At 66.0% G+C, this 54,885-nt stretch carries 54 protein-coding genes (1 of these 54 only partly in view); 26 read left to right on the forward strand and 28 right to left on the reverse strand.

Translation table 11 applies throughout. The features are described from left to right. Positions 1-145: 145 nt before the first annotated feature. Complete coding sequence (locus ACH2CY_RS13715; protein WP_395019825.1) at positions 146-1,087, reverse strand: hypothetical protein; 942 nt, start codon at positions 1,085-1,087, stop codon at positions 146-148. A 242-nt stretch (positions 1,088-1,329) separates the two neighbouring features. On the opposite strand from ACH2CY_RS13715, the gene ACH2CY_RS13720 reads away from it, so the two are divergent. From ACH2CY_RS13720 to ACH2CY_RS13740, 5 genes are all read left to right on the forward strand, one after another. Beyond that, entirely contained in the window at positions 1,330-1,623 is a 294-nt protein-coding gene (locus ACH2CY_RS13720) for a hypothetical protein (protein WP_395019826.1), read from the forward strand. Next, positions 1,620-2,051, forward strand: a complete 432-nt coding sequence (locus ACH2CY_RS13725; RefSeq protein ID WP_395019827.1) for a hypothetical protein — start codon at positions 1,620-1,622, stop codon at positions 2,049-2,051. Before ACH2CY_RS13720 ends, ACH2CY_RS13725 begins: the two co-directional genes overlap by 4 nt. A gap of 54 nt (positions 2,052-2,105) precedes the next feature. After that, positions 2,106-2,936, forward strand: coding sequence for a polyphosphate kinase 2 (ppk2, locus tag ACH2CY_RS13730; protein ID WP_395019828.1), 831 nt, complete (start codon positions 2,106-2,108; stop codon positions 2,934-2,936). A 67-nt stretch (positions 2,937-3,003) separates the two neighbouring features. Beyond that, entirely contained in the window at positions 3,004-3,600 is a 597-nt protein-coding gene (locus tag ACH2CY_RS13735; RefSeq protein WP_395019829.1) for a TetR family transcriptional regulator C-terminal domain-containing protein, read from the forward strand. Continuing rightward, entirely contained in the window at positions 3,597-4,592 is a 996-nt protein-coding gene (locus ACH2CY_RS13740; RefSeq protein ID WP_395019830.1) for a GNAT family N-acetyltransferase, read from the forward strand. The genes ACH2CY_RS13735 and ACH2CY_RS13740 overlap by 4 nt, the downstream gene beginning before the upstream one ends. Before the next feature lie 6 nt (positions 4,593-4,598). Here ACH2CY_RS13740 and ACH2CY_RS13745 read toward each other — a convergent pair whose 3' ends face one another. The 14 genes from ACH2CY_RS13745 to ACH2CY_RS13810 all read right to left on the reverse strand — a co-directional run bounded on the left by ACH2CY_RS13745 (position 4,599) and on the right by ACH2CY_RS13810 (position 19,255). Next, entirely contained in the window at positions 4,599-5,066 is a 468-nt protein-coding gene (locus tag ACH2CY_RS13745) for a PAS domain-containing protein (protein ID WP_395019831.1), read from the reverse strand. 92 nt (positions 5,067-5,158) lie between these two features. After that, positions 5,159-5,611: a MaoC/PaaZ C-terminal domain-containing protein gene (locus ACH2CY_RS13750; protein ID WP_395019832.1), complete on the reverse strand. Its 453-nt coding sequence runs from the start codon at positions 5,609-5,611 to the stop codon at positions 5,159-5,161. Between the two features lie 10 nt (positions 5,612-5,621). After that, positions 5,622-6,749, reverse strand: a complete 1,128-nt coding sequence (locus ACH2CY_RS13755) for an extracellular solute-binding protein (protein ID WP_395019833.1) — start codon at positions 6,747-6,749, stop codon at positions 5,622-5,624. Further along, positions 6,749-7,903, reverse strand: a complete 1,155-nt coding sequence (locus tag ACH2CY_RS13760; protein WP_395019834.1) for a CaiB/BaiF CoA transferase family protein — start codon at positions 7,901-7,903, stop codon at positions 6,749-6,751. The genes ACH2CY_RS13755 and ACH2CY_RS13760 overlap by 1 nt, the downstream gene beginning before the upstream one ends. 2 nt (positions 7,904-7,905) lie before the next feature. Further along, positions 7,906-8,979, reverse strand: coding sequence for a Gfo/Idh/MocA family protein (locus ACH2CY_RS13765; RefSeq protein WP_395019835.1), 1,074 nt, complete (start codon positions 8,977-8,979; stop codon positions 7,906-7,908). A 109-nt stretch (positions 8,980-9,088) separates the two neighbouring features. Then, on the reverse strand, positions 9,089-9,418 hold the full coding sequence (locus tag ACH2CY_RS13770) for an L-rhamnose mutarotase (protein ID WP_395019836.1): 330 nt from the start codon (positions 9,416-9,418) through the stop codon (positions 9,089-9,091). A gap of 9 nt (positions 9,419-9,427) precedes the next feature. Continuing rightward, positions 9,428-10,261 (reverse strand): amidohydrolase family protein, encoded by an 834-nt coding sequence (locus tag ACH2CY_RS13775; protein WP_395019837.1) that lies wholly within the window; start codon positions 10,259-10,261, stop codon positions 9,428-9,430. Between the two features lie 7 nt (positions 10,262-10,268). Beyond that, positions 10,269-11,042 carry an IclR family transcriptional regulator gene (locus tag ACH2CY_RS13780; RefSeq protein ID WP_395019838.1) on the reverse strand — a complete coding sequence of 258 codons (774 nt, stop codon included), beginning with the start codon at positions 11,040-11,042 and terminating at the stop codon, positions 10,269-10,271. A gap of 110 nt (positions 11,043-11,152) precedes the next feature. Further along, positions 11,153-12,889 carry an L-arabinonate dehydratase gene (araD, locus tag ACH2CY_RS13785; protein ID WP_395019839.1) on the reverse strand — a complete coding sequence of 579 codons (1,737 nt, stop codon included), beginning with the start codon at positions 12,887-12,889 and terminating at the stop codon, positions 11,153-11,155. 51 nt (positions 12,890-12,940) lie between these two features. Further along, positions 12,941-14,293 (reverse strand): dihydrolipoyl dehydrogenase family protein, encoded by a 1,353-nt coding sequence (locus tag ACH2CY_RS13790; protein WP_395019841.1) that lies wholly within the window; start codon positions 14,291-14,293, stop codon positions 12,941-12,943. Continuing rightward, a complete protein-coding gene (locus ACH2CY_RS13795) occupies positions 14,293-15,501 on the reverse strand; it encodes an MFS transporter (RefSeq protein ID WP_395019842.1) in 1,209 nt (402 codons plus the stop codon). Before ACH2CY_RS13795 ends, ACH2CY_RS13790 begins: the two co-directional genes overlap by 1 nt. Positions 15,502-15,604: 103 nt before the next feature. Next, positions 15,605-16,069 carry a cupin domain-containing protein gene (locus ACH2CY_RS13800; protein WP_395019843.1) on the reverse strand — a complete coding sequence of 155 codons (465 nt, stop codon included), beginning with the start codon at positions 16,067-16,069 and terminating at the stop codon, positions 15,605-15,607. Between the two features lie 132 nt (positions 16,070-16,201). Then, positions 16,202-18,334, reverse strand: coding sequence for an adenylate/guanylate cyclase domain-containing protein (locus ACH2CY_RS13805; RefSeq protein ID WP_395019844.1), 2,133 nt, complete (start codon positions 18,332-18,334; stop codon positions 16,202-16,204). A 6-nt stretch (positions 18,335-18,340) separates the two neighbouring features. After that, positions 18,341-19,255 carry a LysR family transcriptional regulator gene (locus ACH2CY_RS13810; RefSeq protein WP_395019845.1) on the reverse strand — a complete coding sequence of 305 codons (915 nt, stop codon included), beginning with the start codon at positions 19,253-19,255 and terminating at the stop codon, positions 18,341-18,343. A 167-nt stretch (positions 19,256-19,422) separates the two neighbouring features. Between ACH2CY_RS13810 and ACH2CY_RS13815 the strand changes: the two genes are divergently transcribed. The 6 genes from ACH2CY_RS13815 (at position 19,423) to ACH2CY_RS13840 (ending at position 24,002) form a co-directional block, all read left to right on the forward strand. Then, the gene (locus ACH2CY_RS13815; RefSeq protein WP_395019846.1) at positions 19,423-20,250 is read left to right on the forward strand and encodes a 3-hydroxybutyrate dehydrogenase; all 828 of its coding nucleotides are present in this window, start codon (positions 19,423-19,425) and stop codon (positions 20,248-20,250) included. A 10-nt stretch (positions 20,251-20,260) separates the two neighbouring features. Further along, positions 20,261-21,325, forward strand: coding sequence for a patatin-like phospholipase family protein (locus ACH2CY_RS13820; protein WP_395019847.1), 1,065 nt, complete (start codon positions 20,261-20,263; stop codon positions 21,323-21,325). Between the two features lie 134 nt (positions 21,326-21,459). Further along, the gene (locus ACH2CY_RS13825; protein ID WP_395019848.1) at positions 21,460-21,669 is read left to right on the forward strand and encodes a DUF2282 domain-containing protein; all 210 of its coding nucleotides are present in this window, start codon (positions 21,460-21,462) and stop codon (positions 21,667-21,669) included. Between the two features lie 270 nt (positions 21,670-21,939). Further along, positions 21,940-22,404, forward strand: coding sequence for a DoxX family protein (locus ACH2CY_RS13830; protein ID WP_395019849.1), 465 nt, complete (start codon positions 21,940-21,942; stop codon positions 22,402-22,404). Between the two features lie 28 nt (positions 22,405-22,432). Then, positions 22,433-23,269, forward strand: a complete 837-nt coding sequence (locus ACH2CY_RS13835; protein WP_395019850.1) for a DUF692 domain-containing protein — start codon at positions 22,433-22,435, stop codon at positions 23,267-23,269. Continuing rightward, positions 23,259-24,002 carry a putative DNA-binding domain-containing protein gene (locus ACH2CY_RS13840; RefSeq protein WP_395019851.1) on the forward strand — a complete coding sequence of 248 codons (744 nt, stop codon included), beginning with the start codon at positions 23,259-23,261 and terminating at the stop codon, positions 24,000-24,002. Before ACH2CY_RS13835 ends, ACH2CY_RS13840 begins: the two co-directional genes overlap by 11 nt. 3 nt (positions 24,003-24,005) lie before the next feature. Here ACH2CY_RS13840 and ACH2CY_RS13845 read toward each other — a convergent pair whose 3' ends face one another. Further along, the gene (locus ACH2CY_RS13845) at positions 24,006-24,905 is read right to left on the reverse strand and encodes a proline iminopeptidase-family hydrolase (RefSeq protein ID WP_395019852.1); all 900 of its coding nucleotides are present in this window, start codon (positions 24,903-24,905) and stop codon (positions 24,006-24,008) included. Between the two features lie 87 nt (positions 24,906-24,992). Beyond that, positions 24,993-25,778, reverse strand: a complete 786-nt coding sequence (locus tag ACH2CY_RS13850; RefSeq protein ID WP_395019853.1) for a LuxR family transcriptional regulator — start codon at positions 25,776-25,778, stop codon at positions 24,993-24,995. Positions 25,779-25,946: 168 nt separating this feature from the next. On the opposite strand from ACH2CY_RS13850, the gene ACH2CY_RS13855 reads away from it, so the two are divergent. The 6 genes from ACH2CY_RS13855 (at position 25,947) to ACH2CY_RS13880 (ending at position 32,215) form a co-directional block, all read left to right on the forward strand. Beyond that, complete coding sequence (locus ACH2CY_RS13855) at positions 25,947-27,659, forward strand: ABC transporter substrate-binding protein (RefSeq protein WP_395019854.1); 1,713 nt, start codon at positions 25,947-25,949, stop codon at positions 27,657-27,659. A gap of 42 nt (positions 27,660-27,701) precedes the next feature. Next, on the forward strand, positions 27,702-28,754 hold the full coding sequence (locus ACH2CY_RS13860; protein WP_395019855.1) for an ABC transporter permease: 1,053 nt from the start codon (positions 27,702-27,704) through the stop codon (positions 28,752-28,754). A gap of 8 nt (positions 28,755-28,762) precedes the next feature. Beyond that, a complete protein-coding gene (locus tag ACH2CY_RS13865) occupies positions 28,763-29,734 on the forward strand; it encodes an ABC transporter permease (RefSeq protein ID WP_395019856.1) in 972 nt (323 codons plus the stop codon). Then, positions 29,700-30,776, forward strand: a complete 1,077-nt coding sequence (locus tag ACH2CY_RS13870) for an ABC transporter ATP-binding protein (RefSeq protein WP_395019857.1) — start codon at positions 29,700-29,702, stop codon at positions 30,774-30,776. The genes ACH2CY_RS13865 and ACH2CY_RS13870 overlap by 35 nt, the downstream gene beginning before the upstream one ends. Beyond that, positions 30,773-31,762, forward strand: coding sequence for an ABC transporter ATP-binding protein (locus ACH2CY_RS13875; RefSeq protein ID WP_395019858.1), 990 nt, complete (start codon positions 30,773-30,775; stop codon positions 31,760-31,762). The genes ACH2CY_RS13870 and ACH2CY_RS13875 overlap by 4 nt, the downstream gene beginning before the upstream one ends. Positions 31,763-31,846: 84 nt before the next feature. Further along, positions 31,847-32,215: a DUF4870 family protein gene (locus ACH2CY_RS13880; RefSeq protein ID WP_395019859.1), complete on the forward strand. Its 369-nt coding sequence runs from the start codon at positions 31,847-31,849 to the stop codon at positions 32,213-32,215. 6 nt (positions 32,216-32,221) lie between these two features. Here ACH2CY_RS13880 and ACH2CY_RS13885 read toward each other — a convergent pair whose 3' ends face one another. Both ACH2CY_RS13885 and ACH2CY_RS13890 read right to left on the reverse strand, forming a co-directional pair. Further along, positions 32,222-32,797, reverse strand: a complete 576-nt coding sequence (locus ACH2CY_RS13885; protein WP_395019860.1) for an amino acid synthesis family protein — start codon at positions 32,795-32,797, stop codon at positions 32,222-32,224. Continuing rightward, entirely contained in the window at positions 32,797-33,534 is a 738-nt protein-coding gene (locus tag ACH2CY_RS13890; protein ID WP_395019861.1) for an isochorismatase family protein, read from the reverse strand. The genes ACH2CY_RS13885 and ACH2CY_RS13890 overlap by 1 nt, the downstream gene beginning before the upstream one ends. 94 nt (positions 33,535-33,628) lie before the next feature. On the opposite strand from ACH2CY_RS13890, the gene ACH2CY_RS13895 reads away from it, so the two are divergent. Genes ACH2CY_RS13895 through ACH2CY_RS13920 form a run of 6 tightly spaced genes read left to right on the forward strand, consistent with a single transcriptional unit; the run spans position 33,629 to position 40,587 of the window. Then, a complete protein-coding gene (locus ACH2CY_RS13895) occupies positions 33,629-34,516 on the forward strand; it encodes an FAD binding domain-containing protein (RefSeq protein ID WP_395019862.1) in 888 nt (295 codons plus the stop codon). Next, complete coding sequence (locus ACH2CY_RS13900; RefSeq protein WP_395019863.1) at positions 34,513-37,266, forward strand: molybdopterin-dependent oxidoreductase; 2,754 nt, start codon at positions 34,513-34,515, stop codon at positions 37,264-37,266. Before ACH2CY_RS13895 ends, ACH2CY_RS13900 begins: the two co-directional genes overlap by 4 nt. Beyond that, entirely contained in the window at positions 37,259-38,689 is a 1,431-nt protein-coding gene (locus ACH2CY_RS13905; protein WP_395019864.1) for a 6-hydroxynicotinate reductase, read from the forward strand. The genes ACH2CY_RS13900 and ACH2CY_RS13905 overlap by 8 nt, the downstream gene beginning before the upstream one ends. Next, positions 38,689-39,540: a UPF0280 family protein gene (locus ACH2CY_RS13910; protein ID WP_395019865.1), complete on the forward strand. Its 852-nt coding sequence runs from the start codon at positions 38,689-38,691 to the stop codon at positions 39,538-39,540. The genes ACH2CY_RS13905 and ACH2CY_RS13910 overlap by 1 nt, the downstream gene beginning before the upstream one ends. Before the next feature lie 10 nt (positions 39,541-39,550). Beyond that, positions 39,551-40,135: an amino acid synthesis family protein gene (locus tag ACH2CY_RS13915; RefSeq protein ID WP_395019866.1), complete on the forward strand. Its 585-nt coding sequence runs from the start codon at positions 39,551-39,553 to the stop codon at positions 40,133-40,135. Next, on the forward strand, positions 40,132-40,587 hold the full coding sequence (locus ACH2CY_RS13920) for a MarR family winged helix-turn-helix transcriptional regulator (protein WP_395019867.1): 456 nt from the start codon (positions 40,132-40,134) through the stop codon (positions 40,585-40,587). The genes ACH2CY_RS13915 and ACH2CY_RS13920 overlap by 4 nt, the downstream gene beginning before the upstream one ends. A gap of 433 nt (positions 40,588-41,020) precedes the next feature. Here the strand turns inward: ACH2CY_RS13920 and ACH2CY_RS13925 are convergent, their stop codons facing one another. The 4 genes from ACH2CY_RS13925 to ACH2CY_RS13940 form a co-directional block, all read right to left on the reverse strand. Continuing rightward, entirely contained in the window at positions 41,021-41,449 is a 429-nt protein-coding gene (locus tag ACH2CY_RS13925) for a hypothetical protein (protein ID WP_395019868.1), read from the reverse strand. Between the two features lie 8 nt (positions 41,450-41,457). Then, positions 41,458-42,657 (reverse strand): amidohydrolase family protein, encoded by a 1,200-nt coding sequence (locus ACH2CY_RS13930; protein WP_395019869.1) that lies wholly within the window; start codon positions 42,655-42,657, stop codon positions 41,458-41,460. Between the two features lie 249 nt (positions 42,658-42,906). Continuing rightward, positions 42,907-45,105: an HD domain-containing phosphohydrolase gene (locus ACH2CY_RS13935; protein WP_395019870.1), complete on the reverse strand. Its 2,199-nt coding sequence runs from the start codon at positions 45,103-45,105 to the stop codon at positions 42,907-42,909. Between the two features lie 218 nt (positions 45,106-45,323). After that, positions 45,324-46,136: an IclR family transcriptional regulator gene (locus tag ACH2CY_RS13940; protein ID WP_395019871.1), complete on the reverse strand. Its 813-nt coding sequence runs from the start codon at positions 46,134-46,136 to the stop codon at positions 45,324-45,326. A gap of 110 nt (positions 46,137-46,246) precedes the next feature. Between ACH2CY_RS13940 and ACH2CY_RS13945 the strand changes: the two genes are divergently transcribed. Then, on the forward strand, positions 46,247-46,981 hold the full coding sequence (locus ACH2CY_RS13945) for an NAD-dependent deacetylase (RefSeq protein ID WP_395019872.1): 735 nt from the start codon (positions 46,247-46,249) through the stop codon (positions 46,979-46,981). A gap of 4 nt (positions 46,982-46,985) precedes the next feature. Here the strand turns inward: ACH2CY_RS13945 and ACH2CY_RS13950 are convergent, their stop codons facing one another. From ACH2CY_RS13950 to ACH2CY_RS13965, 4 genes are read right to left on the reverse strand one after another with little or no spacing between them, the layout of a single operon-like run. Beyond that, positions 46,986-47,597, reverse strand: a complete 612-nt coding sequence (locus ACH2CY_RS13950) for a sarcosine oxidase subunit gamma (protein ID WP_395019873.1) — start codon at positions 47,595-47,597, stop codon at positions 46,986-46,988. Further along, entirely contained in the window at positions 47,590-50,604 is a 3,015-nt protein-coding gene (locus ACH2CY_RS13955) for a sarcosine oxidase subunit alpha (protein WP_395019874.1), read from the reverse strand. The genes ACH2CY_RS13950 and ACH2CY_RS13955 overlap by 8 nt, the downstream gene beginning before the upstream one ends. After that, positions 50,601-50,903 (reverse strand): sarcosine oxidase subunit delta, encoded by a 303-nt coding sequence (locus ACH2CY_RS13960; RefSeq protein ID WP_395019875.1) that lies wholly within the window; start codon positions 50,901-50,903, stop codon positions 50,601-50,603. Before ACH2CY_RS13960 ends, ACH2CY_RS13955 begins: the two co-directional genes overlap by 4 nt. 13 nt (positions 50,904-50,916) lie before the next feature. Then, a complete protein-coding gene (locus ACH2CY_RS13965) occupies positions 50,917-52,170 on the reverse strand; it encodes a sarcosine oxidase subunit beta family protein (protein WP_395019876.1) in 1,254 nt (417 codons plus the stop codon). A 535-nt stretch (positions 52,171-52,705) separates the two neighbouring features. On the opposite strand from ACH2CY_RS13965, the gene ACH2CY_RS13970 reads away from it, so the two are divergent. After that, on the forward strand, positions 52,706-53,716 hold the full coding sequence (locus tag ACH2CY_RS13970; RefSeq protein ID WP_395019877.1) for a GlxA family transcriptional regulator: 1,011 nt from the start codon (positions 52,706-52,708) through the stop codon (positions 53,714-53,716). A 3-nt stretch (positions 53,717-53,719) separates the two neighbouring features. On the opposite strand, the gene ACH2CY_RS13975 is transcribed toward ACH2CY_RS13970, so the two are convergent. Then, on the reverse strand, positions 53,720-54,298 hold the full coding sequence (locus tag ACH2CY_RS13975; protein ID WP_395019878.1) for an HD domain-containing protein: 579 nt from the start codon (positions 54,296-54,298) through the stop codon (positions 53,720-53,722). A 50-nt stretch (positions 54,299-54,348) separates the two neighbouring features. On the opposite strand from ACH2CY_RS13975, the gene ACH2CY_RS13980 reads away from it, so the two are divergent. Continuing rightward, a protein-coding gene (locus ACH2CY_RS13980; protein WP_395019879.1) for a ferredoxin crosses the window boundary here: on the forward strand, positions 54,349-54,885 show its 5' portion. Its footprint extends 204 nt past the window's final position; only the first 537 of its 741 coding nucleotides appear in the window; the start codon lies at positions 54,349-54,351; its stop codon lies beyond the right edge, outside the window.

Genomic DNA, 54,885 nt, shown 5'->3' on the forward strand with positions numbered 1-54,885 from the left:
CGGTAGCTCGTCAGGCTCATAACCTGAAGGTCGCAGGTTCAAATCCTGCTCCCGCAACCAACCTCTTCCTCCATACGCGCAACAAGCAAAACGCCCCGTTCCCTCACAGGACGGGGCGTTTTGCTTTTGCGACGAGCTTCAAAGATCAGTCGGCGGCCTGCAGTGCCGGCTTGATGCCATCCGCGATCTCGCCGGCGATCGCGGCTTCGACGGCGATCAGATCCGGGCCGGTGAGCGTGCGCTCGGCATTCCAGGACCAGAGATAGCGGCCGGTCTCGGATTCCGCCAAGGCGGCGGAGATGTAGATCTTGCCGCCGATGGTGGTGGCCGAACCGGAGAGAACGAAGTCCGGCTTGACCGTGCCGAGCCCTGTGGCGCCTTGCCCCAGCACCGAGACCGCGTCATGCGGCGACAGCCGGCCGATCAGCTCGGCGGTGATGCCGCGCGCAACGAAGGCCTGGGCGTCGCCGGCGCCGGTCTCGAACGGCTGGATCAGAATCGAAGGGCCATTCAATGCCAGCTTGGCGCGGCCGACGGCACCGTCGACCATGACGGGCAGCAGCCAGCCGAGCATCAGCAGCAGCAGCGCCGCCAGCGACGCGATCCACCAGATCGGCGGTTTGCGCATCGACAGGATTCGCCGGCGCGCGATCGGCGCCGGCAGGGCGCCGGCCATGCGCAGGCTCTCACCGTCGAAGGACGGCGCCGGTTCGAGCTCGGCATAGCTGAAGCTGGCGACGTAGGACCCCTTTGGGATCTCGATCCGCATCGCGTCGGCCTTGCCGGCGGTCAGGTAGTAGTGCTCGAGCGCGCGCCGCAGGCGGCTCGCCTCGATCCGCACGATCGGGTCGGTCTGCGGGTCGAAATCGTCGGTCCGGTCGAAGGCGGTCAGGGCGACGTTGTAGGCTTTGATCCGGTCGCCGCGCCCGGCCAGGGTCTCCTCGACGATATAGGCCAGGAAGCGCCGGTTGCGGTCGGAGATGGCGAGCGCCTCGTTGTGCAGCAGCGTCTCGAGATGGGCGCGCACCTCGGCTGCCGTCGGCTGCGGCAGGCGCGAAGTCGCGCTGTGCTGTGACGATCGGGCCATCGCGGCCGGTCCCCGATTTACCGAATTGCCCAGGATGCGTTTCCCGCATCCCGGTGTCGAACTATAGCCCTCGCTCCCCGGAAAGGCCCGATGGGCTAAGGTCCAATAGCCAAACCGGTTTTCCGGACCGGAGCCGGGCCGCGGCGCGTGCCCGGTTGTTACGGTAACGTACTTCGGCCCGCGGCCCGGCCGCCCTTGAATGCATCCCAAGGGATCGGAGGGGGATCGGAGGGACCGCGCGCGTGTCATCGATCGTGCCGAATATCGCCAGGATCCGCCGGCTGTTCCCGGAACGGGCCGAGGAGATTCCGCGCCTGGCGCTGCGCAACGACGCGTTCCGGACCATCTGCGAGGATTTCGGCATGGCGCTCGAGGCGCTGCGGCGGCTCGAGCTCCGCAACCATCCGATGGACCTCGAGAAGATCCTCGAGTACCGCGCCTTGATCCGGGATCTCGAGCGGGAGCTGCGCGACGAGCTCGCGCGCATTCCGCTCTCCGCCGACTTGAACGCAAGAACCGAAGGGAAACCCGCATGACCGCTCTGCTGAGGCCGGAGGACTTGAGGAAGATCTCCGACGACGAGGACATGGCGAAGGCCAAGAAGGCCATGGAGCGCCAGCGCAAGGACGACGAGGAGCAAGCCGGCCTGCGCGAGATCTTCATGTCGCGCGACATCCATCCCGAAGCCGTGGCGCGGGTCAACGCGGCGGTGCGCCGGGCGGCGGAGCAGGGCAATCGCCAGCTGCTGGCGGTGACCTTTCCCGCGAGCTACTGCAACGACAAGGGACGGCGCATCAACAATCTCGAAGCGGACTGGCCGGATTCGCTCGAGGGCTTCGCCAAGAAGGCCTACGAGTTCTACATGGCCCAGTTGAAGCCGCTCGGCTTCAAGCTGAACGCCCAGGTGCTCGACTATCCCGGCGGCATGCCCGGCAATATCGGGCTCTATCTGACCTGGGGCTGACCGCCGCTGCATCCGCCGTCAATTACCGTAACGAACGCTGCCGGGAGGGTCGCGATGGCCAAGGGTGACGGGGGCAGGAAGGCCGCCGCCAAGAATGAGAAGCCGGCCAAGGAAGGGCCGACGCGCAAGGAATACGACGCCGCGCTCTACAAGCTGCATGTCGAGCTGGTGAAGGTCCAGGAATGGGCGAAGGCGACCGGCGCCAAGATCTGCGTCGTGTTCGAGGGGCGCGACGGGGCGGGCAAGGGCGGCACGATCAAGGCGATCACCGAGCGCGTCAGCCCCCGGGTGTTCCGGGTGATTGCCCTGCCGGCGCCGACCGAGCGCGAGAAGTCGCAGATGTACATCCAGCGCTACCTGCCGCATCTGCCGGCGGGCGGCGAGGTCGTGATCTTCGACCGCAGCTGGTACAACCGCGCCGGGGTCGAGCGGGTGATGGGCTTCTGCACCGAGGCCCAGGCCAAGGCTTTCCTCAAGGTGGTGCCGGCGGTCGAGAAGGCGATCGTCGAATCCGGAATCATCCTGGTCAAATACTGGCTGGAGGTGGGCGAGGAAGAGCAGACCCGGCGCCTAAAGGCACGGGTCGATGACGGGCGCAAGATCTGGAAGCTCTCGCCGATGGACATGAAGTCGTACAGCCGCTGGTACGATTACTCCCGCGCCCGCGACGACATGATCCAGGCCAGCGATACGCCCTGGGCGCCCTGGTATGTCGCGCATTCCGACAACAAGCGCCGCGCCCGGCTCAATATCATCTCCCATTTCCTCAATCTCATTCCCTACAAGGACGTGGCGCGGGAGAAGATCAAGTTCCCGAAGCGCCAGAAGCGCGGCGACTACCGGGAGTCCAACTACAGCTTCAAGAAGATCCCGGAACGGTTCTGAAACCCACCGCCGGCCGGGGCGCCGCGCTGGTTTGACAGAACTAAGACGACCGGTCATATTGGAATGCATGGCGCGGCCGGGCAAGAAGTCGGAGCTGGTGGAGGCGGGGCTTAACCTGCTGCACCAGCGCGGGTTTTCGGCGGCCAGCGTGGCCGACATTGCCGCCGCGGCGCGCGCGCCCAAGGGCTCGTTCTACAATCACTTTGCGAGCAAGGACGATTTCGGCAGCGCCGTGCTCGACCTCTATTTCGCCGAAGCCCGCACCGCACTCGCGGAGACGCTGCAGGTCGAGGGGCGGCCAGGACTGGCGCGTCTGCGGACTTATTTCCTGCGGCTGCGGAAATACGTGGGGCAGGACGACTACGCGCGCGGCTGCCTGATCGGGAATATCAGCGCCGAAGTCGCCGCGGTCAGTCCGGCCACGCGCGCACAACTCGCGCATTTGATCCGCGAGTGGACCGGCGCGATTTCCGCCTGCCTGGAAGAAGGCCAGCGCGACGGCAGTGTCCGCATGGATGTCGCGGCGCATGACCTCGCGGTCCTGCTGCTGGATGCCTGGCAGGGCGCCTTGCTGCGGGCCAAGGTCGAACGCAAGCCGGCGGCGCTCAACACCTTCATCGAGGTGCTGTTGCCGCGGTTGGCCGAGAGGCCGTCCGGCCGATGAAGCTGGAGCCACTGCGGACTGAGGACCTCGACCGGCTCGAGCCGCTCTGGCTCGGGCTGCACGCGCATCACCGGCGCGTGGCGCCGCAGCTTGCACCTTTCGTGGACGACGCGCTGTCCTGGGCCAGCCGCAAGCGTCAATACGCCGAGGTGATGGCGGGAAACTGGTTCGGCTTCCTGGCGCGCGACGGCGCGGCGGATGTCGGCTATCTGCTCTGCGCCGAGCGGCCGATGCAGTGGAACGCCACGTTCGACGTGCCGGCCACACTTTGGGAGCTGGTGACGATCACCCTCAGGGACGACCATCGCGGCCGGGGGATCGGCGGCCGGATGCTGGCGGCGATGGAGGAGCATATCCAGGCCAGTGGCGTGCAGAGCCGGCTGATCGGCGTCATCCCCGACAACCGCGCGGCGGTGGCGCTCTATCGGGCGCGCGGCTACCGGTCGACCTGGCTGATGCTCACGCGCTTCCAGCGCCCGCTGCCCGTGCCGCCAACTGTGGGCGGGGCTTCGATCAGGTCGCTGCCGGTGGACGAGGTTGATCGGCTGAAAGCGCTGTGGCTGGCGCTGCACCACCATCATCAGGCAGTGTCGCCGGAGCTCGGTCCCTTCGTGCCGGACGCGGTGTCCTGGCCGGTGATCCGCGACCTCGTCGCCGAGAACGCCGCGCATGGGCTGCTGTTCGGCGCCTTCGACGGCGACCGTCTGACCGGTTTCGCCAGCGCTGCCGTCTATGATGTGCGGACCCTTCCATCCTATTCCGATACCTGGCGGACAGGGGAGCGGGTGGGCGAAATCAAGTTCCTGAGCGTTGCGCCCGCCGAACGGGGTCGGGGGATCGGCGCAGCGCTTACCCAAGCCGTCGATCGTGCCTTGGCCGCGCGGGGCGTGGAGGATGTCTTCGTCGGCGCGATCGCGCCCAACGCCGGCGCCATCCGCTTCTATGAGGCGCGCGGCTTTCGTCCGGCCTGGCTGGAGCTGACGCAGTTCTGACCGGCGTCAACCATAGGCCTCTTCGACCCAATAGGCGGAGAGCAGCATGTTGGTCTTCTTGCCGTCATCCGAGAGCGGCAGGATGATCTGCTCGTACTGGAGATGCCGGCCGTCGCGCTTGGTGAAGGCCGCGCGCAGATATTGCGGCTTGCATTGTCCGGCGGCCCGCTCGACGAAGCGCATGAGCTCGTCGTGCACCGCGTCGAGATCGACCTCCTCGCCGAACTTTCCAGTGACCTCCTCGCCATAGGCGGCGACCAGCGCGCTGCCGAACAGGCGCGCGCGGAAGCGTGGCGGGTCGCCGACGACGTCGATCAGCAGGATGTCCGGCAGCAGGTCGCGCAGCTCCGCGGGATCGATCGCCGACTTGGGCGGCGCCGGCCGGTCACCCTTCTTGCCCTCCCAATAGGCCTGCAGCCGCTTCAGGGTTGCGGCCTCGGGAGCCGGCAATTCAATGACGAAAGTCGGCTCCATTTCAGCCCCGGAATATCCGCGAAAAGAATGAGTTTCGGCGATCACTGTCGGGGTCGCGTTGACTTGGATCAATTGTGCCAATCGCTAGCTTTTCATCCCACTGGTTTCATATGGGCCAGCAGGATGTGGTCGCAGGCCAGCACGGTCTCGCCGCGCTGATTGAGGACGCGGATGGTCTCGACGATCTTGCCGAAGCCCGCCCGCTTGGGATCGGGCTCCTTCTCGGTCACCTTCAGCACGGTGTGGATCGTGTCGCCGATGAAGACCGGCTTGGGGAACCTGAGGCGTTCGTAGCCGTAGGTGAAAGCCTGCGGGTTGATCTCGCTGGCGGTCAGGCCGATGCCGATCGCGAAGGTCATGGTCCCGTGGGCGATGCGCTGGCCGAACTCGGTCGATTTCATGAACTCGGCGTCGAGGTGATGCGGGAAGAAATCGCCGCTATGGCCGGCATGGACCACGAAGTCGGTCTCGGTGATGGTGCGGCCATGACTGATCCGCTCCTCGCCGATCGCATAGTCCTCGAAGTAGCGCGGGCGCGTGTGCATGGGAATGATCCTAGCTGAAACTGGCAGCGAACAGCTTGTTCAAATCAGCGATCACGCCCGGCGCTGCTTCGTGGGCCTGCAGCGCGGCGCGCAGCCGTTCGGCGGCCTGGTCCTGGAATCGCATGTAGCCGTTGTGGCGCGGCCGCACCCAGGCGGCGTCGAGCGTGGTGCGGGTCCTGGCGTAGAAGTCGTCCACCGGCGCGTTCACGTCGGGCGAAGCCCAGGCCGCGGCATGGCCCGGCTGCCCGCCGGCGGCGGCATAAGCCCCGCTCTGCACTTCCGCGCCGGCCAGCCAATAGGCGAAGTCGATGGCCGCGTCGCGCTGGGCGGAACGCGCCGAGACCGCGATGCCGGTCCCACCCAAGGCCGACCCGATCGGCCCGTTGTTTCCTGCGGCCGGAATATCGGCGAAGGCGATGCGGGCCGGGCGGAAGCCCGCGCGGGCATAGGACACGTAGCCGTAGGTCAGCGGCACGCAGGCGATCGGCGAATCCAATTGCGCCATCTGCTCGTAGACGGCGATCGGGTCCTGCTCGAAGCAGGCTGGATCGACATGGGCGGCGAGTGCGGCGAGATGATCGTAGGCTTCGGCGCCGTCGTTGCTGGCGATGAGCTGCGAACCGGTGACCGCACAGGGATGACCCAGATTTCCGGCCAGGGTGAAGAAGGCCATCAGCACATGCGGTGGCCGCAAGGGCAGGGCGACCGCGCCGCGCCGGGCGAGATCAAGCAGCTCTGACCAGGTCGTGAGCGGCGCCGAGAGGCGTTCCGGTCGCCAGGCCTGGACCTGGGCCGCGGCATCGATCGGGAAGCCCCATTGCCGGCCTTGCCAGTGATAGCTCGGATAGGATTGGCCGAGGCTGCCTTGACTCAGCGCGGCGCAGGCGGCTTTGCGGCCGGGGAGGTCGAGCGGGGCGAGGCAGTTCTCCGCGGTGATTTGGCCGACATGCGGATGGTCGATGACGATGAGATCGTATTCGCGCGCCAAGGTCTCGACCGGGAAGGATTCGAAATCCTGCAGCGAGCGCTGGTCCCAGGTGACGGCAACGCCGGTCTGTTCCAGCCAGAGTTTCCCGCAGGCGACCATCGGGTCATAGCCGCGCGGATGACGCCAGGTCATGCCCTTGAGGGTGATCATCAGAGCCCGAACTCGGCGCGGATCCTGGCGTTATGCTCGCCGATCCGGGGTGCGGCGCGCGAGACCGGCGGCCTGGCGCCGTTGATGCTCAAGGGCGACCGGGTGGTGCGGATCCGAACGCCGTCTTCGCGCTCCACGGTCTGCAGCATGTCGAGGGCGCGGAAGCCATCGCTCTGCATGAGCTCGCGCCAGTCCAGCACCTTGGCGCACCAGATGTCGGCCGGCTCCAGGATCGCCAGCCAATACGCGACGCCATGTTCCGCCGCGCGGCGGGCGATGATCCGCTTGATCGCGTCGCGTTCGGTGAACCAGCTTTGCGGGTCGGCGGCGTAGGGTGCCAATTCCGCGATCTGCATCAGATCCATCAGCTTGGAGATCGGGGTCATGGCGATGGCGATATAGCCGTCGCTCGCCGTATAGACGCCGTAGGGCGCGGAGAGGTAGGCGTGCGCGCTGCGGAATGTGGCGCGCTTCGGCAACCGTCCGCCGTCGTTCAAATGCGTGGTCAGGACCTCGAACTGGAAGTCGACCAGCGCTTCCAGGAGGCTGGTCTGGATATGCGCGCCCTTGCCGGTGGTGCCGCGGCGAACCAGGGCGGCAAGAATGCCCTGCGCGACATCGGCGCCGGCCAGCATGTCGGCGACCGCGAGGCCGAAGGGCACCGGGCCCTGATCCTCATCGCCGTTCAGCCACATCACGCCGGACCGCGCCTGGGCCAGCAGGTCCTGGCCCGGCCGGTCGACCCAGGGGCCATGCTCGCCATAGCCGGTGATGCTGGCATAGACGATGCGCGGGTTGATCTTCTGCGCCTGTGCATAGTCGAGGCCGAGGCGCTCGATCACGCCGGGACGGAAGTTCTGGATCAGTACGTCGGCCTTCGAGACGAGCTGCTTCAGCGCGGCGAGGTCGTCCAGCTTCTTGAGATCGAGGGCGAGGCTCTCCTTGTTGCGGTTGATCGCATGGAACAGGGTGGAATCCCCGCCGATCTCGGTGTCGCTCAAATAGAGCCGGCGGCAGAGATCGCCGCCGTCGGGCCGCTCGACCTTGATGACCCGGGCGCCGAGGTCCATCAACCGCAAGGCCGCATAGGGTCCGGAAAGGAACTGGCTGAGGTCGAGGACGACCAAGCCGGCAAGCGGGGGATCGTAGGACATCGTCAAGCTTTCGGTGTGGTCGGCACCGGCGTGGCCGCTGCGGCGCTGGAGGTGAAGCAGGCCTCGACCAGCGCCATCGTGTGCCAGGCATCTTCGACGGAAGAGATGAGGTGCGGGTCTTCGCCGGCAACAAAGCGCTGCAGGTTCGACATCTTGCTGACGAAGGCGTGCGGGAACCAGCCGCCCTCAAGCGGGATCTGGGTCCAGTCGCCGCCGCGCTGCCCGATCCAGAGCTCGTCGGGCTCGCCTTTGGGGTAGTTCAGCAGGACGCCCATCTTCACCACCGCGACGCCGCGGTCGCCTTCGAAGCGGAAGGTGGAATCCTGGAAGCGCCGGCCGAAATCATGGTCGTGGTTGATGGAGAGCGTGCAACGCACGTCCTTTCCGTAGTCGAGGATCGCCGAGGTGCGGGTCTGCGCCATGTCGGACAGGGGATGGCCCATGGTCCGAGCATAGACGCCGGTCGGGTTGCCGAGCAGGGCGCGGATGAAGTCGAAATAGTGGATCGAATGCACCGCGATCTCGATCCGCGGCAGGCCCTTCAGGAAGGGAAAGAGATGCCAGGGCGTCAGGATGTTGAGATGGATTTCGACATCGATCAGCCGGCCGAGCAGGCCGCGCTCCAGCGCGTCCGCCAAGGCCAGCATCATCGGCGCGAAGCGGAGCTGGAAGTTGACCGCGGCGGTGAGCCTGCGGTCGCGCGCGAGCTTCAGGATGCGCGACGCCTCATCGAGATCGCGGCCCATCGGCTTCTGGATCAGCGCAGCGGAGCCTGGGGGCAGGGCGCTCAGCACATCGAAATGTGCGGCGGGCGGGGTGGCGAGATCGAACACGGCGTTCTCGACGGCGGCGGCTTCCGCCAGACTCGCGAACGCCTTCAGTCCCCACTTCGCGGCCAGTGCCTCGGCGCGGGCGCGGTCGATGTCGAAGATGCCGGCAACCGGGAACTCGGCCAGGCGATAGGCGGGGAGATGGGCGTCGTTGACGATGCCGCCGGCGCCGATGATGACGAGCGGGCGCGGCCGGCTTGGCCTCGGCCAAGCCTGACGCAGGTTCGGGACTGGCGAATTGCCCAAGGAATCCTCCCAGCTCGGCGCGACGGCCGTTCTTATTTAAATCAAATATTCATGCATAAAGCATTGAGGCAAGGCGAAATCGCCTCCCGACCGATCTGCCTTCGGCCCTTCAGTCGGTGTGGAAGACGTCCTCCATTTCAGCCCACCATTCGCCGGGCTTGCGCGTCTCGAGTGGCAGCTGCATCGGCTCGCAGATCACCCACCATTCCTGGGTCTTGGGGTCGGCGGCCATCTTCGCCATGTCCGCTTTGAAGTCGGTGCCGTGGTATTCGAAATAGGCGAACAGCAGGTTCTCCGGCTCCTTCAAGTAGATCGTGTAGTTCTTGATGTTGCAGCGGGCGATCGTGGCCAGCACTTCCGGCCAGACCGCGGCGTGGATGCGTTTATACTCGGCGATCTGGTCGGCCTTGATGCCGAGGACGAAGCCCATGCGTTTCATCGAAACCCCTCAGTTGAGACGATAGATTCGGCGCGCGTTGCCGTTCAGCAACTTCGCCTGATTGCTCGCGCTCTCGCCGGCGATGATCGCGCGGGTGGCAGCGACCCAGCGGCCGAGATCGGCGATCAAGGTGCAGACCGGCCAGTCGCTGCCCCAGACCACGCGGTCCCAGCCGAAACTCTCGATCACGTGCTCGACGAAGGGGCGCAAGTCATCGACGGTCCAGTTCTGCTCGGCATAGGCGACCACGCCGGAAATCTTGCAGGCGACGTTGGGCTCGGCGGCAAGTGCCGCGATATCGACGCGCCAGGGATCCAGCGCACGCTCCTTCACCGCAGGCACGCCGCAATGGTCGAGGATGAACTGCACTTCGGGACAGGCGCGGGCGATGCGCAAGGCTTGCGGCAACTGCCGCGCCAGCACGCAGAGGTCGAAGCTCAGCCGGTGCGCGGCGAGACGCTGCAGATTCGCGGTGAAGAGCGGCGCCTGGCTGAGCTCGTCGGGCGAGGTGTGTAGGATGCGGCGCAGGCCCTTGACCTTGGGATTCTGCGCGAGCTTCTCCAGCTGCGCGGGGAAGTCCCGGCTCTCCGGCCGGCAGGACGCAATCGCCGCGACCACGGACCCGCCGAGCGATGTCACGAAGTCGGTTTCGCGCAGCTGGTCGGCTTCCACGACATCGACTTCCATATGGATCGACTGGGCGATGCCGGCGGCTTCGGCCTGTGGCCGATAGGTCTCGAGCGTGAAGTCGCGGTTGAGCGGCGTCACATCGCCGAGCCAGGGATAGGAGAAGCGCTCGCGGTAGACGAGATGCAGATGCGTGTCGATGATCGGCGTGGGCATGCACGTCCTATGGTTCGGCGCCGCCGGCGTTGGCGGAGATGGCGGCGCCGCTGGCAACCAGGTGCTTCAATACCGCCTGCTGATCGGGCGAGTTGCTGTCCAGGCGCTGCACATAGGGGCAGGTCATGGCGGCGATGATGCTGCCATGCGGCCCCAGGATCGGCACCGCGAGGTTGACCACGCTCGGCGTCTGCCGGCTTTCCATCTGCTCGTAGCCGCGCTTCACGATGTCGGCGAGGCGGGCTTCGAGATCGGCGGGCCGGGTCTCGAGCGGCAGCATCTCGTGCTCCTCGGCCATCAGCTTGCGCTCGCCCGGCGTGGCATAGGCCAGCAGGATATGGCCGGAGCCAGTGTCGAACAGGCCGACCCGCGCGCCGACCCGGACCGCGATGCCCCAGTAGCTGGGCGAATCCACCTGGGCGACCACGATCACCTCGCCGCGGTCATAGACGGCGATATGGCAGGCCTGGCCGGCGGCGCGCGCGAAGTCGCGCAGCACCGGCATCGCCTGGCTGACCAGGCGCCGCATCGGCGCGTGGCGGTGGGCGAGGGCGAAGAGCTTCAAGGTGAGCTCATAACGGTCGGTCGTGGTGCGCGCGATGTAGCCGCGCCGCACCAACCGGTCGAGCATGCGGTAGATCTCGTTCGGCGAGCGGCTGAGCGCCTTGGCGATCTCGGCTTGCGAGAGTCCTTCCTCGGTTTCCGCCAGCAATTCGAGAATATCGAGGCCCTTGTCCAGAGCCGGCGCACGATAGCGCTCCTCGACCTCGTCGAAGGCCATCTGTCCCTCTCCCCGCCGGTCCGTTGCGGCGTCGATTGCGCCGTCAGGAGCCTTTCTCGTTATTAGAGAAAAGAGACTTCAGCTATGAACGCCAGTCAACCCATTTTCGCTCAATAGATGACGGGTTCCGGGACGGGAGCGCCGAACGCGGTCTCCAGGAAGTCGAAGTCGCAGCCTTCGTTGGCTTGGCGGATATGCTTGGCGAACATCCAGCCATAGCCGCGCTCGAAGCGCGGCGGCGGCGGGGTCCAGGCGGCGCGGCGCTTGGCCAGTTCCGCGTCCGAGACTTCCATGCTGATCGAGCGCGCCGGGACATCAACCGAGACGATGTCGCCGGTCCGCAGCAAGGCCAGCGGACCGCCGATATAGGCTTCCGGCGCCACATGCAGGATGCAGGCGCCGTAGCTGGTGCCGCTCATCCGCGCGTCGGAGAGGCGCAGCATGTCCTTGACGCCCTGCTTCAAGAGCTTCTTCGGCATCGGCAGCATGCCCCATTCCGGCATGCCCGGGCCGCCATGCGGCCCGGCGTTGCGCAGCACCAGGATATGCTCCGGCGTGACGTCGAGATTCTCGTCATCGACCGCGGCCTTCATCGACGGATAGTCGTCGAACACCAAAGCCGGGCCGGAATGTTTCCGCAAATGCGGTGCGCAGGCGCTCGGCTTGATGACGCAGCCGTCAGGCGCCAGATTGCCTCTCAGCACCGCCAGCGCACCTTCGTCGTAGATCGGGTTGTCGATCGGGCGGATGACGTCGTCGTTGAAGACGCCGGCGCCTTCGATGTTCTCGCCCAGGGTCTTGCCGGTGACGGTCAAGGCGCCGAGATGCAGCTTGTCGCGGATCCGGTTCAGCAGGCCGGGCAGGCCGCCGGCGTAGAAGAAATCCTCCATCAGGTATTGGTCGCCGCTCGGCCGGATGTTGGCGATGACGGGAATGATCCGGCTCGCCTTCTCGAAGTCGTCGAGGCCGATCGGAATGCCGGCGCGGCGGCCCTGGGCGATCACATGGATGATGGCGTTGGTCGAGCAGCCGAGCGCCATTGCGGTGCGGATCGCATTCTCGAATGCCGCGCGGGTCAGGATCTTCGCCGGCGTAAGATCCTCCCAGACCATCTCGACGATGCGCCGGCCCGAGGCCGAGCACATGCGGATATGATTGACGTCGGCGGCGGGAATCGAGGAGGCGCCGGTCAGCGACATGCCGAGCGCCTCGGCGATCGACATCATGGTGGCGGCGGTGCCCATGGTCATGCAGGTGCCGTGGCTGCGCGCGACACCGGCCTCGACGCCCTCCCACTCGGTCTTGCCGATGCGTCCGGCGCGGCGCTCGTCCCAGTATTTCCAGACGTCGGAGCCGGAACCGAGCACCGTGCCCTGCCAGTTGCCGCGCAGCATCGGTCCGGCGGGGACGTAGATCGCGGGCAGGCCGGCGCTGGTGGCGCCCATCAGCAAAGCGGGTGTGGTCTTGTCGCAGCCGCCCATCAGCACGACGCCGTCCACCGGGTGCGAGCGGATCAGCTCCTCGGTGTCCATCGCCAGCATGTTGCGATAGAGCATGGTGGTCGGCTTCACGAAGATCTCGGCGAGCGAAATCGCCGGGAGCTCGACCGGGAAGCCGCCGGCCTGCAGCACGCCGCGCTTCACATCATCGACCCGGGTCTTGAAATGGGCGTGGCAGGGATTGATGTCGGACCAGGTGTTGATGATGGCGATGACCGGCTTGCCGGCCCATTCGGTGGCGGCATAGCCCATCTGCATCGCCCGCGAGCGGTGGGTCGAGGAGCGAAGGTCGTCGGGCGCGAACCAGCGCGCGCTGCGAAGCTGATCAGGAGACTTGGGCTTGCTCATGTTCCGGTCCGGTGTGTTCTGGATATCCATCCATAGCACGGCACCGGGTGGTTACAGCAGGTACTTGATGTCCGCGGAGAATGTCGGGAAGGCGTAGACCATGTCGCGCAACCGGGCCGCGGGCGTTTTCTGCGCCATGGCCAGCGCCAAGAAGTGGATCAATTCCTCACCGGCATGGCCGAAGATATGGGCGCCGAGGATCAGGTCCGCATCCTCGTCGATGACCAGCTTGGCCCAGGCCTTGGGCTCGGCATAGGTCCGCGCCGAGATCCAGCCCGACATGTCGGTGCTACGCACCTTGATCCTGCGTCCCGACTCCTTTGCCTTGGCCTCGGTCAGGCCGACGCTGGCGAGCGCCGGGATGGTGTAGACGCAGGAAGGGATGCTGGCATAGTCGGGCTGATGTTTTGGTCCCTCGACGATGTTGCGGCCGACCAAATTGCCTTCGTAGGTCGCGAGCGGTGAGAGCTGGGGCGAGCCGGCAAAGGCATCGCCGCAGATGTAGACATTCGGGTTGGAGGTCGAGCGGAGGAAGGCATCGGTCTTGACCCTGCCTTTATCTGTCTCGACCTGTCCTGCGCCGAGATCGAGCCCGTCGATATCGGCGACCCGGCCGGCGCCGTTGACGACACGATCGGCTTCGACATCGTGCTCCTTTCCGTCCTGCTCGAACACGACGCGAAAACGGGCGCCTTTCTTTTCGATCCGCTTGACGGTGACGCTGGTACGGACCGAGACGCCGATGCGCTCGGTTTCGGCGCGCAGTTGGTCGACCGCGTCGGTGTCGAGGGCCGAGAGCAGGCGCGGCAGGGTCTCCAGGATCGTCACAGTGGCGCCGGCGCGGGCATAGACATGGCTGAACTCCAGCGCGATGACACCGCCGCCGATGAAGACAACTTCGCCGGGGAGATTGCGGTCGCTCAACACGGCGTCGGAGGTAACAAGGTGCTCGGCGCCGGAGATCGGCAGGTCGCGCGGCTTTGAGCCGGTGGCGATCACGATGGTCTTGGCCTCGAGGATGCGGCCGTCAAGATTCACGCGGTTCGGCCCGGCGAATTTGGCGTGGCCCCGCAACACGGTGACGCCGCGATCCCGCATGGATTTCTCCAGATTCTGGGGGATCGGTCGGATCATCTCCTGCTCCCGGTCGATCAAGGCACCCCAATCGAGCTTCGGCTTGTCGACCGAGATGCAATGCGTCTTGGCATGGGCGATCTCATCGAGCGCATGAGCGGCGGCAACCAGCACCTTCTTCGGCGTGCAGCCGCGGTTGGGACAGGTGCCGCCGAGCTCGCGGGGCTCGATCAGCGCGACCGAGAGTCCAGCCTTGCGGGTCGCGACGGTGACGCCCAAACCGGCATTGCCGCCGCCGATGATCACCACGTCGAATGACGAGGAAGACATCACATGCGCTCCTCCGCGGGTGAGGGGGTGCGTATCATCGGCGCTGCCGCCGGGTCGCGCAAGGCGCGCGGCGCGACCAGGCCGAAAGCGAGCAGAGCGGCCAACCCAAGCGCCAGGCCGATGCCGAGCACGCAGGCCGGCCAGCCGAATAGGTCGAATACCTGGCTGAGAACGGCGCTGCCCACCAGGCCGCCGAGAAAGTAGCTGGCGAGATAGAGTCCGCCGGCAGCGCCGCGATCGCCGGTCGCCGCGCGCCCGACAAAGCCGGTGGCGGCGGCCTGGGCGAGGAAGGTGCCGACGCCGACAAGAGCGAGGCCGACCAGGATCGGAGCGAGCGTGGCGCCCAGCAAAAGGGGAAGGCCGAGAGCAGCTACGATCAGCGCGCTCCAGAAAGTCGGGCGGGTGCCGAAAAGCTGGACGGCGCGACCGGCGAGCGGCGTGGTGAGGATCGACGGCAGGAAGACGAAGTAGACCAGGCCTATCTGCATCGGGCTGACCGCCAGAGGTGCCTGCACCAGCACGAAGTTCACGTAAGTGAAGGTCCCGATGAAGGCGAAGAGGATGAGAAACCCGATCGCGAAGGCGACCCGCAAAGCGGGATTGCGGAGATGCTCGAGCGGCGCAAAGCGCATGCCGTCCGCGGCAGGCATCGGCTCGGTGCGACGGAGACTGGAGAAGGCCAGCGCAGCGCCGGCCAGGTTCAGTCCGGCAAAGAGCATGAAATTGGCCGAGAGGCCGAGATGGTCGGCAACGGCCGCCGATATGAGGCGGCCGAAGAGATTGCTGGCGACATTGCCGGTGATGTAGGCGGCGAAAGCGCTCCCCGAGGCCCGCGCGCTGCAATTCTCGGCGAGATAGGCCAGCGTCAGGGTGAAGGCCGTGGACATCAGCAGCCCTTGGACCACCCGCAGCGTTGTGAAAATCGCAAGGTCCGGCGCGATGGAGAGCAGGGCGGTCGGAATCGAAAGCAGCAGAAGGCTCAGCACCACGCCTTTGCGGCGGTCGATGCGGCGGCTGAACAGCGAGACTGCGATCCCGGCGACCGCCATGCCGAAGGTGCTGGCATTGACGGCCAGGCCCATGGCGGCCGGGCTGACGCCGTAATGCGTCACCAGCGCCGGCAGGATCGCCTGGGTGGCGAATAGATCGACCAGGGTGAGAAAGGCGATCAGGCCGATCACGATATTGCGGAAGCTGTCTTGGCGCATGTCATGCCTCAAAAAGAAGCGGCGTGATGCCGGTGTGGGGTGGACCGGCATCACGCCTCGTGGAAGGACGCCCCTCGTTGGAGACAGGTGGGGCCGGGCGTCCTTACATGTTCATATCCATCGCATCGTGCAGGATGTCGGCGGAGATCAGCGCCACCGGCTTCTTGCTCATGTTCTTCCACCAGTGCTTCAGGTCGGCGTCGCGCGAGCTGTCGCCGGCTTTGTGCACGATGCCGGTCTTGCAGTCGCTGGCGAACTCGGTGATCTCGCCCGAGACGATGTAGATCAGCGCCGGGCGGTCGGCATGGTCGTGCAGCGGCACGATGCCGCCGGGCTGGATCTCCAGGCGGCGGATGCGCAGCTTGTGGTCGTCGAGCTTCACCATCTGCTGGGCGAGGTCGATCGATTCCAGCACGGTGTCGGTGACGCCGACCGGCTTGGTCGGCGCGTTGGAAAGCGCGTTCTGGCCCATTTGATTGGCGGGGCAGCCGTTGGCGCTGGCGGCGGTGGCGGCCAGCATGGTCGTGCCGGCGAGGAAAGCGGCGGCGGTCAGGTTCCTCATGTTCATCGTCTTTCTCCTTCAACGAGTCTCGGCTGAGGTCCGGAAGCGGCCGCAGCGGTGAATGCAACATCGCCGAAAGAAGGGGCAAGAACGAATGCCGTTGGGCTTTTGAATCGATAGCGCGCGGCTATCGGAGCGCTACTTGCTCTCCGCGGTATCGGTGCCGTCCCAATCGACCGGGGGTGCCTGCTCGATGTAGCGGTGGCAGCGCAGGATCATGCGGCGCGAGGGCTCGTCGCGGCCGCGGAGCCGGTCGGCCTCGCGGAAGGCTGCCACGGCGCCGTCGAAGTCACGGTTGAGATAGCGTTCGAATCCCGCGTCGTATTGCGCGATCCAGGCGAGATCGCCGAGCTCGCCGCGGGTCTCGGCCAGCCCCAGCAGCTCGTAAACCGCGATGCCGCCACGGCGCCCATAAACCGCCACCTTGTCGACCCGGCGGATGATGATGCCGTCGCCGGCTTCCTGGAAGGTAGCCTCGCCGATCAGGATGTCGGTGCCGTAGCGCTTGTTCAGCGATTCGAGGCGGCTCGCCACGTTCACCACGTCGCCGATCGCGGTGTAGTTCAGCCGGTCGTGGGAGCCGATATTGCCGACCAGCGCGGCGCCGGAATTGACGCCGATCCGGAGGCCCACTTGGCCGAGGGTCGCGGCCTGCATCCCTTGTGCCGATTGCAGGAAGGCGGCGCGGCAGGCCAAAGCTGCCTTGCAGGCGGAAAGCGCGTGGTGCGGGTTGCTGGCCGGCGCGTTCCAGAAGGCCATGACGGAATCGCCGATGAACTTGTCGACCGTCCCGGCATGGGCGGCGACGATCCGCGACATGAAGTCCAGGTGATCGCCGAGGATCTCGACGATCTTGTCCGGCGCCTGCTCGGTCAGGCCGGTGAAGCCGGCGAGGTCGGTGAACAGCACGGTCAGCGGCTGGGTGCGTCCGCCGGGCTTGGCCTCGATGCCTTCGCGGATCAGGATCTCGACCAGGTCAGCCGGCAGGTATTTGCGGAAGGCGGAGAGGCCGGTGCCCATCAGCCGAAGGGCGCGCGAGAGCTCGTCCAGTTCCCGCAAGCGGGAGGGCCGATAGACGAGGTTGTCGAGGTGGAAGCGCTCGATCTGCTGCATCTGGGCCGCGATGCCGGCGATCGGCCGGCTGATCAGCCGATGCGCCACAAAGGCGCCGAGCAGCGAGACCACGACGACGGAGGCGATCACGATCATGTAGAGGCGCCGGGTCGCGCCGGGAATTTCGCCGAGGATGTCTTCGGCCGGGATGACCGTCGCGATCACCCAGTGCCTGAAGGGCAGGGGCGTGAAGGTCACGTATTCCTCGATCTCGGTCATGCCGTCCATCACCGTGATGGTGCGCGGCATGGCGAGACTGCCGATGTCCATCTTGTCCTGGGCCATGGCACGCAGGATCGCCCCGGCCAGCGGGTCCTTGACCGCCGCCAAGTCGTGCCAGCCGCCGGCCGTCGCGCCGATTTCGCTCGCGGTCAGGACCTTGTTGCCGGGCGCGAGGATGAAGGCACGGCCGTGGCTGGTGACCTTCAGCGCGGTGAGGAACCGCGCCAGGCGATCGAGATCGATGCCGATCATCACCACGCCGAGATAGTGGCCGTAGACCCGGAGCTTGCTGGAAATGGCGATGCCCGGCTGCTGGCCGAGCGGGGTATCGGTGTATTCGGTCCAGACCGGCATCTTGGCCTGGTCGGCGGCGTGATACCAGTCCTGCTCGGTGGAGCGAAACGACTTGGCGCTGATGGCGCGATCCAGGAAGTGGATGTCGCCTACCACCGGCTGATAGCTGTCCACCCGCAGCAGGTTCGGCTCCGGGCGGCCCTCCGCGCCGTGCCGTACCTCGACCATGCGGATGCCTTCGTCGGAATCCTTGCGGGCGCCGAAGAAGTTGCCGTCCGGCCAGCCGAAGGCCACCCAGGAAATGGTCGGTTGCGATTGCAGCAGCGACAGGAAGACGAACTCGCGCTTGGCCTCGTTGGTGATCTCGATCACGTCCTGGAAGAAGATCGTGCGCAACGCCTCCTGGCTGGCGCTGGCATTGGTGAGGATCTGCTGCAGGTTGCCGGCGACGGTGTCGGCGATCCGCGTGTTGATCTCCTTGACCAGCGCGTTGGCGTTCTTGGTCGAGGTGCGCTGCCAGCTGCCATGGACCAGGGCCGCCATCAGGATGCAGATGCCGGCCAGCAGGACCATCAGCGCGGCGCCGAGGCCGAGCCGCCGGAACCGCCGCGGTGGAGGAGAAGGAGACGCCGGATCAGCCATGGCGGCTCAAGCGGATTCCAGCGCGGCGTCGGAAGGCTCGGCGTGTTCCGGCCACCGATAACGGTCCACCGCCTTGATGAAGGTGGCGACGGCGGGCGAGAAGCGGCGACCGGCGACGGTCGCGAGGTGAATGGTGCGCGTGACGGGCGGGTCACAGATCGGCCGCGTCAGCAAGCCGGGCAGGACGGCGGAGAATTCCGGCATGAAGCAGATTCCCATCCCGGCCATCACCATGGTCTGGATCCAGTCCTCGCGCTCGGAGCGAAACACGTCCTCGACCTGCACCATCTGCTGCTCGAGCACGGTTTCCATCTTCTCATAATATTCGCAGTTGGTCCGAGAGAGGTAGGCCTCGCCGGCGATCTCCTGGATCGGCACCGCCGACATCGCCTCGAACCGATGCCCGGCGGGCAGGGCGACGACGAAACGCTCGTCGTAGAGCTTGCGGAAATCGAGCCGCTCATTGGGCGTTTCGGGAGCGGTGGTGATGGCGACGTCCAGCGTTCCTTCCATCAGCATGTTGATCAGCTCATCCGGGATGCTCTCGGTGAGAGAGACCTCGATGCCCGGATGATCGGCGCCGAAGCGGGAGAGGAAGCTCACGAACCGCACCGGGCCGATGGTGCACATGACACCGAGCCGGAGCGGCGCGTCGCGTAGCTGCAGGAAGCTCTGCGCCGTCGAGCGGGCCTGCTCGCTCTGTTTCAGGATGGTTTCCAGCTGCGGCCGCACCAGATTGCCGAGGTCGGTCATGTGGGTGAGCTTGCGCTCGCGCCGGAACAGGAGGCCGCCCAGCTCCTCCTCAAGCTTCTGGATGGCCCGGGTCAAAGCCGGCTGGGTGACGTTGCACTGCTCCGCGGCGCGCGTGAAGTTGAGTGTGTTGCAGACCGCCAGGAAGTAGCGGATTTGGTGCATTTCCATGGGTTTAGCCTTGGTTGGGTCCCGCCGATCGATGGCCTGATTATAACCGGAAGGCATCGGTCCGGCGATGCCGATGCCGCATCGAAACCATAGGGGGGTGGCATTTCCCGTGATGCAAAGCGCGGCCCAGATTGGACCCATTCGCAATCCCGTTCGGATGGGTCCCCATGAACAACATCACTGCACAATCCTCTTCCCTGAACACGCCGCGGTCGCTCGCCGGCAAGGTGGCCCTGGTCACCGGCTCGACCAGCGGCATCGGCCTGGCCGTGCTTGAAAAGCTCGCGGCCGAAGGCGCCGACGTCGTCATGAACGGCTTCGGCGATCCCACGGCCATCGAGACCCTTCGTTCCGGCCTGGAACATCGTTACAGCGTCCGCGTCCGCTATGACGGCGCCGACATGAGCAAGCCCGAGGAGATCGAGGCTATGGTGGAGGCGGCGCGCGCCGCCTTCGGCTCTCTCGATATCCTGGTCAACAATGCCGGCATCCAGCATGTCGAGCCGATCGAGACCTTCCCGGTCGAGAAGTGGAACGCGATCCTGGCGATCAACCTTTCCGCGGCCTTCCATGCGATCCGGGCGAGCTTCGCCGGTATGAAGGGCCGCGGCTGGGGCCGGATCGTCAACATCGCCTCCGCCCATGCGTTGATCGCCTCGCCCTTCAAGTCGGCCTATGTCGCCGCCAAGCACGGCGTGCTCGGGTTGACCAAGGTCGCAGCCCTGGAAGGCGCGGAGCATGGCGTCACGGTGAACGCGATCTGCCCGGGTTATGTCTGGACGCCGCTGGTCGCCAAGCAGATCGACGAACAGGCCGCTGCCCACAAGATCGACAAGGAGCAGGTCGTCCGCGACGTGCTGCTGAAGAACACGCCCAGCAAGCGCTTCGCCGAAGCGGCCGAGATCGGCGCCCTGACGGCGTTTCTCTGCGGTCCCAATGCCGCCTCGATCACCGGCAGCGCGCTGCCGGTCGATGGCGGCTGGACCGCGCATTGAGGAGGATGCGATGAACCTCGAGACGAAATCCGAGATCAGCCCGGCCGGCAATGCCTCGGTCGAAACCCGGCATTTGAGCCTGGCCTTGCAGGGCGGCGGCGCCCATGGCGCATTCACCTGGGGTGTGCTCGACCGCCTGCTCGAGGACGAGCGGCTGGTGTTCGACGGCATCTCCGCGACCTCGGCCGGCGCCATGAACGCGACGGTGATGGTCTATGGCTATCAGCAGGGCGGCCGGGCGGGTGCCCGTGCCGCGCTCGGCAACTTCTGGCGCCGAATCGCCCATGCCCAGGCGCAGACGCCGTTCCAGGCGACCTGGTGGGACCGGTTCACCGGCAACCACGCGCTCGACAACTCGCCGGCTTTCCTCTGGCTGGATTTCGTCACCCGCGTGCTCTCGCCCTACCAGCTCAACCCGACCGACTGGAATCCCCTGCGCGACGTGCTGACCGCCTCGGTCGACTTCGAGGCGATGCGCCGCGCGAAACTGCCGATCAAGCTTTTCCTCTGCGCCACCAATGTCCGCTCGGGCAAGGTGAAGGTGTTCAACGAGTCCGAGCTCTCGGCGGACGCGGTGATGGCTTCCGGCTGCCTGCCGTTCCTGTTCAAGGCGGTGGAGATCGACGGCGAAGCCTATTGGGACGGCGGCTATATGGGCAACCCGGCGATCTTTCCGCTGATCTATCGCTGCGGCAGCCCGGACATCATGGTCGTGCATGTCAACCCGATCATGCGCGAGGAAGTGCCGGTGACCGCCGGCGAGATCATGAACCGCATCAACGAGATCAGCTTCAATTCTTCGCTGATGCGGGAGATGCGGGCGATCAGCTTCGTCACCCGCCTGATCGACGACGGCGAGGTGGAGATGGACCGGCTGAAGCGGCTTCACATCCACGCGATCTCGGCGGAGGAGCGGATGCGCGACTTCAGCGTCCTCTCGAAATTCAACGCCGACTGGGATTTCCTGCTGGACCTGAAGGAAGTCGGCCGCGCCCATGCTGACGCCTGGCTGAAGCAGAATTTCGACCAGATCGGCCGCCGGTCGACCATCGATATCAACCAGGCCTATCTTTAGGCGCCCGACCATGCCCGGCCGCTATCGATTTACAAACAAAGCGGCATTTCGCCTGTAACCCCGGAAGGCTTAGCTTCGAATTGTCCCCGGGGAGTGACCCCGACCCTGAACTTAGAAACTTGAGGAGACCTCCGATGAAGACTTCCAATGCTCTGCTGATGGCGGCCGCTTCCGCCGCCCTCGGCCTCGTCGCGATGAGCGCCGCCAATGCCGGCCCGGCCGCGGTGCCGAGCTATGACTCCGAGAAGTGCTTCGGCGTCGCCGCCAGCGGCTCCAACGACTGCCAGACCGCAACCAATTCCTGCGCCGGCAGCGTCACCCAGCCGATGCAGGGCGATGCCTAGATCTACGTCCCGGCCGGCGTCTGCGGCAAGATCTCGGGCGGCAGCCTCGAGCCCAAGAAGTCCTGATCACGCAACCAACGGCGGGGCGATTGCGGTCGTCCCGCCGTCTTTCACGCAGATTAGACCATGGCGTCCCCAGGCATTTCCGAACATTTGAAGAGCCGCGTGCGGCGCCAGGTCATGGGTTCGAGCCAATCCGACATCATCGCCGCCGTGCGCGGCGACCGGTGCTGGATCGGCCGCCCCGAAGACGCCCGAGAGGAGAGGGTCATGACCATGACGATGAAGATGGATGAGGCGACATCGCCGACCCTGCTCGGCCGGGTTCGAGATTTCTACGATCGGCTCGGCCGGCTGCCGCTGAGCTTCATCCAGCTGATGGCGCGGGTGAGCATGGCGATGGTCTTCTGGCGGTCCGGCCAGGCCAAGATCGCGAATTGGGACCTGACGCTCAAGCTCTTTGCCGAGGAATACAAGGTGCCGGTCCTGCCGCCGGAGATCGCGGCGTCGATGGCGGTTGCGGTCGAGCTCAGCGTCCCGGTGCTGCTGGTGCTGGGTCTCCTAACAAGGCTCGCGACCCTGCCGATGCTCGGCATGACCCTGGTGATCCAGACCTTCGTCTATCCGCAGGCTTGGGTCGACCATCTCAGCTGGGCGGTTATGCTGCTGCTGCTCTTGAGCCGCGGTCCCGGCGTCTTCTCGCTCGACCATGTGATCGGCAAGGCCTTGCGTTAGCGCCATGCCGCTGGATAGCATCGGGCCCATGGAGACAACGGCCGGCATCGGCTGGCGGGCGCCGCACCATGCCGAGCTGCTGGAGCGTCGCCCCTCGGTCGGCTTTCTCGAGGTCCATGCCGAGAACCACATGGGCGGCGGCCGTCGCACGGCCGTGCTGGAACGGGCCCGGCGCGACTATCCGATCTCGATCCACGGCGTCGGCCTCTCACTTGGCTCGGTCGAGCCGGTCGACGGCGTGCATCTCGATTGGTTTGCCGAGCTGGTCGCCGCGATCGATCCGCTGCTGGTCTCGGAGCATGTCGCCTGGTGCCGCCAGGACGGCGTCTACCTCAACGATCTGCTGCCCTTGCCCTATACCGAAGAGGCGCTCGACGTCCTCATCCGCAACATCGATCGGGTGCAAGGCCGGCTGAAGCAGGCGATCCTGATGGAGAATCCTTCCACCTATCTCGCCTTCACGCATTCGACGATCCCGGAAGGTGAATTCCTGGCGGAGATGGCGCGGCGCTCCGGCTGCGGCCTGCTGCTCGACGTCAACAATCTCTATGTCAACGAGCGCAATCACGGCGTTCCGGCGCGCGCCGTCATGGCGACGCTGGCGCTTGCGAGCGTCGCCGAGATTCACGTTGCCGGCCATCACGTCGCCGAGCTCGGCGACGCCACTCTGCTGATCGACGATCACGGCTCGACCGTTTCGGATGCGGTCTGGGATCTCTATCGCGAGGCCGCGATCCGGTTCTCGCGGGCCCGGACCTTGGTCGAATGGGACAGCCGCATCCCGCCGCTCGATACCCTGCTGGCGGAGGCCGGCAAAGCGGATGCCCATCGCGCTGCGATGACGGAGCTGCGCCATGCTGGCTGAGCTGCAGCGCGATTTCGCCCGTGCCGTGCGCGGCGACGCGTTGGCCGTGCCGCGGCTCGAGATCGATGCCACTGGCCTCAACCCCGAGCGTCGCCTCGCGGTCTATCGCAACCATCACCGCATCAGCCTCGCGGCCGCGCTGGCCGCCAACTTCCCGACTGTGGTCAAGGTGATCGGCGAACCGGCCTTCGAGGCCCTGGCCTTGTCTTTCCTGGCGATCGATCCGCCGCGCGAGCCCAGCCTGGCCGCCTATGGCGCCGGCTTCCCGGCCTTCGTCGAAAGCGACCCGCGATCGCTGGGCCTGGTCTATCTCGGCGATGTCGCGCGGCTCGACTGGGCGCATAACGTCGCGGATCGCGTCGACGACCTTCCGACGTTCACGGCGCAGCACCTGGCGGCACTCGACGCGGAGCGCCTGGTGACGCTCCAGCTGAAGCCGCATCCCTCGCTGACCTTGCTGCCATCGCTGTTCCCGCTGCTGCAGATCCGCGACGTCGCCGCCGGTCTGGCGGAGAACGCATCGCTCGACGCCGGCGGCGTCGATCTCATGATCTGGCGGAAGGCGGGCGTCGTCACCCATGTCGCGCTCGAACGCGGGCCTGCGCTCTTCATCCGCGCCCTGGCGGGCGGGCAGGTGCTGGCCGAAGCGGCGCAGAACCTGAACCCCGAATGCCTGCCGGAATACCTGGCGGAACTCGTCCTCAGCGACGCCTTCCTGGCGCCCCAGGGCTAGCGATCAGTCGTTCTGATCGAGGAAGGCCCCAACGCTCTTCATATAGAGCTCGGTCTCCTCGACATGGGGCATGTGGCTGGAATTCTCGAAGATCTGCCAGCGCGATCCCTTGATGTTGTCCTTATAAGGCTGGACCGTCGCGGGTGTCGCCTCGTCATACTTGCCGGAGATGAGCAGGGTCGGGACCTCGACCTTGTGCAGCCTGTCGATGATCGACCAGTGCTTCAGGCTGCCGATCACGTGGAACTCGCTGGGGCCGTTCATGGTGAAGTAGACCGTCGGGTCGGCCTCGATCTGGGCGAAGCTGCGGGTGACTTCCTCCGGCATCGGCTGCACCCGGCAGACATGGCGCGCGTAGAACACCATCATCGCCGTGGTGTATTCCTTCGAGCTGGTGGTGCCGGCGGCCTCGTGCACCAGCAAGGTCTTCTGCACCTCGGGCGGCAGCTGGTCGCGGAGCTTGTTGGCTTCCTGCACCCAGAGCTCCATCGAGGCGGGCGAATCCGAGATGGTCAGCGACTTCAGCCCCTTCGGCTGAGTCACCGCATGCTCGGCGCCGAGCATGCCGCCCCAGGACTGGCCGAGCACGTGATAGGCGCTGCGGATGCCGAGATGGTCGAGCAGATTGTTGAGCTCGTCGAGGAAGAGCTGCACGGTCCAGAAGTCGACACCCTTGCCGGGGAGATGCGTGGACTTGCCGCAACCGAGCTGGTCGTAATGGATGACCGCGCGGCCCTGATGGGCGATCAGCTTCATCCGATCGGTATAGTCGTGGGATGCACCCGGCCCACCATGCAAGATGACCAGCGGCTTCTTGCCCGCCTTCAGATCGCCGGTGACGCGATACCAGGTCTGATGCCCGCGGAATGGTGCGAAGCCTTCTGTCGATTGCGGTTCAGTCATGACGCCCTCTGTTCGAAATCTTGAGGCGAGCCTAGCGCCGACGCGAAACCGCGAGCCAGCTAGCAAAAATTATAGGGCCGGGTGATTTCAGCAGGCGCCGTCGAGCAGCCGGTAATGCGCGGCGCGGGCGATCGCCTGGACCCGGTTCTTGGCGCCCAGCTTCCGGATCGCGAGGTTGAGATGCAGGTTGACCGTGCCGACCGCGCGGCCGAGCCGGTGCGCGATCTGCTTTGCCGTCAGGCCCTGGGCGGTGAGGCGGAGGCATTCCCGTTCCCGCGCCGTCAAGCGGACGTGCTGACAGGTTCGTGTCGGCGCGTCGAAATCCCCGGCGACGGCATTGTGGAAGATATGGCCGATCAGGCTGATCGCCGCGAGATGGGGGCGCAATCCGTCGTCGAAATCGCCTTCAGGATCGATGCGGATTCCGGTGAAGGTGGCGAAGTCCCCACCGGAGAGATGGATCGGCACGGTCACCCCGCAGGTCATCCGGGTTTCCCGGAGGTAGGAGACGACCGGCGCGTGTTTCGGCCCCATGACCCGGGCCAGCGCCGAGTCCTCGGGATGGGCGTAGGACCAGACGAAAGGGGTCGAGCGCCTTGCCGCCACCCATTGCACCGGATCGATCTGGTAATAGCCGCCCCGGCACCAGAGATCGGCCATATTGGCCTCTATATTCCGCAGCTTGAGCAGGCTGGGCGTGATCAGCTCGCCGTCATGGGTGAGCGGCACCGGGGTGTAGTCATAGATGACGGAGGTGAAGCCGAAGGCGGCGAGGGCCTCCTGGGCGGCATCCAGGCGGGGCTCCAGCCCATGCGCCTGGCCCAGGGCAGCTTCGAAGCCCGGTAACGGATCTTGCCCATGGGAACCATACATGGGAGGCCACCTTACGCACCCCCTAGTAAATTTGCTAGCTTTGCCGTTCGCAGATGCGGGACGTAACCTTCCCGCCAATATCAAGGAGTAGGCCGGGAGCAAGGCCGGCCCGGGTGAACGGGGTCGCGCTCGCAGAAGCGCAGAACGGGTGAAACAAGGAGGCTACCGATGAAACGGGGTCAAATGCTGGGGATCGCAGTCGTCGCGGTCATCGTGGTGGCGGCCGGTGCATATTTCATGCGCAAGGCGCCGGAGACGGGCGGCGGAACACCGGCCACGCAGGAAGCTGCGAAGGCTGGTGAGCATCGCGGCGGCACGATGCGCCTGGTGGCGGTCGGTGCGGGCGGTACGATCGACCCGCAGATCAATTACACGCTGCAATACTGGCAGCTCTACCAAGGCCTCTATGACGGCCTGCTGAACTTCAAGAAGGGCACCGGCGACGAAGGCTTCAAGGTCGTCCCCGACATCGCGGAGGACATGCCGCAGGTCGCCGACGATGGGAAGACGCTGGTCTTCAAGATCCGCAAGGGCCTCAAGTTCTCGAACGGCCAGGAGCTGACCACCAAGGACGTGGTCGCCTCGTTCCAGCGCATCTTCAAGGTGTCGAGCCCGACCGCCGGCGGCTTCTATGCCGGCATCGTCGGCGCCGACAAATGCCTGGCCGAGCCCGCCACCTGCACGCTCGAGGGCGGCGTGGTCGCGGATGAGGCGGCGAACACCGTGACCTTGCATCTGACGCAGCCCGACGCCGAGATCTACTACAAGCTCGCCGTGCCGCATGCGGTCATCCTGCCGGCGGATTCGCCGGCCAAGGATGTCGGCACCGCGCCGCTGCCGGGCACCGGCGCCTACATGATCGAGAGCTATGATCCGAACAAGCAGCTCAAGATCGTGCGCAACCCGCACTTCAAGGAGTGGAGCAAGGATGCGCAGCCGGACGGCTATCCGGATGTCGTCGTCATGGACTTCGGCCTGACCGACGAAGCCGAGGTCACCGCCGTCGCCAACGACCAGGCCGACTGGGCCTTCGATCCGCCACCGGCCGATCGCCTGGCCGAGATCGGCACCAAGTACAAGGACCAGGTGCATGTCACGCCGCTGACCGCGATGTGGTACGCGCCGATGAACGTCAACATCCCGCCCTTCAACAACGAGAAGGCGCGCCAGGCCGTTTCCTATGCGATCGATCGCGCGGCACTGGTGAAGCTGTTCGGCGGCGACGTGCTGGCTTCGCCGGTCTGCCAGATCCTGCCGCCGGGCTTCCCTGGCCATGTGGACTATTGCCCTTATACGAAGAACCCGGAGGCCAACAAATGGTCGGCCCCGGACATGGATAAGGCCAAGGCGCTGATGCAGGAATCCGGGCAGATCGGCCAGCCGGTCACCGTGATCTCCGAGGACAGCGCCGTCTCGAAGTCGGTCGGCACCTATCTGCAGAGCGTGCTGAACGAGCTGGGGTTCAAGGCCGAGCTGAAGCCGATCTCCTCGAACATCCAGTTCACCTATATCCAGAACACCAACAACAAGGTGCAGATCAGCGTCACCCAGTGGTACCAGGATTATCCGGCGGCTTCGGACTTCCTGAACATCCTGTTCGGCTGTGACAGCTTCCACGAGGGCTCGGACTCCTCGGTCAACATCGCCGGTTTCTGCGACAAGGAAATCGACGCCAAGATGAAGGAGGCGATGAAAGTCGCGGTCACCGATCCCAAGAAGGCGGATGGAATGTGGGCCGAGATTGACAAGGCGGTCACCGACAAGGCCGCGGCGGCGATCCTGTTCACGCCGAAGCATGTCGACTTCGTGTCCAAGCGCCTCGGCAACTTCCAGTTCAATCCGCAGTATTACTTCATGGTCTACCAGGCGTGGGTGCAGTGAACGCCACTTCTGCCCGAGTGCTGACGCAACCTGATCGTTACTATGGCAGCGTCAGAGACTTCGATTGACACCAGGACCCCCGAGCCGGTCGGCGCGAAGCGCCGGCCGGCCACCGGTCCCTGGGTTACCGCCTTCCGCAAGCTGGTGCGCGACAAGGCCGCGATGGCGGCCTTGCTCGTCTTCGTTCTGATCGTGATCGGTTGCAGCTTCGCGTCCTACTACGCCTCCAATGTCGCCCATACCTTGCCCTTCAGCTCGAACCTGAACGGCAAGGTCGTGGTGGACGGTGTCGAGCAGCAGGTCATCGCCCGCTCGACGGAGGGACTGGGTCTCGGCACCACGCCGATCGGGCCGACCTGGGACATCCACGGCTATTTCCTCGGCGCCGACGACCAGGGGCGGGACGTCTTCGCCCGCATGCTTTACGGCGGGCTGAACTCGCTCTGGATCGCCAGCGCATCGACGGTGATCTGCCTGCTGTTCGCGGCCCTGCTCGGCGTCACCGCGGGCTTCTTCGGCGGCGCCGTGGATGCGGTGATCTCCCGGATCATGGACGTGATCTGGGCCTTCCCGATCTTTCTGCTGGCGATTTCGCTCTCGATCGTGCTGATCAACACCACGATCGCGATCGGGCCGATCGTCATCCGCTCAGGCAGTCTCTGGCTGCCGATCTTCATCATCGGCGTCGTCTACGTGCCCTATATTGCGCGCCCGATCCGCGGGCAGGTGCTTAGCCTGAAGAACAGCGAGTTCGTTCTGGCGGCGGTGGGCTTGGGCGTGCCGAGCCATCGCATCTTGTGGAAGGACATCCTGCCGAACGTCGCCACCACCTTGATCGTCTTCGTGCCGCTGATGATGGCGCTCAACATGGTGACGGAATCCGCGCTTTCCTTCCTCTCGATCGGCGTGCAGCCGCCGGATGCCAGCTGGGGCACCATCATCCAGGATGGGCAGAATCTGCTCTATTCGCGGCCGATGGTGGCCTTGGCGCCGGGCCTCGCCATTGCCGTCACGGTCATGACCCTGAACGTGTTCGGCGACGGCGTGCGCGATGCGCTGGATCCCCGGTCCAAGCTCCGGATCGGGGGCGACTAGGCAAGCCCATGCTCAACACGCTCATTCGCCGCCTGATCCAGATGGTCTTCGTGATGTTCGGGATCAGCGTCATCGTCTTCCTGATCTTCTTCGCGACGCCGGGCTCCGATCCTTCCGCACGGATCGCCGGCCGCAACGCCTCGCCCGAGGTGCTGGCGGCAGTGCGGAAGGATTTCGGCTTCGACCGGCCGATCTATGTGCAGTATGGGCTGATGATGCAGCGGCTGCTGATCACCGGCGATCTCACCTCGTTCCAGAATCGCGGGCAGAAGGTTCTGCCGCAGCTGGTCCAGGCGATGCCGGTGACACTCTCCCTGGTCTTCGGCGGCGCGCTCCTCTGGGTGATCGGCGGCATCGTGGTCGGCGTCGCCGCCGCGGCCACCAAGGGCAGCGTCATCGACCGCGGCCTGATGATCATCGGGCTCATCGGCATATCCATGCCGGTCTTCTGGCTGGGCTCGGTGCTGAACCTCATCACCCAGAGCCGCTTCCACGACACCTGGATGTTCTCCTGGGTGCCGGCGCTCGGCTACAAGCCGCTGCTGGAGAGCCCGTGGGAATGGTTCAAGACCATGCTCATTCCCTGGATCTCGCTGGCGGTGCTCTATATCGGTCTCTACGGCCGCGTGCTGCGGGCCAGCCTGATCGAAGCCAATGAAGAAGACTACATCCGTACTGCAAGGTCCAAGGGCCTGACCGAAACGCGCATTCTCTTCCGACACGCGCTGCGAACCTCGCTGATCACTTTCGTGACCTTGTTCGGCCTGGATTTCGGCGCGCTGGTCGGTGGCGGCGCCCTGCTGACCGAGGTGGTGTTCGGACTCCAGGGCGTCGGCAAGCTCACCTATGATTCCTTGAAGAGCCTGGACCTGCCGGTGATCCTGGCTTCCGTCATCTACGCGTCCTTCTTCGTGGTCGGCGCGAATTTCGTGGTGGATATGGCCTATGCAGTCCTCGACCCCCGTGTCCGCGGCCGATAGCGCCGCGGGGCAGGGGACAGTTCCTCTGCTTGAAGTGGCGGATCTCACCGTCTCCTTCCGCACCCAGCAGGGGCTGGTGCGGGCGGTGAGCGGCGTCTCCTTCTCCATCGATGCGCAGGAGATCGTCAGCGTCGTGGGCGAATCCGGCTGCGGCAAGACCGTGACCCTGCTGAGCGTGGTCGGGCTGATCAACGACCCGAACGCCGTGATCGCCGGCTCGATCAAGTATAAGGGCCGCGAGCTGATCGGCCTGCCGCAACAGGAGTTGCGGCATGTGCGGGGCGAGGAGATCGCGATGATCTTCCAGGACCCGATGACGGCCTTGACGCCCGTCTACACTATCGGCTGGCAGATCATCGAGCAGCTTCGCGCCCATACCGATCTCTCGGCCAAGGCCGCGCGCAACCGCGCGATCGAGCTGCTGCGCGAGACCGGCATCCCCAATCCCGACAAGACCATCGACCGCTACCCGCACCAGCTTTCCGGCGGCATGCGGCAGCGCGCCTTCATCGCCATGGCCCTGTCCTGCAATCCCTCGCTGCTGATCGCCGACGAGCCGACCACCGCGCTCGACGTGACGGTGCAGGCGCAGATCCTCGATCTCATCCGGCGCTTGCGGAAGGATTTCGGCTCCGCGGTCATGCTGGTCACCCACGATATGGGCGTGGTGGCGGAGATCGCCGACCGGGTCGTCGTCATGTATGCCGGCAAGATCGTCGAGGCCGGCACCAAGGAGCAGATCTTCGTCGATCCGCAGCATCCCTATACCTGGGGCCTGTTCAACTCGATCCCGCCGCTGACCGGCGCGCGGATGAAACGGCTGGTCTCGATTCCTGGCGCGCCGCCCTCGCTGCTGGATCTGCCGCAAGGCTGTTCCTTCCGCCCGCGCTGCGGCCAGCGCTTCGAGCCCTGCAGCGAAATGCCGGCGCTGGAAGGCGCGGATGGCCACCTGGCGCGCTGCTGGATCCCGACGGAACAGCGGGCCGAGGCACGCTTCCGCGCCGCGCATCCCGACAGCCGCTTGAGCAAGGCGGGTCGATGAACGTGGTCGGCACACCGTTGCTGAAGGCGCGGAACGTCTCGAAGCAATTCCGAGTCGGCAACAGCATCCTGCCCGGCGGCAATACGATCGTGCATGCGGTCGATGACGTCTCGCTCGACGTCTATCGCGGCGAGACCGTCGGACTGGTCGGAGAATCCGGCTGCGGCAAGTCCACGCTCGGCCGCTGCCTGGTGCGGCTCTACGAGATCTCCGCCGGCAAGATCGAGTTCGAAGGCATCGATATCTCCACCGCCAAGACCGGCGCCTTGCGGCCGATCCGGCAGCGGATGCAGATGGTGTTTCAGGACCCCTATTCGTCGCTGAACCCGCGCCGCCGCGTCGCCGACCTGCTGGCCGAGCCGTTGAAGGTGCATGGCCGCCGCAGCCGCGCCGAGATCAAGGAGCGGGTGGCCGAGCTGATGCGCCTGGTCGAGCTGCTGCCCGACCATCTCAACCGCTTCCCGCATGAGTTCTCCGGCGGCCAGCGCCAGCGCATCGGCATCGCCCGCGCCATAGCCTTGGAACCGAGCCTGGTCGTGGCCGACGAGCCGGTCTCAGCGCTGGATGTCTCGATCCAGGCGCAGATCGTCAATCTCTTCGCCGATCTCCAGGAGCGGCTCGGCCTCACCTATGTCTTCATCGCCCATGACTTGAGCGTGGTGCGCCAGGTCTCGACCCGGACCGCGGTCATGTATCTGGGCTCGATCGTGGAATCCGGCCCGACCGAGGAGATATTCAAGTCGCCGCGCCATCCCTACAGCGAGGCGCTGATCTCCGCGGTGCCGTCAGCCGATCTCGACCGCACCAGCCGCCGCGAGCGCATCGTGCTCCAAGGCGACGTGCCGAGCCCGATCAACCCGCCGAGCGGTTGCCGCTTCCACCCGCGCTGCCGCTACGCCACCGAACGCTGCAAGCTCGAGCGTCCCAAGCTCGCCGAGATCGAGCCGGGAAGGCTGGTGGCTTGCCATCATCCGGTGGAGATTTGACGCGACCCTTGTCGCTGGGCCTCCTGATTGCGCAAGCAAGATCTCGCCGCTACGCTGGCCGTGAGGGTTCGGGAGGGGGATGCGATGGCAGATCATGAGTCCCTGGCGCGATCGCCGGTCGACGCCAACATGGCGAAGCTGGTCTATGCCCTCTACTTGCTGGGATTTGTGCTCGGCGGCGTCACGAACCTGATAGGGCTTATCGTTGCCTATGTCTGCCTGGGCGACGCCCGCCAGTGGGTGAAAACCCACTTCCAGCTGCAGATCCGGACCTTCTGGATCGGTCTGCTGTATTCGGCGGTCGGCATCATTGCCGTGTGGTTCGATATCTATCTCGTTGGTGCGGCAATTCTGTTCCTGACCTTCATCTGGACGGTCGTCCGATGTGTGATCGGACTGAAGGCCGCGCTGGAAATGTCGCCCTATCCAAGACCGGATTCGTGGCTTTGGTAGTGCCGGCTATCGCTGCCCGTCGCCGACCTTGATCTCGCTGGCCTTCAATCCGCCGCTGCGTTCGTGGACGCGGCCGCCGGTAGCCATCGCGAGGCCATAGACGATCTCGTCGCGGCGTGGCGCGTCCCAGACCGTCATCTCCGCGACACCGAAATGGCTGCGCACATAGGCGGCCTGGATATGGCCAAGCGGGATCATGAGGCGCGTTCCCAAGGTGCCGACGGTCTTCGCCGCGGGCACGATCGCTTTCGGCTGGCCCAACTCGGCACGCATCGCCCAGCCGCCGGCCTCATGCCAAAGCGCGCCATGCTCCAGCTCGCCGTCTTCGCCGACGATGGCGCCCTTGCCATAGGCCTCGACCTTGGCCACACCGAGGCGTTCGATGATTGCCTTCGAGAGCAGGGTGCCGAGTTCGCGCAGCTCGGCCATGAAGGGCAGCAGGTCCTTCTCGTAGCGGCCGGCGAAGGGGTTGCGGATCACGGCGCAGGCCATACCGACGCGCAAGGGGGCGTTCAGGCGCGGGCCGCGCTCGTGCCAGGTCTCCTCGACGGCGACCTGGGTCTTGCGGATGTCGAAAGCCATTACTTCAGCACCACTTCATTGACCAGTTTCGCGCCGCGCATATGCATGAAATAGAGCCCCATGTAATGCGTGACGTCCTGCGGATGCGCCAGGCTCGAGGGCAGGCCGAGCTTTTCGGCGACGGCGCGCGGCATGTCGTAGGTCGAGCAGCCGGCGTCATAGACCAGGATTTCCTTGAGGCTCGGCATCATGCCGTGGTTGCGCGCGGACAGCATGGTCAGCACGAAGTCCATGACGCAGATGTCGGTGCAGATTCCGACCACCAGGATCTCGGCCAGCTTCTTCTCGTTGACCCAATCGACCACCCGGTTGTTGCCCTGGGGCGTGATCGAACCGACGAAACCGTTGATGCAGTCCTTGCGCACCAGGGTGGTGCTCGGGTCCTGCTCCAGCCACTCGAGTTGCGGCACCAGGTTCTCCTCGCCGGTCCCGGCCTCGCAATGCGGCGGGTAGGGCGGCTCGGCCTTGCCGGGGACATGGGTGTCGAGGAAGGCGAGGATCGGCCGCTTGGCTGCAGTGAAGGCCTTGGCCAGGCGATCGGTCTCCTCGACCATGCGGGTGACCTGGGCGTTGGGCGAAGGCGGCGCCAGGTAGCCGGCGCCGACCGTCGCGAAGCCGTTGATCTCATCGACGATGACCAGGCCGGTCGCTCCGACCGCGGCGCTGCTGAAGGCGAGCGGCATGATCTCGTTGAACTGCTTGATCAACGGGTTCTGGACCGGCGTTGCGATATTCATGGCGGCGTCTCCCTGCGCTCAGTCCCCGCATATTGCCGGTGGGCCTCGGGAGCGGCAATCCGCTCTTGACTCTCGCGCCTCCCGACAAGATCATTTGTACACAAACAATCTCCAATACGCGAGGGCCTGCCTCCTGTTCGCGCAACCGACCCGGCTCGACGAAGCCTTGGACCTGGCGGCCCGCAACCGGCCGATTGTGCTGGCGGGCGGCACCGACCTGATGGTCGGTGCTTCCGCCGATCTCGGGCCCGGCCCGGTGCTGGACATATCGCGCGTCGCCGAGCTGAAGGGCATCGCGATCACCGAGGATTCGGTCGTCATCGGCGGCGGCACAACCTGGTCGGAGCTGGTGGCGGCGGACCTGCCGCATGGTTTCGACGGGCTGAAGGCGGCGGCTCTGGAAGTGGGCTCGATCCAGATCCAGAACCGCGGCACCATCGCCGGCAATCTCTGCAACGCCTCGCCGGCCGCCGACGGCGTGCCGCCGCTGCTGACCCTGGATGCGATGCTGGAGATCCAGGCCAGCGGAACGCGCCGCAGCATGGCCGTCGGGGACTTCATCACCGGCAACCGCAAGACCCTGCTGCAGCCGGGCGAGCTGGTCACCGCGATCCGCATCCCGCGCCAGCTGGCGGAGGGCCGCTCGGCCTTCCTGAAGCTCGGCAGCCGGCGCTTCCTGGTGATCTCGATCGTTTCCGTCGCGGCGCTGCTGGTCGCCGATGGCTATCGGATCACGGCGGCACGGGTCGCCATCGGCGCCTGCTCGGCAGTCGCCAAGCGCTTGCCGGAGCTCGAAGCGGCGCTCCTGGGGCGATCCTTCGACGCCTCGCTGCGCAGTATCGCCAAGGCCGAGCATGTGGCCGGACTGGCGCCGATCGACGATGTGCGCGGCACCGGGGGCTATCGCAAGGATGCCGCCTTGCAGCTGATCCGCGAGGCCCTGCTGGCCGTGGTCGAAGGCCGGGCCGGGGGCATGGCATGAAGCCGGAACCGGCGCCGATCCGTTTCAAGCTGAACGGCCGGCCGATCAGCGTCGATGCGCCGGCCAACCGGCGGCTCTCGCATGCCTTGCGCGAAAATCTCGGGGCGCGCGGCGTGAAGGTCGGCTGCGACGCCGGCGATTGCGGCGCCTGCACGGTGCTGCTGAACGGCGAACCGGTTTGTGCCTGCCTGACCGCGCTCGGCCAGGTGAATGGTGCTTCGGTCGAAACCGTCGAAGGCCTGGGCGATACCCTCGCCGAGCAGCTGAAGCAGTCCTTCCACCGGCACGGTGCCGCGCAATGCGGCATCTGCACGCCGGGGATGCTGGTGGGCGCCACGGCCCTGTTGCGCAAGAACGCGCAACCCAGCGAGACCGAGGTCGAGCAGGCCCTGGGTGGCGTTCTTTGCCGCTGCACCGGCTATCGCAAGATCATCGATGCCGTCTGCGACGCGAACCGCGTGGAGACGCCGGAGATGTCCGCGGCGGCGGGGCAGGCGGTCGGCGCGCGCCTCGCGCGGCTCGACGGCCAGTGCAAGCTCGATGGCAGCGAGATCTTCGGCGCCGACGATTGGCCGGAAGATGCGCTGGTGCTGCGTGCCATCCGCTCGCCGCATGCGCATGCGCGTTTCATGCTTGGCGATGTCGCTGGCTGGGCCGCAAGACGTGCCGACGTGGTGCGTGTGTTGACGGCGGATGACGTGCCGGGGCGCAACCTGTTCGGCACGATCGGCCCCTTTGTTGACCAGCCGGTCTTCGCCCGCGACATCGTGCGCTTCAAGGGCGAGGCGGTCGCCGCGGTGGTGCTGGAACCGGACACCGCCTGGCAATTCGACCTGAAGGATTTTCCGGTCGAGTGGGAACCGCTCACGCCGCTGACCGGGATGGCGGAAGCGACCGACCCGAAGGCGGCGCAGTTGCACGAGAACCGCGCCGGCAACATTCTGACCAGCGGCATCGTCCAGCGCGGGGATGCCGCGGCGGCGATGGCGGACGCGGCGGTGACCGTCGAGGGCGAGTTCGAGACCGGTTTCGTCGAGCACGGCTATATCGAGCCGGAAGCCGGTTTCGCGCGCCGGGTCGGCGGCCGGATCGAGATCCAGGCCTGCACTCAGTCGCCCTATCTCGACCGCGACGAGATGGCGGCCATCCTCGGCATCGCCCCGGAAGACGTGCGGATCATCCCGACCGCGGTCGGCGGCGGGTTCGGATCGAAGCTCGATCTCTCGGTGCAGCCCTTCATCGGCGTCGCCGCCTGGGTGCTGAACCGGCCGGTGCGCATGGTCTATTCGCGCCCCGAGACGATGATGTCGACCACCAAGCGGCATCCCTCGCAGATCCGCATGAAGGTCGGCGCCTCGAAGGACGGCAAGCTGCAGGCGATCGAGTTCCACGGCGACTTCAACACCGGCGCCTATGCCTCCTGGGGGCCGACGGTCGCGAACCGAGTGCCGGTCCATGCCTCAGGCCCGTACTTCGTGCCGAACTACCGGGCGACCACGCGCGCCATCCACACCCATCTGGTGCCGGCCGGCGCCTTCCGCGGCTTCGGCGTGCCGCAGGCCGGCGTCGCGCAGGAGCAGCTCTATGACGAGCTCGCCCAGAAGCTCGGCCTCGATCCGCTGGAGTTCCGCTTGCGCAACGCGCTGACCGCTGACCAGCCGACGGTCTGCGGCCAGGTGCTCGGTGCCGGCTTTGGCTACAAGGCCTGCCTCGAAGCCTTGGCCTCGCACTGGAAACGCGCGCGTGCCGATGCCGAAGCCTTCAATGTTTCGGCGTCCCGCTATCGCCGCGGCGTCGGCATCGCCGGCATGTGGTATGGCTGCGGCAATACCTCGCTGCCCAACCCTTCCACCATCCGGCTCGGCCTGAAGCCGGATGGCCGGGTCGCGCTCTACCAGGGTGCGGTCGATATCGGCCAGGGCTCCAACACGGTGGTTACGCAGATCAGCGCCGATGCGCTCGGTGCGCCGATCGATCGCTTCGACCTGCTCGGCGCCGACACCGACCTGACTCCCGATTGCGGCAAGACCTCGGCCTCGCGGCAGACCTTCGTCACCGGCAAGGCGGCGTTCCTCGCGGGCCGGAAGCTGCGCCAGGAGATCCTGCGCCTCGCTAATGCCGGCGAGGACGCGCGGCTGACCTTCGGCGACGGCATGATCGGCGTGGAAGAGCAGGGGCAGAGTCGCGCACTTGATCTCAGGCGGCTGCCGGTCGATGACCGTGGCTATGTGCTGCTGGTCGAGGAGACCTTCGATCCGCCGACTTCGCCGCTCGACAAGAACGGGCAGGGCTCGCCTTATGCGGTCTATGGCTCGGGCGCGCATATCGCCGAGATCGAGCTCGATACCGATCTGGGAATCGTGCGGGTGCTGAAGATGACCTGCGCCCATGACGTCGGCCGCGCGGTCAATCCGACCTTGATCGAAGGCCAGATCGAGGGAGGCGTTGCGCAGGGCCTCGGCATGGCGCTGATGGAGGAGTTCTTCCCCGGCAAGGGCGAGAACCTGCACGACTACCTGATCCCGACCATCGGCGACATGCCGCCGGTCGAATCCATCCTGATCGAGGATCAATCGCCGGTCGGTCCTTTCGGCGCCAAGGGCATCGGCGAACAAGCGCTCATCCCGACGGCGCCCGCGATCCTCAACGGCATCCATCACGCGACCGGAATCCGCTTGCGGCGCATTCCGGCGATCCCCGACCGCGTACGGGCCGCGCTGCTGGCACGCAAGGAGGCCAAGAATGGCTGACCCCGATCTGGTGCGCTGCGACGCCTGTCCCGTCACCTGCTACATCAAGCCGGGCAAGGCCGGCGCCTGCGACCGCTATGCTAACGAGGACGGCAAGCTGGTCCGCGTCGATCCGCTGGTGGTGCTGGAACACACGATCGAGGCGGGCGAAAAGGTGGTGCCGTTCCTCGGCGGTGGCAGCGCCGAATGGGACGGCGAGATCGTGAAGTCGCCGAGCACCTTCATCACCGCGATCGGCGCGGGGACGACCTATCCCGACTACAAGCCGGCGCCCTTCATCGTCTCCTCCAAGGTCGAGGGCATCGATACCGTCACCGTGGTGACGGAGGGCATCTTCAGCTATTGCGGCGTCAAGGTGAAGATCGACACCGACCGCCACCTGGGGCCCGAACGGAACCTCGTCCGCGTCGACGGCGAGCCCGTCGGCCATGTGACCACCGGCGAATACGGCTCGCAGATGCTGTCCTTGGGCGGCGTCAACCATCTGACCCATGGCGGCAAGAAAGAGGGCCGCGTCACCTGCGATGCGCTGCTGCGCCTGTGCAACGGCGAAGCCGTCGAGATGACAGTGGATGCTGGCGCCACTGCGATCATCCAGGCGGGAAAGCCACCGGTCATCAACGGCAAGATCGAGGAGCGGATGCGGGTCGGCTGCGGCTCAGCCACCATCGGCATGTTCGCCAAGCAATGGTACGGCAAGGTGGACGAGGTGGTGGTGGTCGACGACCACATCACCGGCGTGCTCTCCGAGCACCAGGCCGGCAAGGTGCTGGGCGCACAGGACACCGGCATCAAGATCCGCGGCCGCAAGTCGACACCCGGCCGCTACTTCCATGTCGCCGAGCCCGGCTCCGGCTGGGGCGGCACCAATGTCATGGACCCGCTGGAGATCGTGACCGGCTTCGACCCGAAGCATGCCAAGCCGGGTCTTCGGATGCTGATGGTTTCGACAACGGGCGAGCAGCATGCCTATTACGAGCTGAACGAGGAACTGAAGCCAGTCGAGAAGGACCTGCCGGCCAACCTGCAGGAATCGGTCGACCGCATCGCCGAAAATTGTGAGCCGGCCTTGAGCACGGTGCTGTTCATGGCCGGCGCCGGCGGCTCCTTGCGTGCCGGCGTCACCGAGAACCCGGTGCGGCTCACGCGCTCGGTGCGGCAGGCGATCACCCGGGTGACCGCGGGTGGCGCGCCGGTCTATGTCTGGCCGGGCGGCGGCATCACCTACATGGTCGATGTGACCTTGCTGCCCGAGCGCGCCTTCGGCTATGTGCCGACGCCGGCTCTGGTCGCCCCGATCGAGTTCACCCTGAAGCTTGAGGACTATGCGGCGCTCGGCGGCCATGTCGATCACGTGCGGCCGGTCGAGGAGGTGCTGAAGGATTCCTCGCTGCGTCTTCGTTCCGCGAAGGGCGCGGCCTGATGCGCCGGACGCCGGTCATCCGCCGCTTCGGGCATAACCGGCTGCACCTGCAGGACGGGCCGATCGACCTGATCGCCGAGGCCTTCGGTGCGGCGGAGGAGATCGAGATCGCCTACCGCGCGGCGGGTGCGCGATTCATCACCATCCTGGACGAGCTTTGCGCCGAGCTGCCGCTGCTGCGCTCGGCCGGGGCGGCACGGCCGGTGGGGATCGTGGCGCAGCGGATGTGGGATGCCGTCGCACCTTTCGCGTCGGCGCAGTTCATCACGCCGATGGCGGCGGTCGCCGGCGCGGTCGCCGAAGAAGTGCTGGGCGCGATGACCAATGCTGGATCGTTGCAGCGCGCCTATGTGAACAACGGCGGTGACATCGCGGTCTTCCTGGCCAAGGGCGAGACCCTGCGGATCGGCATGGTGGATCGGCCTGATTACCCGAGTATGTTCGGCTCGCTGTTTCTCGCATCCGACCAGCCGGTGCGCGGCATCGCCACCAGCGGCTGGCGCGGGCGCAGCTTCTCGCTCGGGATCGCCGATGCGGTGACGGTGCTGGCAGACACGGCGGCGATGGCCGATGCCGCGGCCACCATCATCGCCAATGCGGTCGACCTGCCCGGCCATGCCGCGATCGAGCGCCGCGCCGCGCAAGACCTGGCGCCGGACAACGATCTCGGCGCGCGACCGGTGACGGTTGCGGTCGGCACGCTAACCGAGGCCGAAAAAGCGGCGGCCCTGGAGCGCGGCTGTCGTGCCGCGGAGATGTGCCTGGACCGGCAGCTGATCCGCGCGGTGGCCTTGCATCTCGGCGGGCAGACGCGGCAGGTCGAAGGCGCGCTGCAAATCGCAGCGGCATAAGGGGAGAAACATGAAAGCGAAGATCCGCAAGATCGTGACCGTGGTCGAAGAGACGCTGAGCGAGGCGGGGCGGGACGTCAGCCCGCCGACCCGCCGCGCCGCGGCGATCGCCGTCATCGCCAATCCCTTCGCTGGCCGCTACCAGGAAGACCTGACCGACCTCATCAATGTCGGCGAGGAGCTGGGCGGGCTGCTGGCTGAGCGCGCGGTGAAGGCGCTCGGCATCGAGGGTGGGAAGATCGAGAGCTACGGCAAGGCCGCCGCGGTCGGCGCCAACGGCGAGCTGGAGCATGCGGCGGCGATCCTGCATCCGAAGCTCGGGGCTCCCTTCCGCAAGGTGCTGGGCAAGGGTGCGGCCCTCATTCCGTCCTCGAAGAAGCGGGGCGGGCCGGGCGTGGCGCTCGACATTCCGCTTGGCCATAAGGATGCTGCTTTCGTGCGCAGCCATTTCGATGGGATGGAGGTGCGCGTGGTCGATGCGCCGGCGGCCGACGAGATCGTGGTCGCGGTGGCGGTCACGGATTCCGGACGGCCTTTGCCCCGGGTCGGCGGCTTGAAGGTCTCCGAGATCAAGGGCGAGGACGGCCTCCGGTGAAGCCTAACGCCGCCAAGCCGATTGCGCGGGTGACGCCGGACGAGGGGTACCGGCTGGAGGAGCAGGTCGGTTACATCCTGCGCCAGGCCTCGCAGCGGCATGCCGCGATCTTCGCGGCGCGGATACCCGAGCAGCTCACCACGACGCAGTTCGCGACCTTGGTGCGGCTTCAGGAAGTGGGGCCCTGCTCGCAGAACCAGCTCGGGCGGCTGACCGCTATGGATGCCGCGACGATCAAGGGCGTTACCGACCGCCTCATTCAGCGCGGCTTCGTCGAGGCCAAGGTCGATCCCGAGGACGGGCGCCGGCGCATGCTGGCGCTGACGCCGGCGGGGCTCGACGCGGTGGCGCGGGCGATCCCGGCGGGGCTGGAGATCTCGGCGGAGACGCTGGAGCCGCTCAGCGCCGAGGAGCGGGCGCAGTTCATGGCGCTGCTGAAGAAGCTGCGCTGAGCCGACCCGGAGCGGCCCGTCCGAACACGGACGGCGAAATCCCGCTCGGTTCGCTAAACCCTTGTCGCAAAGCGAAAAACGGCGCAGAGTGGTCGAGGCGATCTTCAATTCTGTCCGGGTCAGGTCCGGGTTGCAGGTCCGTCTGTGTTGCGTCCGCCTGCAAATCTGTCTGCGTCCGGTCTGCGTTGCGATCTGTCCGCGTCACGTCTGTGTCACGCGATTCCGTCCGGGTCAGGTCCGGGTTGCATCGACCCCGTGCCGTCGCGGGCGTTCGACGTAGCCTCAGCCTCAGGATTCACGATTCAAACAAGGCTTCCGCTACCGCGCAACGCGCTTCAGCGGAAGGTCGGATGAGAGGAGCGGATCCTATCACGATCGGCGTCGCTTGTCCGGTGCGAGATCGCGTGACACCGAATTCCAGCACGCGCCGCGGCTATTGCACCAGCGATCCCAGCCGCTGCTCGGCCAGCGCCTTGAACGCGCCGTCGGGGAATTTCCGCAGATAGGCGAAGAAGTCGTCGGGGTTCTTGCTGTCCCAGATCGTGTCGAAGAAGGTGGAATCCAGCTCCTTGTAGAGCTTCGCGTCCACGGCGGTCCTCGACAGCGGAACGATCCGGCCCCGCAGCACCGGCGCGGCCTCGGGTTTCAACGCGACCAGACGGTGGGCCGCCAGCTCGACGAAGACGCCGGAAGGGATTTTCGCGAGATAGGCCTCGAACACGGCCGGATCCCGGCTGTCGCGGATTTCCATCCATTCGGACTCTTCGGTCTTGAGGCTGTCCACAGCGGAATCCGCCGCGGCGATCGCGTTCCAGGCCAGCGCGCAGGCGAGAGCGACCGAGGCGATGGACCGCCGGCGCACGGCGCGTGTCAGGTCTTCGCGATCGCCGGCACCTTGGTCGCCGGCGGCGTGTTGCGGCTCCTTTGGGTGCGGACGATGCCGTCGATGATGGTCATGCCGACACCCGGGAGATCGCCGAGGCGGATGCTTTCCAGCAGATCCTTGCCGGCCGAATGCTGCGCCTTGTCCAGGAAGACGAAGTCGGCGGCCCGGCCCTTTTCGATCAGGCCGACATCGAGCTTGCGCATCCGCGCGGTGTTGCCGGTGGCGAAGCAGAGCGCGATCTCCGCCGGCACTTCGCCGATCGAGGAGAGCATCGAGACCATGCGCAGGATGCCGAGCGGCTGGACGCCGGAGCCCGCCGGTGCGTCGGTGCCGAGGATGACCCGGTGGAGATCGCCGATCTCCCGTGCGGTGCGCAGGGTGTAGAGTGCCGCGCGCTCATTGCCGTTGTGCACGATCTCGAGCCCGCGCTTGCATTGCTCGCAGAGGCAGCGGATCTGGGAGTCGGGGAGGGCGGTGTGGCCGCCGTTGATATGGCCGATCACGTCGGGATCGGCTTCCAGGATCACGTCCTTGTCGATGAGACCGGAGCCCGGGATCGAGGGGCCGCCGGTATGGATGGTGCTCTGGATGCCGTATTTGCGGGCCCAGGCGACCATCTTCTTGGCTTCGTCGCCGGTCTTCACGCCGCCCAGGCCCACTTCGCCGAGCAGGGTAACGCCGGCCGCGGCCATTTCCTTGAAGTCGTCCTCGACCATGCCTTGCTCGATCACCGGCGCGCCGCCATGCACCTTCACGCCGGCGGGGCGGGCATTCGCGAAGATGCGCTGGCTGGAGATCGCAAACGCCTTGAGGCCGGCGATGTCCTTCGGGCGGCCGGGCATATGGACCTCGCCCGCCGAGATCATGGTGGTGACGCCGCCATGCAGGCAGCTCTCGATCCAGCCCAGCTGGTTCTGGCGCGGCGTCCATTCGCCGGCGACCGGATGCACATGGGAGTCGATCAGCCCGGGAGCCAGCGCGGTGCCGCCGGCATCGACCACGACCTTGGCCTCGGCGGTGTCGAGGTCCTTCTCGCGCCCGAAGCCGACGATCTTGCCGTCGAGGGCAATGAGGGTGTCACAGCCCTCGGCGATCGGCTTCTCGATGTCGCCGGTCAGGAGCAGGCCGATGTTGCGGATGACGAGCTTGCCGGCGGGTCCGCCGGAAGTGGGTTCGACGGCCATGGGAGCCTCCTGGAGTCTGCGTTTTTCTTATTGTTGCAGAGATGGCGCGTTGTCTTCCAGCGCGTTCAACTCTGGACCGTCAACCCCTCCCTGGCCCTCCCCCATCTTGGGGAGGGGAATCCATGAGGTAGCTGCTGCAAGTGACGGATCTGCCCGTCTCCCGCCCCCAAGATGGGGGCAGGTTGGGGTGGGGGTTGACGGTGCAGCTGGCGCGGTGTGGAAAGACCTCGGCGCGCTATGCGACAGCGCCTAAGCGATCCTTCGCGGCGTATCCATATGCGCCATGTTGCCGGCGCGGGGGCCGACCGGCTCGCTGGCGGGGCGGATCGAGAGGGCGGTGCGAATGTCCGGTTCGTCCATCTGCTCCGGATTGAGGAAGCGGTAGGAGTAATCCATCCAGACGTTGGATTCGAGGAAGAGATCCAGCAGGTCCGGATCGAGGTGCCCGTTGCGCTTGAAGGCGCCCATGATCTTGATCGCCTCGCTCAGCGGCTTGGCCTTCTTGTACGGGCGGTCGCCGGCGGTGAGCGCTTCGAACACGTCGGCGATCGCCATGATGCGGGCCAGCACCGACATGTCCTTGCCCATCAGGCGGCGCGGGTAGCCGTTGCCGTCCATGCGCTCGTGGTGGCCGCCAGCGATCTCGGGCACGTTGCGGAGGTGCCGCGGGAAGGGCAGGCTCTCCAGCATGATGATCGTCTGCACGATGTGATCGTTGATGATGTAGCGCTCTTCGTCGGTCAAGGTGCCGCGCTGGATGCCGAGGTTGTGCAGCTCGCCGAGATTGAACTTGTGGGCCGGCACGCGGAGCTTGAAGCCCCAGGCGTTGTCCTCCGGCATCTGGTCGCGCTCCTCGCGGATCACGATATGCTCCGGCTTGTCGGCCAGCACGGATTCCACCACCGGCAGGGTCTGCGGCGGCGCGGCCTTGAGGCGGGTCATTTCCTCGTGCGAGATGCCGATGCGGTCGTCGAGGGTGCGGGTCCAGGTGCGGCTGGCGGCGATGCCCTTGATCTTCTCGATCACGTCCGGCGCCATGCCTTCGCCGCCGATATTGGCCTCGGCGACCAAGGCGTATTCCTGGTCGATCTCGGCGTTGAAATCGACGATCCGCTTCTCGATGTCGCGCAGGCTGGCGCCGCCTTTGAGGAACTCGCGCAGCAGCTTGATCTCGTTCTCGCGCTTCACCACCTCGAAGCGGGTACGGATTTCGTGGATGCGGTTGTAGAGCGTCTCCAGCTTGGTCGCCTTGTCGACCACGTATTCCGGCGTGGTCACCTTGCCGCAATCGTGCAACCAGGAGGCCAGCTCCAGCGCTTCCCATTCCTGGTCGGTCAGGCGGAAATTGGCGAAGGGACCGTAGTTCTGCTTCACTGCCGCCTCGGCCAGCATCTTGGCCAGCGCCGGCACGCGGGTGCAGTGGCCCCCGGTATGCGGCGACTTGCGGTCGATCGCGCTCGCCACCAGCTTGATCAGGGAGTCCATCAGGTTCTTCTGCGCCATCATCAGCTGCTGGTTCTCCAGCGCGATGGCGGCGCTGCCGGCGATCGCCTTCAGTAAGGCGAGCAGGTGGCCGGAAACATTCTCGGTATCGGTCTTGGCGGTTGCCGTCTCGGAAACGAGCATCACGACGCCGAGGGTCTCGCCGCGCGGGCTGAGCAGGGGGACCGCGATCAGATCGACGAATTCCGACTTCACGCCCAGCTTGCTGGCGACCGCACGATCGACCGACTTGATCTCATCGAGCCGGACCTGCCGGGTCTCGATCTTGCGGCGCAGAGCGGCGTCCGAGATGATGCTGTTGCGGATCTCGAGCGGGACGCGCATGGCGTATTCCTCGTCGAGAGCCTCGAAGGTCTTGTCCCCGGAATGCCGGCCGATCTCGAAGCGCATCGCCTTGCCGTCTTCTTCCAGCAGATAGACCACGCCGCCCATGGTGCGGCTGACATCGACCATCTCGCGCAGGATCCGGTTCAGCAGCGAGTGCAGGTCGCGTTCCGCGGTCAGGCTGCTGCCGATTTCCAGGAAGCGGCGGATTGTGGTCTTCATCTCGTTCATGATGATCGAGAGCTCGTCCACTTCCTCGATGCCGGTATGCACGGCGGCGGCGTTGGAGAAGTCGAAATCGCGGATCGATCCCGCTTCGTCGGCGAGCGAGCGCAGCGGCTTCGACAGCCGGCGCGCCAGTTCCCAGACCGCGAATATCGACATCAGCACGAGACTTGATGAGACGAGCCCCAGCATCCAGATGGTGCGATTGACTCCGAGCTCGCGCTGATCCTCCGGCAGGCCGAGAAGCGAGTAGATCTGGATGCCGCCAAACACGACCAGCGCCAGCATCGCGATGACCAGCAGCGCGGCGAAGAAGGCCGTGATGTGACGGCGCAGCGGATATCGGTTCGCAACTTTGCGCAAAGCGAAGTCGTTGCGAAGAACGGTCGTCTCCATGGAACTTGGTCCTCACCGCGCCCCACACAAAGATGTGGGATCTCCCCGGATTTCAAAGTCTGCTACCCATTGTAGTATTGGGCAAGATCCTTCTCAGACGGTTAATTTGCGACCACTTTTGTTCTTCGGCGTGACGATGGTCACCAGATCGGGGTGTGCGCGGCCGGCCCGCCCCCGGACGGGGGCGGGCTGGACCCGAATCCTGCGGTAAATTGCGGCTAGCTGCCGGAGAAACCGAGCTGGCGGGAGACCGAACGGGCGCTGTGCCGGACACGGGCGCCCAGGTCGGGCAGCCGGATACCCCAATCGCGCGGCTTCAGGCCGGTCACGCTGATGGCCCCCGCCACCCCGCCGTCGCGGTCGAAGACGCAGGAGCCGATGCAGGCGACCCCGTCATTGTCCTCCTCGTCATCGACCGCAAAGCCGCGCTCGATACTCATGGCCAGTTCCTGCATCAGCCGCGGCACGGCGGTGATGGTGCGCGAGGTGCGCTGGGGCAGCGGCCCGCGCTCCAGGATCCGCTGCGCTTCTTCGCGCGGCATGGCGGAGAGCATCGCCTTGCCGACGGCGGAGCAATGCGGCAACTCGCGGCGGCCGAGCGCGGCCTCGAAGCGGATCGTGCCCGGGGCGTCGACCCGGCCGACCACCACGGCGCAATCATCCTCGAAGATCGCGAGCCGCGAGGTCATGCCGAGATCGGCGGTGAGCCTGCGCAGCTCCGGCATCGCCACGTCGGCGAGCCCGATATTCGCGACCGCCATGTCGCCGAGCCGGGCCAGCGACAGGCCGAGACGATAGCGCCGGCTGGCGCCTTCGCCCATGTCGGAGAGAAAGCCGCGGGTGAGCAGGGTTTGCAGCAGCGCATAGACCGCGGCCTTCGACATGTCGAGCGCGCGGGCGAGATCGGTCAGGCGGGCGCCATCCTTGCCGCGGGCGGCGATCAGTTCCATGAGGTCGAGGGCGCGCCCCAGACTCTGCACGCGATAACGCTCGCCCGCGGACTTCGCGGGTGGCTCGGTCGATTCAGTCATAATTCGTCCCCCATGGCGCGGAAATATGCGCGCCTTTAGCATAGCGATGCCGAATGCGATTTGGCTACGGCGAACCATTCGAGGCGGAACGCTTTGTGCAGTGAGGCTTGATGGAATTCGCGCCGGCCCTGATAGAACAGCTGCGGCATGCATCGCGTGTCGTGTTCTTCACCGGCGCCGGTGTCTCGGCGGAATCCGGCTTGCCCACCTTCCGCGATGCGCAGACCGGGTTATGGGCGAACTACAAGCCGCAGGACCTGGCGACGCCGGAAGCCTTCGCCCGAGATCCGCAAACGGTGTGGCGCTGGTATCAATGGCGTCGCCGCGTCCATGCCGACGTAACGCCGAACCCGGCGCATCACGCCATCGCCGCCTTCGAGGCGCGGCTGCCCGAGGCGGTGCTGGTCACTCAGAATGTCGATCGGCTGCACGAGCTCGCCGGCAGCCCGGCGCCGATCCATCTCCATGGCAGCGTGTTCCGCAACAAATGCGCAAGCTGCGGCATCGAGATGCCCGAGGTCCCGCATGATCTCGAGACGCCGCCCGCCTGTCCGGATTGCGGCGGGCTGTGCCGGCCGGATGTCGTGTGGTTCGGCGAAGGCCTGCCGCCGGCCCCGTGGCAGGCCGCGGTCGATGCCGCGGTGAAGGCGGAGGTGGTGATCTCGATCGGCACTTCGGCGACCGTCCACCCTGCCGCGCGGATTCCCCTGGTCGCGCGCGAGGCCGGCGCCCTGGTGGTGCAGGTCAACCCGGAGCCGACGCCGCAGGATAAAATCGCGCTCAACCTGCGCGGCAAAGCGGGCGCGGTGCTGCCGGCACTGCTGGCGGCGGTGTGGGGTGAGTGACTGTCTAGTCCGCCCTGACGCTCATCCCGAAGTCTTGGGCGATCAGACCGATCCAGCGCCAGAGGTAGTCGGCGAAGCTCTTCAGCACGTAGATCTCGTAGCTCGGCGCATTGTCCAGCTGGTGCAGCAGCACGTTGGTGCGGCTGAGGCTGGTCTGCAGGCACTGGCCGGGGCCGAAGGCGCGCGGGTGCAGGTCGTTGCTGATGCCGCGGGCCAGTACTTCGCGCGCGGCGGGGCCGGTCATGGTGATGACGGTGCGGCTCTCCGAGACGTCGGTCACGTTGGTGTGCCGGCCGGCAAAGGCCTGGCGCAGGCCGTCGATCAGGCCCTGGCGCCGGGCATCGGTGCCGACCACCCACCATTCGTTGGGGCCGAGCCAGAGGATGCGGACATCACCGGCGCTCGCCACGGTGTTGGCGGCCAAAGGAAGATCGCAGCCGGTGGCGTTCTTCACCGCCGCGGGGAAGGCGCCGTCAGTGGCATCGCCGCGGATGTTGATGATGGCGCGGTGCGCGCTTTCCCCGAGAATGATGCCGGCGCCGTCCGCCTTCTGGCTGGCGAGGGCGTTAAGGCCGAAATGGGCGAGGGCGCTGCGGCGCTGATAGGCTTCAACCATTGACGCGCGCTCCTTCGGGGTCGAAGAACTTGGGCTCGGTCACCGTCATCTTCACCCGGTTGTTCTCCCAGCAGGCATAGAGAGTCTGACCGAGACGGTTGCGGCCGTTCTTGACGAGGCCCATGGCGATCGAGCGGTCCATGTTAGGGCTCCAATAGCTCGAGGTGACGTGCCCCAGCATGGTCATCGGCGGCTTGTCCTTGAGATGCTCGACGATCTGCGCGCCGTCGGGCACGACCACCTTGGGGTCCTCGGTCAGCAGGCCGACCAGGTGCTTGCGGTCGGGACGCTTGGTGTCGGAGCGCAGCATGGAGCGGCGGCCGATGAAATCCGGCTTGCCCTTGGAGATGATCCAGTCCATGCCGAGATCCTGCGGCGTCACGGTGCCGTCGGTGTCCTGGCCGACGATCACGAAGCCCTTCTCGGCGCGCAGCACGTGCAGGCCTTCGGTGCCGTAGGGCGTGATGCCGTATTTCTCGCCCGCCTGCATGAAGGCTCGCCAGACATGCAGGCCATAGGACGGCGGCACGTTGATCTCGTAGGAAAGATCGCCGGTGAAGGTGATTCGGAAGACCCGCGCCGGCACGCCGGCGACCGTGCCTTCCTTGAAGGAGAGATGCGGGAAGGAGGCGTCATCCAGCGGGATGTCGCTGCAGACATCGGCGAGCAGCTTGCGCGCCATCGGGCCGACGATCGCCATGACCGCCCATTGCTCGGTCACGGAGGTGAAGTAGACCTTCTTATCCGGCCATTCGCATTGATGCCATTCCTCCAGCCAGGCCATCACCCGCGGCGCGCCGCCGGTGGTGGTGGTCATGTGGAAATGGTTTTCGCCGAGGCGGCTGGTGACGCCGTCGTCGAACACCATGCCGTCCTCGCCGCACATGAATCCGTACCGGCATTTGCCGACGCCGAGCTTGGACCAGGCGTTGGTGTAGGCCATGTCCAGGAACCAGGCGGCGTCCGGACCCTGCACGTCGATCTTGCCGAGGGTCGAGGCATCGACGATGCCGACGGAGGTACGCGCGGCCTTCACCTCGCGGTTGACCGCGTCATGCATGCTCTCGCCCGGCTTCGGATAGTACCAGGCGCGGTGCCACTGGCCGACCGGCTCGAACTTGGCGTTGTGATCGACATGCCATTGGTGCATCGGCGTCTTGCGCACCGGCTCCAGGAACTCCTCCTTGTCGCGGCCCGAGAACACGCCGAAGGTCACCGGCGTATAGGGCGGGCGATAGGTGGTGATGCCGACCGACGGGATATCGACATTGCGCAATCCCGCCATGATCGCCAGCGCGTTGACGTTGCTGGTCTTGCCCTGGTCGGTCGCCATGCCCATGGTCGTATAGCGCTTCAGATGCTCGACCGAGCGATAGCCCTCGCGGTGGGCCAGCATGACGTCGCCGGCGGTGACGTCGTTCTGGTAGTCGATGAAATGCTTGCCGCCCTGGCCGACCGGTTTCTCGGACGGCACGATCCAGAGCGGGCGTTGCGGCTGCTCTTCCACACCGGCCTCGGCCGAGGGCGCGGAACCGCCATTGCCGCCGTTGCCGGCTTCGAGCGCGGCGCCGGTGCCGGCGACATGGCCTTCGGTCAGGCAGGCCGCGAGGTCGAAGACGCCATGGGCGCCGCCGATCGAGACGAAGTTCTGGCCGGGGATGATGTCGCCGGGGACGAAGGCGTTGATCGCATCGTCCCACTTCACCTTGGAGCGGGTCTGCGAGTGGAGATGCACGGTCGGCTGCCAGCCGCCGGAGGAGGCGACGCAGTCGCAGGAGATGCGGCGGGTCGAACCGGTGATGCTCTTGCCGTCATCGGCGAGGCGGGCTACCTCGGCTTCCTTGACGCCCTGCTCGCCGTGCACCTTGGTGACGGCATGGCCGACCAGGATCTCGATGCCCTTGTCGCGCACGGCCTTGGCCAGCGGACCGGTCGCTTCGGCGCGCAGATCGACGATCGCCGGGACGGTGACGCCGGCATTGGCGAGATCGAGCGCGACGCGATAGGCGCTGTCGTTGTTGGTCATCAGCACAACGCGGCGGCCCGGTGTCACGCCATAGCGGTTCACGTAAGTGCGCACCGCCGAGGCCAGCATGCAGCCGGGTCGATCATTGTCGAGATAGACCAGGGGCCGCTCGATCGAGCCGGTGGCGAGGATGATCTTCTTGGCCCGGATGCGCCACAGACGCTGACGCGGCTTGTCCGGGGTGGGACCGAGATGATCGGTCAACCGCTCGACCAGGCTCATGGAATTGTGGTCGTAATAGGCGAAGGCGGTGGTGCGCGGCAGCAGCTTCACCTCGTGCAGCGATCCGAGCTCGCGCAGGGCATCGGCGACGAAGGCGGCAGCCGGCTGGCCGTTGACCGTGGCGGTGCTCTCGCTCAGCAGCGAGCCGCCCATTTCCGATTGCTCGTCGGCGAGAACGACACGGGCGCCGGTGCGACCCGCCGCGAGCGCCGCGGCCAGGCCGGCCGGGCCGGCGCCGATCACCAGCACATCGCAGCTCGCATAGAGCTTGTCGTAGCGGTCGGGATCGACCTCGGTCGGGCCTTTGCCGAGGCCGGCGGCGTTGCGGATGAACTTCTCGTAGAACAGCCAGGCCTTCGCCGGCCACATGAAGGTCTTGTAGTAGAAACCGGCCGGGATGAAGCGGTGGATCAGGCTGTTCACCGCGCCGATGTCGAAGCCGAGCGACGGCCAGCGGTTCTGGCTTTCGCTGACCAGCCCGTCATAGATCTCGATCTGGGTGGCGCGGGTGTTAGGCTCGGTCCGTGCACCGAGCCCAAGCTGGATCAGCGCATTCGGCTCTTCCGCGCCGGCGGTGACGATGCCGCGCGGCCGGTGATACTTGAACGAGCGGCCGACCAGGCGCACGCCGTTGGCGAGCAGCGCGGAAGCCAGCGTGTCCCCGGCGAAGCCGCTGTAGCTCTTGCCGTCGAAAGTGAAGTTGACCACGCGGCTGCGATCGATGCGGCCGCCGGCATTCAGGCGATTGGTCTGGCTCATCGGGAGTTGTTCTCCGTCCCGAGATCAGGCTTGGGCTCGCCCATCTTGTAGACCTTCAGGATTTCATGGGTGACGGTGTGGCGCGCCACGTTGAACCAGCGGCGGCAGCCCTTGCTGTGGACCCAGCGTTCGAAGTGGACGCCCTTCGGGTTGCTGCGCAGGAAGAGGTAGTTGGCCCATTCGGCGTCGGACATCGTGCCCTGCTGCTCGAGCGTCGGGCGGGCGATATGCGCCTCGTGGCCGTAGCCGAACTCGTGCTCGTCGCGGGGGCCGCAATAGGGGCAGTTGATCACAAACATCTTGTGCGACCTTTCAATGCGCGACGCCGGCGGCGCCGTGCTCGTCGATCAGATAGCCGGTGGTGAAGCGCTCCAGCGCGAAGGGCACCGCGAGCGGATGCGGCTCACCCCGCGCGATGGTATGCGCGAAGACATTGCCGGAGCCGGGCGTCGCCTTGAAGCCGCCGGTGCCCCAGCCGCAGTTGATGAACAGGTTCTCGACCGGCGTCTTGCCGATAATCGGGCTCGCGTCCGGGCATGTATCGACGATGCCGCCCCATTGCCGCAGCATCCTGAGACGGCTGAAGCAGGGATAGAGATCGGTCAGCGCGTTGAGCTGGTTCTCGATGATCGGTGGGCTGCCGGCCTGGGCATAGGAGTTGAAGGAGTCGATGCCGGCGCCCAAGACCAGCTCGCCCTTGTCCGACTGCGAGACGTAGACATGGACCTGGGGCGACATGACGACCGTGTTGAGGATCGGCTTGATCGGCTCGGAGACGAGGGCCTGCAGCGGATGGCTCTCGACCGGCAGGCGGAAGCCGGCGAGGCCGGCCATCACGCCGGAATGGCCGGCGGTGACGATGCCGATCTTCTTCGCGCCGATCGGGCCGCGCGTGGTCTGCACGCCCTTGACGACGCCATTGACGATGTCGAAGCCGGTGACCTCGCAGTTCTGGATGATGTCGACGCCGCGCTCGTCGGCCTTGCGGGCGAGGCCCCAGGCCACCGCGTCATGGCGGGCCACGCCGCCGCGGCGCTGCAGGCTGGCGCCCAAGACCGGATAGCGCGCCTTCGCCGAGCAATCGAGGATCGGCACCATCTCCTGGACCTGCTCGCGGGTCAGCATCTCGGAATCGATGCCGTTCATCTGGATGGCGAAGACGCGTCGGCGCGTCGCCTGCATGTCATGCTCGGTGTGGCAGAGGTTCAGCAAGCCGCGCTGCGAGAACATGACGTTGTAGTTCAGGTCTTGCGACAAGCCTTCGAACAGTTTCAGCGAGTGTTCGTAGAGATGCGCGGATTCATCCCAAAGGTAATTGGAGCGGACGATGGTGGTGTTGCGCCCGGTATTGCCGCCGCCGAGCCAGCCCTTCTCCAGCACCGCCACGTTGGTGATGCCGTGTTCCTTGGCGAGGTAGTAGGCGGTGGCGAGGCCGTGGCCGCCGCCGCCGATGACGAGGACGTCGTATTCGCGCTTCGGCTCCGGGCTGCGCCAGGCTTCCTGCCAGTCCTGGTGATAATTCAGCGCGTTCCGCACCAGGGTGAAGATCGAATAGGCCTGTTTCATGCTTGTCCCCGGGGAGCGCCAATGGAGTCGGCGCGGATACTGCCAAGGTGGTGGCTGCCGTTCAAATGACCGCGCGGCATCTAATGTCGCGAACCCGCCGCAGCGTCAATCCGCTTCACCGCTCCAAGTGCTTGAAAGGACGCGGATCAGCCCGCCAGTCCGAGACTTCCGGCAGGCGGCGTCCGATTTTGCCTGAGAGCGTCGTCTTGCCCGGTGCAACCAGGGGCGTCAGACCAAAACCGCAATAATCTTATGGCTTTATCGCAAGGGCACCGGCGTATCGCTGCCCGAGCCGGCATGGCGGTTTTCATTAATCGATTGATATTAATCATAATTGCAGAAAATATCCCCAGCCGGCCCTGGTCCCAGCGATTTACTTCAGCCGCCGCCCGATTGTCCTTGGCGGGTGGGGGTGGGGGGTCTATAAGCGTCGCGCACTATCCTTTTGGCGTCGTTTCCCGTCATGTATGCGCGGGGAAAAATGACGCAAATGGGCTAGTCGCATCCGAAGTCGTGCAAAGGCGGTGTCGCTATCATGTTCGGGGACCTTCCGGCCAAGCTGCCGCAGCAGATCGCGTTCCTGCTGGTGCCCAATTTCTCGATGATCGCCTTCACCTCGGCGGTGGAGCCGTTGCGGCTCGCCAACCGCGCCAGCGGCAAGGAGCTCTATCGCTGGCACCTGTTCACGCCGGATGGAAAACCGGTGGCCGCCAGCAACGGCATCCAGCTGACGCCGGAAGGCGCGGTCGACCAGGTGCTGAACTACCACACGGTGATCCTCTGCAGCGGCATCGACGGGCATCTCTACGAAGACCGCAACGTCTTCGCCGTGCTGCGCCGCGCGGAACGGCAGGGTGCCGATATCGGCGCGCTCTGCACCGGCAGCCATATCCTGGCCAAGGCCAATATGCTGAACGGCTATCGCTGCACCATCCACTGGGAGAATCTCGCGAGCTTCACCGAGAACTTTCCGGAAGTCGAAGCCACCGCCGAGCTGTTCGAGATCGACCGCAACCGCTTCACCTGCTCCGGCGGCACTGCGGCGCTCGACATGATGCTGAACATGATCGGCCAGCAGCACGGCCACGAGTTGGCCGCGGCCGTCTCGGAACAGTTTATCCATGAGCGGATCCGCGATCGCCATGACCACCAGCGCATGGCGCTGACCGCGCGGCTGGGCGTGCGGCATCCGAAGCTGATCCAGGTGATTCAGCAGATGGAGGCCAATCTCGAGGAGCCGCTCTCGCGCGGCGATCTCGCCGATGCGGCCGGCCTCTCAAGCCGGCAGATGGAGCGGCTGTTCGCCAAGTACCTGAAGAAATCGCCGGCGCGCTACTATGTCGAGCTGAGGCTCAACCGCGCGCGGCTGCTGCTGCTGCAGACCAACATGTCTGTGATCGACATCGCGCTCGCCTGCGGCTTCGTCTCGGCCTCGCACTTCTCTAAATGCTATCGCGACTTCTTCGGCAAGACGCCGCGCCGCGAGCGCGCCGGCCCGGTGCAGCGCAGCGCGGCCGAAGCGCCGATGCTGGCGGGCGTGGAGTAAGCCCTAGACGGGCTCGCCGACGTGATCGCCGAACGGCTTTCTTGAGAACACCCGCCGCAGCGCCGGCTCGAAGGCCTCGAGCGGCATCGTGTCGTAATCCGGATCGAAGGAATTCTGGTCCCAGCGTGCGCAGAATTCCGCGCAGGGCTCGAACATGGCATGGCCGCGGAAGCGTTCCCGCGCGTTGCGATCGCCGCCCAGGTGATGGAAGTAGTAATAGCCCTGGAACACGCCGTGGTGCTTGATGATCCAGTGGGTCCTGGCGCTGACATAGGGCTGCAGCACGCTGGCGCCGAGCTCGGAATGGTTTTCCGGCGAGATCGTGTCGCCGATGTCGTGCAGCAGGGCGGCGATCACCATCTCTTCGTCGGCGCCGTCGCGTTGGGCGCGGGTCGCGGTTTGCAGCGAATGCTGGAAGCGGTCGATCTTGTAGCCCATGAGGTCGCCGGAGAGCAGCGAGAGATGGGTCATCAGCCGGTCGGGCAGGGCGGCGCTGAAGGGGCGGTAATGCCGCTCCAGCAGCTCGTATTCCTCGCGCGTGCCGTCGGCCATGTTGATGAAATCGATGGTATCGGAGTCCATTCTGCCTCTCCGCTTGGTCGTATTCGGGTGGCAGCGTAGAGTCCCGGCCGATGAGCGACAAGGGCAATATCGCTGAACTATCGGCGGCGCTGCGGCCGCACGGCATGCGGATCCGTGGCGGCTTCGCGCTGACCGAGGCCGACGAGCAGGGGCTCGCCGAATTTCCCGACTTGGCGTCGGCGCAGCGCGGCCGGACACTGCTGCTGATCGGCAATGCCGGTGCGCCGCTTTACGAGGCCTTCTTCGCCGCCGGCGCGATCGCGGGCCCGAACCCGCTGGACGACTGGACGCGGCGGATCGTGCTGCCGATCGCCGCGCAATTCGCCGCCCGCGCGGCCTTTCCCTCGGACGGGCCGCCCTGGCTGCCGTTCCAGCGCTGGGCGATGCGGGCCGAAGGCGTCAAGCCGTCGCCGCTGGGCGTGCTGATCCATCCCGAATACGGCCTCTGGCATGCCTACCGGGCGGCGCTTGTTTTCGATCAAGCGCTGGAGCTCCCGCCGGCGCCCTTCCGCGCCCATCCTTGCGACAGCTGCGTCAACAAGCCCTGCCTCTCGACCTGCCCGGCCGGGGCCGTTTCCGCCCAAGCC

This window comes from Dongia sp. (assembly GCF_041905885.1).
Classification (GTDB): domain Bacteria; phylum Pseudomonadota; class Alphaproteobacteria; order Dongiales; family Dongiaceae; genus Dongia.

What these genes read in the sequence shown, in the direction of transcription:
- ACH2CY_RS13805 (WP_395019844.1), bottom strand. Translation starts at nt 18,334, where the DNA reads ATGGCTGATCCGGCGTCTCCTTCTCCTCCACCGCGGCGGTTCCGGCGG.
- ACH2CY_RS13840 (WP_395019851.1), top strand. Translation starts at nt 23,259, where the DNA reads ATGCTGGCTGAGCTGCAGCGCGATTTCGCCCGTGCCGTGCGCGGCGAC.
- ACH2CY_RS13830 (WP_395019849.1), top strand. Translation starts at nt 21,940, where the DNA reads ATGACCATGACGATGAAGATGGATGAGGCGACATCGCCGACCCTGCTC.
- ACH2CY_RS13815 (WP_395019846.1), top strand. Translation starts at nt 19,423, where the DNA reads ATGAACAACATCACTGCACAATCCTCTTCCCTGAACACGCCGCGGTCG.
- ACH2CY_RS13905 (WP_395019864.1), top strand. Translation starts at nt 37,259, where the DNA reads ATGGCTGACCCCGATCTGGTGCGCTGCGACGCCTGTCCCGTCACCTGC.
- ACH2CY_RS13835 (WP_395019850.1), top strand. Translation starts at nt 22,433, where the DNA reads ATGGAGACAACGGCCGGCATCGGCTGGCGGGCGCCGCACCATGCCGAG.
- ACH2CY_RS13845 (WP_395019852.1), bottom strand. Translation starts at nt 24,905, where the DNA reads ATGACTGAACCGCAATCGACAGAAGGCTTCGCACCATTCCGCGGGCAT.
- ACH2CY_RS13825 (WP_395019848.1), top strand. Translation starts at nt 21,460, where the DNA reads ATGAAGACTTCCAATGCTCTGCTGATGGCGGCCGCTTCCGCCGCCCTC.
- ACH2CY_RS13855 (WP_395019854.1), top strand. Translation starts at nt 25,947, where the DNA reads ATGAAACGGGGTCAAATGCTGGGGATCGCAGTCGTCGCGGTCATCGTG.
- ACH2CY_RS13800 (WP_395019843.1), bottom strand. Translation starts at nt 16,069, where the DNA reads ATGAACATGAGGAACCTGACCGCCGCCGCTTTCCTCGCCGGCACGACC.
- ACH2CY_RS13755 (WP_395019833.1), bottom strand. Translation starts at nt 6,749, where the DNA reads ATGATCACCCTCAAGGGCATGACCTGGCGTCATCCGCGCGGCTATGAC.
- ACH2CY_RS13960 (WP_395019875.1), bottom strand. Translation starts at nt 50,903, where the DNA reads ATGTTTGTGATCAACTGCCCCTATTGCGGCCCCCGCGACGAGCACGAG.
- ACH2CY_RS13910 (WP_395019865.1), top strand. Translation starts at nt 38,689, where the DNA reads ATGCGCCGGACGCCGGTCATCCGCCGCTTCGGGCATAACCGGCTGCAC.
- ACH2CY_RS13820 (WP_395019847.1), top strand. Translation starts at nt 20,261, where the DNA reads ATGAACCTCGAGACGAAATCCGAGATCAGCCCGGCCGGCAATGCCTCG.
- ACH2CY_RS13885 (WP_395019860.1), bottom strand. Translation starts at nt 32,797, where the DNA reads ATGGCTTTCGACATCCGCAAGACCCAGGTCGCCGTCGAGGAGACCTGG.
- ACH2CY_RS13740 (WP_395019830.1), top strand. Translation starts at nt 3,597, where the DNA reads ATGAAGCTGGAGCCACTGCGGACTGAGGACCTCGACCGGCTCGAGCCG.
- ACH2CY_RS13870 (WP_395019857.1), top strand. Translation starts at nt 29,700, where the DNA reads ATGCAGTCCTCGACCCCCGTGTCCGCGGCCGATAGCGCCGCGGGGCAG.
- ACH2CY_RS13890 (WP_395019861.1), bottom strand. Translation starts at nt 33,534, where the DNA reads ATGAATATCGCAACGCCGGTCCAGAACCCGTTGATCAAGCAGTTCAAC.
- ACH2CY_RS13965 (WP_395019876.1), bottom strand. Translation starts at nt 52,170, where the DNA reads ATGAAACAGGCCTATTCGATCTTCACCCTGGTGCGGAACGCGCTGAAT.
- ACH2CY_RS13795 (WP_395019842.1), bottom strand. Translation starts at nt 15,501, where the DNA reads ATGCGCCAAGACAGCTTCCGCAATATCGTGATCGGCCTGATCGCCTTT.
- ACH2CY_RS13850 (WP_395019853.1), bottom strand. Translation starts at nt 25,778, where the DNA reads ATGTATGGTTCCCATGGGCAAGATCCGTTACCGGGCTTCGAAGCTGCC.
- araD (WP_395019839.1), bottom strand. Translation starts at nt 12,889, where the DNA reads ATGAGCAAGCCCAAGTCTCCTGATCAGCTTCGCAGCGCGCGCTGGTTC.
- ACH2CY_RS13940 (WP_395019871.1), bottom strand. Translation starts at nt 46,136, where the DNA reads ATGACTGAATCGACCGAGCCACCCGCGAAGTCCGCGGGCGAGCGTTAT.
- ACH2CY_RS13745 (WP_395019831.1), bottom strand. Translation starts at nt 5,066, where the DNA reads ATGGAGCCGACTTTCGTCATTGAATTGCCGGCTCCCGAGGCCGCAACC.
- ACH2CY_RS13760 (WP_395019834.1), bottom strand. Translation starts at nt 7,903, where the DNA reads ATGTCCTACGATCCCCCGCTTGCCGGCTTGGTCGTCCTCGACCTCAGC.
- ACH2CY_RS13970 (WP_395019877.1), top strand. Translation starts at nt 52,706, where the DNA reads ATGTTCGGGGACCTTCCGGCCAAGCTGCCGCAGCAGATCGCGTTCCTG.
- ACH2CY_RS13715 (WP_395019825.1), bottom strand. Translation starts at nt 1,087, where the DNA reads ATGGCCCGATCGTCACAGCACAGCGCGACTTCGCGCCTGCCGCAGCCG.
- ACH2CY_RS13735 (WP_395019829.1), top strand. Translation starts at nt 3,004, where the DNA reads ATGGCGCGGCCGGGCAAGAAGTCGGAGCTGGTGGAGGCGGGGCTTAAC.
- ACH2CY_RS13915 (WP_395019866.1), top strand. Translation starts at nt 39,551, where the DNA reads ATGAAAGCGAAGATCCGCAAGATCGTGACCGTGGTCGAAGAGACGCTG.
- ACH2CY_RS13725 (WP_395019827.1), top strand. Translation starts at nt 1,620, where the DNA reads ATGACCGCTCTGCTGAGGCCGGAGGACTTGAGGAAGATCTCCGACGAC.
- ACH2CY_RS13810 (WP_395019845.1), bottom strand. Translation starts at nt 19,255, where the DNA reads ATGGAAATGCACCAAATCCGCTACTTCCTGGCGGTCTGCAACACACTC.
- ACH2CY_RS13935 (WP_395019870.1), bottom strand. Translation starts at nt 45,105, where the DNA reads ATGGAGACGACCGTTCTTCGCAACGACTTCGCTTTGCGCAAAGTTGCG.
- ACH2CY_RS13790 (WP_395019841.1), bottom strand. Translation starts at nt 14,293, where the DNA reads ATGTCTTCCTCGTCATTCGACGTGGTGATCATCGGCGGCGGCAATGCC.
- ACH2CY_RS13950 (WP_395019873.1), bottom strand. Translation starts at nt 47,597, where the DNA reads ATGGTTGAAGCCTATCAGCGCCGCAGCGCCCTCGCCCATTTCGGCCTT.
- ACH2CY_RS13880 (WP_395019859.1), top strand. Translation starts at nt 31,847, where the DNA reads ATGGCAGATCATGAGTCCCTGGCGCGATCGCCGGTCGACGCCAACATG.
- ACH2CY_RS13865 (WP_395019856.1), top strand. Translation starts at nt 28,763, where the DNA reads ATGCTCAACACGCTCATTCGCCGCCTGATCCAGATGGTCTTCGTGATG.
- ACH2CY_RS13945 (WP_395019872.1), top strand. Translation starts at nt 46,247, where the DNA reads ATGGAATTCGCGCCGGCCCTGATAGAACAGCTGCGGCATGCATCGCGT.
- ACH2CY_RS13860 (WP_395019855.1), top strand. Translation starts at nt 27,702, where the DNA reads ATGGCAGCGTCAGAGACTTCGATTGACACCAGGACCCCCGAGCCGGTC.
- ACH2CY_RS13875 (WP_395019858.1), top strand. Translation starts at nt 30,773, where the DNA reads ATGAACGTGGTCGGCACACCGTTGCTGAAGGCGCGGAACGTCTCGAAG.
- ACH2CY_RS13775 (WP_395019837.1), bottom strand. Translation starts at nt 10,261, where the DNA reads ATGCCCACGCCGATCATCGACACGCATCTGCATCTCGTCTACCGCGAG.
- ACH2CY_RS13770 (WP_395019836.1), bottom strand. Translation starts at nt 9,418, where the DNA reads ATGAAACGCATGGGCTTCGTCCTCGGCATCAAGGCCGACCAGATCGCC.
- ACH2CY_RS13930 (WP_395019869.1), bottom strand. Translation starts at nt 42,657, where the DNA reads ATGGCCGTCGAACCCACTTCCGGCGGACCCGCCGGCAAGCTCGTCATC.
- ACH2CY_RS13750 (WP_395019832.1), bottom strand. Translation starts at nt 5,611, where the DNA reads ATGCACACGCGCCCGCGCTACTTCGAGGACTATGCGATCGGCGAGGAG.
- ACH2CY_RS13975 (WP_395019878.1), bottom strand. Translation starts at nt 54,298, where the DNA reads ATGGACTCCGATACCATCGATTTCATCAACATGGCCGACGGCACGCGC.
- ppk2 (WP_395019828.1), top strand. Translation starts at nt 2,106, where the DNA reads ATGGCCAAGGGTGACGGGGGCAGGAAGGCCGCCGCCAAGAATGAGAAG.
- ACH2CY_RS13955 (WP_395019874.1), bottom strand. Translation starts at nt 50,604, where the DNA reads ATGAGCCAGACCAATCGCCTGAATGCCGGCGGCCGCATCGATCGCAGC.
- ACH2CY_RS13900 (WP_395019863.1), top strand. Translation starts at nt 34,513, where the DNA reads ATGAAGCCGGAACCGGCGCCGATCCGTTTCAAGCTGAACGGCCGGCCG.
- ACH2CY_RS13780 (WP_395019838.1), bottom strand. Translation starts at nt 11,042, where the DNA reads ATGGCCTTCGACGAGGTCGAGGAGCGCTATCGTGCGCCGGCTCTGGAC.